Origin of the sequence: Nonomuraea maheshkhaliensis (genome assembly GCF_039529435.1) — a bacterium.
Classification (GTDB): domain Bacteria; phylum Actinomycetota; class Actinomycetes; order Streptosporangiales; family Streptosporangiaceae; genus Nonomuraea; species Nonomuraea maheshkhaliensis.
On sequence record NZ_BAAAMU010000079.1, the window covers coordinates 1 to 47,969 of the forward strand.

56 protein-coding genes are annotated in these 47,969 nt (G+C 72.2%); 31 read left to right on the forward strand and 25 right to left on the reverse strand.

Annotated features, from left to right (window positions below):
* Together ABFX54_RS37860 and ABFX54_RS37865 are read left to right on the forward strand one after the other, a co-directional pair.
* Positions 1–1,053: ADP-ribosylglycohydrolase family protein (locus tag ABFX54_RS37860; protein ID WP_346111577.1), on the forward strand; the 1,053-nt coding region annotated here is incomplete at its 5' end.
* Positions 1,050–1,934: a ribokinase gene (locus tag ABFX54_RS37865; RefSeq protein ID WP_346111578.1), complete on the forward strand. Its 885-nt coding sequence runs from the start codon at positions 1,050–1,052 to the stop codon at positions 1,932–1,934. The genes ABFX54_RS37860 and ABFX54_RS37865, both read left to right, overlap by 4 nt.
* A gap of 3 nt (positions 1,935–1,937) precedes the next feature.
* On the opposite strand, the gene ABFX54_RS57170 is transcribed toward ABFX54_RS37865, so the two are convergent.
* Positions 1,938–2,237, reverse strand: a complete 300-nt coding sequence (locus tag ABFX54_RS57170) for a hypothetical protein (protein WP_428834617.1) — start codon at positions 2,235–2,237, stop codon at positions 1,938–1,940.
* A gap of 50 nt (positions 2,238–2,287) precedes the next feature.
* On the opposite strand from ABFX54_RS57170, the gene ABFX54_RS37875 reads away from it, so the two are divergent.
* Genes ABFX54_RS37875 through ABFX54_RS37885 form a run of 3 tightly spaced genes read left to right on the forward strand, consistent with a single transcriptional unit; the run spans position 2,288 to position 4,012 of the window.
* Positions 2,288–2,473 (forward strand): hypothetical protein, encoded by a 186-nt coding sequence (locus ABFX54_RS37875; protein ID WP_346111579.1) that lies wholly within the window; start codon positions 2,288–2,290, stop codon positions 2,471–2,473.
* A complete protein-coding gene (locus ABFX54_RS37880) occupies positions 2,440–3,450 on the forward strand; it encodes an alpha-isopropylmalate synthase regulatory domain-containing protein (protein ID WP_346111580.1) in 1,011 nt (336 codons plus the stop codon). The genes ABFX54_RS37875 and ABFX54_RS37880 overlap by 34 nt, the downstream gene beginning before the upstream one ends.
* A 55-nt stretch (positions 3,451–3,505) precedes the next feature.
* A complete protein-coding gene (locus ABFX54_RS37885; RefSeq protein ID WP_346111582.1) occupies positions 3,506–4,012 on the forward strand; it encodes a nucleotidyltransferase domain-containing protein in 507 nt (168 codons plus the stop codon).
* An 8-nt stretch (positions 4,013–4,020) separates the two neighbouring features.
* On the opposite strand, the gene pyrF is transcribed toward ABFX54_RS37885, so the two are convergent.
* Positions 4,021–4,842, reverse strand: a complete 822-nt coding sequence (pyrF, locus tag ABFX54_RS37890; RefSeq protein WP_346111583.1) for an orotidine-5'-phosphate decarboxylase — start codon at positions 4,840–4,842, stop codon at positions 4,021–4,023.
* Positions 4,843–4,995: 153 nt separating this feature from the next.
* Between pyrF and ABFX54_RS37895 the strand changes: the two genes are divergently transcribed.
* Entirely contained in the window at positions 4,996–5,469 is a 474-nt protein-coding gene (locus ABFX54_RS37895) for a DUF6968 family protein (RefSeq protein ID WP_346111584.1), read from the forward strand.
* Between the two features lie 25 nt (positions 5,470–5,494).
* On the opposite strand, the gene ABFX54_RS37900 is transcribed toward ABFX54_RS37895, so the two are convergent.
* A complete protein-coding gene (locus tag ABFX54_RS37900) occupies positions 5,495–5,854 on the reverse strand; it encodes a hypothetical protein (RefSeq protein ID WP_346111585.1) in 360 nt (119 codons plus the stop codon).
* Positions 5,855–6,105: 251 nt separating this feature from the next.
* Here ABFX54_RS37900 and ABFX54_RS37905 point away from each other — a divergent pair, with 251 nt between their 5' ends.
* Both ABFX54_RS37905 and ABFX54_RS37910 read left to right on the forward strand, forming a co-directional pair.
* Positions 6,106–6,411 carry a hypothetical protein gene (locus tag ABFX54_RS37905; RefSeq protein ID WP_346111586.1) on the forward strand — a complete coding sequence of 102 codons (306 nt, stop codon included), beginning with the start codon at positions 6,106–6,108 and terminating at the stop codon, positions 6,409–6,411.
* 687 nt (positions 6,412–7,098) lie between these two features.
* The gene (locus ABFX54_RS37910) at positions 7,099–7,911 is read left to right on the forward strand and encodes an HAD family hydrolase (RefSeq protein ID WP_346111587.1); all 813 of its coding nucleotides are present in this window, start codon (positions 7,099–7,101) and stop codon (positions 7,909–7,911) included.
* Positions 7,912–7,973: 62 nt separating this feature from the next.
* Here ABFX54_RS37910 and ABFX54_RS37915 read toward each other — a convergent pair whose 3' ends face one another.
* From ABFX54_RS37915 to ABFX54_RS37935, 5 genes are all read right to left on the reverse strand, one after another.
* Positions 7,974–8,234, reverse strand: coding sequence for a hypothetical protein (locus ABFX54_RS37915; protein WP_346111588.1), 261 nt, complete (start codon positions 8,232–8,234; stop codon positions 7,974–7,976).
* Positions 8,235–8,277: 43 nt separating this feature from the next.
* Entirely contained in the window at positions 8,278–8,877 is a 600-nt protein-coding gene (locus ABFX54_RS37920) for a TIGR00645 family protein (RefSeq protein ID WP_346111589.1), read from the reverse strand.
* 20 nt (positions 8,878–8,897) lie between these two features.
* The gene (locus tag ABFX54_RS37925; RefSeq protein ID WP_346111590.1) at positions 8,898–9,044 is read right to left on the reverse strand and encodes a hypothetical protein; all 147 of its coding nucleotides are present in this window, start codon (positions 9,042–9,044) and stop codon (positions 8,898–8,900) included.
* A 135-nt stretch (positions 9,045–9,179) separates the two neighbouring features.
* The gene (locus tag ABFX54_RS37930) at positions 9,180–9,407 is read right to left on the reverse strand and encodes a hypothetical protein (protein ID WP_346111591.1); all 228 of its coding nucleotides are present in this window, start codon (positions 9,405–9,407) and stop codon (positions 9,180–9,182) included.
* 100 nt (positions 9,408–9,507) lie between these two features.
* Positions 9,508–9,879 carry a winged helix-turn-helix transcriptional regulator gene (locus tag ABFX54_RS37935; protein ID WP_346111592.1) on the reverse strand — a complete coding sequence of 124 codons (372 nt, stop codon included), beginning with the start codon at positions 9,877–9,879 and terminating at the stop codon, positions 9,508–9,510.
* 89 nt (positions 9,880–9,968) lie between these two features.
* Between ABFX54_RS37935 and ABFX54_RS37940 the strand changes: the two genes are divergently transcribed.
* Entirely contained in the window at positions 9,969–10,688 is a 720-nt protein-coding gene (locus tag ABFX54_RS37940; RefSeq protein ID WP_346111593.1) for an NADPH-dependent F420 reductase, read from the forward strand.
* 107 nt (positions 10,689–10,795) lie between these two features.
* Positions 10,796–11,167 (forward strand): hypothetical protein, encoded by a 372-nt coding sequence (locus tag ABFX54_RS37945; RefSeq protein WP_346111595.1) that lies wholly within the window; start codon positions 10,796–10,798, stop codon positions 11,165–11,167.
* 171 nt (positions 11,168–11,338) lie between these two features.
* Here the strand turns inward: ABFX54_RS37945 and ABFX54_RS37950 are convergent, their stop codons facing one another.
* A complete protein-coding gene (locus ABFX54_RS37950) occupies positions 11,339–11,998 on the reverse strand; it encodes an endonuclease V (protein WP_346111596.1) in 660 nt (219 codons plus the stop codon).
* Positions 11,999–12,018: 20 nt separating this feature from the next.
* On the opposite strand from ABFX54_RS37950, the gene ABFX54_RS37955 reads away from it, so the two are divergent.
* Positions 12,019–13,314 carry an alpha/beta hydrolase gene (locus ABFX54_RS37955; RefSeq protein ID WP_346111597.1) on the forward strand — a complete coding sequence of 432 codons (1,296 nt, stop codon included), beginning with the start codon at positions 12,019–12,021 and terminating at the stop codon, positions 13,312–13,314.
* A gap of 24 nt (positions 13,315–13,338) precedes the next feature.
* Here the strand turns inward: ABFX54_RS37955 and ABFX54_RS37960 are convergent, their stop codons facing one another.
* From ABFX54_RS37960 to ABFX54_RS37975, 4 genes are read right to left on the reverse strand one after another with little or no spacing between them, the layout of a single operon-like run.
* A complete protein-coding gene (locus ABFX54_RS37960; RefSeq protein ID WP_346111599.1) occupies positions 13,339–14,046 on the reverse strand; it encodes a type 1 glutamine amidotransferase in 708 nt (235 codons plus the stop codon).
* 36 nt (positions 14,047–14,082) lie between these two features.
* A complete protein-coding gene (locus ABFX54_RS37965; protein ID WP_346111600.1) occupies positions 14,083–14,910 on the reverse strand; it encodes a bifunctional 5,10-methylenetetrahydrofolate dehydrogenase/5,10-methenyltetrahydrofolate cyclohydrolase in 828 nt (275 codons plus the stop codon).
* On the reverse strand, positions 14,907–15,512 hold the full coding sequence (locus tag ABFX54_RS37970; RefSeq protein ID WP_346111601.1) for a cyclodeaminase/cyclohydrolase family protein: 606 nt from the start codon (positions 15,510–15,512) through the stop codon (positions 14,907–14,909). Before ABFX54_RS37970 ends, ABFX54_RS37965 begins: the two co-directional genes overlap by 4 nt.
* Before the next feature lie 28 nt (positions 15,513–15,540).
* Complete coding sequence (locus tag ABFX54_RS37975) at positions 15,541–16,062, reverse strand: hypothetical protein (RefSeq protein WP_346111602.1); 522 nt, start codon at positions 16,060–16,062, stop codon at positions 15,541–15,543.
* Between the two features lie 192 nt (positions 16,063–16,254).
* Here ABFX54_RS37975 and ABFX54_RS37980 point away from each other — a divergent pair, with 192 nt between their 5' ends.
* Positions 16,255–17,163, forward strand: coding sequence for an NHL repeat-containing protein (locus ABFX54_RS37980; protein WP_346111604.1), 909 nt, complete (start codon positions 16,255–16,257; stop codon positions 17,161–17,163).
* A 34-nt stretch (positions 17,164–17,197) separates the two neighbouring features.
* Here ABFX54_RS37980 and ABFX54_RS37985 read toward each other — a convergent pair whose 3' ends face one another.
* The 3 genes from ABFX54_RS37985 to ABFX54_RS37995 are packed head-to-tail and all read right to left on the reverse strand — an operon-like array spanning position 17,198 to position 19,812.
* Positions 17,198–17,986 (reverse strand): chitosanase, encoded by a 789-nt coding sequence (locus ABFX54_RS37985; protein WP_346111605.1) that lies wholly within the window; start codon positions 17,984–17,986, stop codon positions 17,198–17,200.
* Between the two features lie 10 nt (positions 17,987–17,996).
* Positions 17,997–18,674, reverse strand: a complete 678-nt coding sequence (locus ABFX54_RS37990; protein ID WP_346111606.1) for an FMN reductase — start codon at positions 18,672–18,674, stop codon at positions 17,997–17,999.
* A 43-nt stretch (positions 18,675–18,717) separates the two neighbouring features.
* Positions 18,718–19,812: an LLM class flavin-dependent oxidoreductase gene (locus ABFX54_RS37995; RefSeq protein ID WP_346111607.1), complete on the reverse strand. Its 1,095-nt coding sequence runs from the start codon at positions 19,810–19,812 to the stop codon at positions 18,718–18,720.
* 295 nt (positions 19,813–20,107) lie between these two features.
* Here ABFX54_RS37995 and ABFX54_RS38000 point away from each other — a divergent pair, with 295 nt between their 5' ends.
* A complete protein-coding gene (locus tag ABFX54_RS38000) occupies positions 20,108–20,347 on the forward strand; it encodes a hypothetical protein (RefSeq protein ID WP_346111608.1) in 240 nt (79 codons plus the stop codon).
* Here the strand turns inward: ABFX54_RS38000 and ABFX54_RS38005 are convergent.
* Positions 20,316–20,984 (reverse strand): Rossmann-fold NAD(P)-binding domain-containing protein, encoded by a 669-nt coding sequence (locus ABFX54_RS38005; RefSeq protein ID WP_346111609.1) that lies wholly within the window; start codon positions 20,982–20,984, stop codon positions 20,316–20,318. The genes ABFX54_RS38000 and ABFX54_RS38005 overlap by 32 nt on opposite strands.
* 39 nt (positions 20,985–21,023) lie before the next feature.
* Entirely contained in the window at positions 21,024–21,755 is a 732-nt protein-coding gene (locus ABFX54_RS38010; RefSeq protein ID WP_346111610.1) for an IclR family transcriptional regulator, read from the reverse strand.
* Positions 21,756–21,826: 71 nt separating this feature from the next.
* On the opposite strand from ABFX54_RS38010, the gene ABFX54_RS38015 reads away from it, so the two are divergent.
* Together ABFX54_RS38015 and ABFX54_RS38020 are read left to right on the forward strand one after the other, a co-directional pair.
* The gene (locus ABFX54_RS38015) at positions 21,827–22,195 is read left to right on the forward strand and encodes a metal-sulfur cluster assembly factor (protein WP_346111611.1); all 369 of its coding nucleotides are present in this window, start codon (positions 21,827–21,829) and stop codon (positions 22,193–22,195) included.
* Complete coding sequence (locus ABFX54_RS38020; protein ID WP_346111612.1) at positions 22,192–23,175, forward strand: amidohydrolase family protein; 984 nt, start codon at positions 22,192–22,194, stop codon at positions 23,173–23,175. The genes ABFX54_RS38015 and ABFX54_RS38020 overlap by 4 nt, the downstream gene beginning before the upstream one ends.
* Here the strand turns inward: ABFX54_RS38020 and rodA are convergent.
* The 3 genes from rodA to ABFX54_RS38035 form a co-directional block, all read right to left on the reverse strand.
* Positions 23,137–24,273: a rod shape-determining protein RodA gene (rodA, locus tag ABFX54_RS38025; RefSeq protein ID WP_346111613.1), complete on the reverse strand. Its 1,137-nt coding sequence runs from the start codon at positions 24,271–24,273 to the stop codon at positions 23,137–23,139. The genes ABFX54_RS38020 and rodA overlap by 39 nt on opposite strands.
* A complete protein-coding gene (locus tag ABFX54_RS38030; protein ID WP_346111614.1) occupies positions 24,270–26,123 on the reverse strand; it encodes a peptidoglycan D,D-transpeptidase FtsI family protein in 1,854 nt (617 codons plus the stop codon). The genes rodA and ABFX54_RS38030 overlap by 4 nt, the downstream gene beginning before the upstream one ends.
* Positions 26,124–26,272: 149 nt before the next feature.
* The gene (locus ABFX54_RS38035) at positions 26,273–26,908 is read right to left on the reverse strand and encodes an oxamate carbamoyltransferase subunit AllH family protein (RefSeq protein WP_346111615.1); all 636 of its coding nucleotides are present in this window, start codon (positions 26,906–26,908) and stop codon (positions 26,273–26,275) included.
* A gap of 130 nt (positions 26,909–27,038) precedes the next feature.
* On the opposite strand from ABFX54_RS38035, the gene ABFX54_RS38040 reads away from it, so the two are divergent.
* From ABFX54_RS38040 to ABFX54_RS38085, 10 genes are all read left to right on the forward strand, one after another.
* Positions 27,039–28,640: a PucR family transcriptional regulator ligand-binding domain-containing protein gene (locus tag ABFX54_RS38040; protein WP_346111616.1), complete on the forward strand. Its 1,602-nt coding sequence runs from the start codon at positions 27,039–27,041 to the stop codon at positions 28,638–28,640.
* A gap of 22 nt (positions 28,641–28,662) precedes the next feature.
* Positions 28,663–28,866 (forward strand): RNA-binding S4 domain-containing protein, encoded by a 204-nt coding sequence (locus ABFX54_RS38045; protein WP_346111617.1) that lies wholly within the window; start codon positions 28,663–28,665, stop codon positions 28,864–28,866.
* 548 nt (positions 28,867–29,414) lie between these two features.
* Positions 29,415–30,734, forward strand: a complete 1,320-nt coding sequence (locus ABFX54_RS38050; RefSeq protein ID WP_346111619.1) for a uracil-xanthine permease family protein — start codon at positions 29,415–29,417, stop codon at positions 30,732–30,734.
* Positions 30,735–30,958: 224 nt separating this feature from the next.
* Entirely contained in the window at positions 30,959–32,371 is a 1,413-nt protein-coding gene (locus tag ABFX54_RS38055; protein WP_346111620.1) for a uracil-xanthine permease family protein, read from the forward strand.
* A complete protein-coding gene (locus ABFX54_RS38060) occupies positions 32,368–33,234 on the forward strand; it encodes an FAD binding domain-containing protein (protein WP_346111622.1) in 867 nt (288 codons plus the stop codon). Before ABFX54_RS38055 ends, ABFX54_RS38060 begins: the two co-directional genes overlap by 4 nt.
* Positions 33,224–33,703 (forward strand): (2Fe-2S)-binding protein, encoded by a 480-nt coding sequence (locus tag ABFX54_RS38065; RefSeq protein WP_346111623.1) that lies wholly within the window; start codon positions 33,224–33,226, stop codon positions 33,701–33,703. The genes ABFX54_RS38060 and ABFX54_RS38065 overlap by 11 nt, the downstream gene beginning before the upstream one ends.
* On the forward strand, positions 33,700–36,057 hold the full coding sequence (gene cutA, locus ABFX54_RS38070; protein WP_346111624.1) for an aerobic carbon-monoxide dehydrogenase large subunit: 2,358 nt from the start codon (positions 33,700–33,702) through the stop codon (positions 36,055–36,057). The genes ABFX54_RS38065 and cutA overlap by 4 nt, the downstream gene beginning before the upstream one ends.
* Before the next feature lie 100 nt (positions 36,058–36,157).
* On the forward strand, positions 36,158–37,159 hold the full coding sequence (locus ABFX54_RS38075) for a leucine-rich repeat domain-containing protein (protein ID WP_346111625.1): 1,002 nt from the start codon (positions 36,158–36,160) through the stop codon (positions 37,157–37,159).
* Positions 37,160–37,244: 85 nt separating this feature from the next.
* Positions 37,245–37,670, forward strand: coding sequence for a hypothetical protein (locus ABFX54_RS38080; RefSeq protein ID WP_346111626.1), 426 nt, complete (start codon positions 37,245–37,247; stop codon positions 37,668–37,670).
* 65 nt (positions 37,671–37,735) lie between these two features.
* A complete protein-coding gene (locus ABFX54_RS38085) occupies positions 37,736–38,152 on the forward strand; it encodes a hypothetical protein (RefSeq protein ID WP_346111627.1) in 417 nt (138 codons plus the stop codon).
* 69 nt (positions 38,153–38,221) lie between these two features.
* Here ABFX54_RS38085 and ABFX54_RS38090 read toward each other — a convergent pair whose 3' ends face one another.
* Positions 38,222–39,322: a LacI family DNA-binding transcriptional regulator gene (locus ABFX54_RS38090; protein ID WP_346111628.1), complete on the reverse strand. Its 1,101-nt coding sequence runs from the start codon at positions 39,320–39,322 to the stop codon at positions 38,222–38,224.
* A gap of 101 nt (positions 39,323–39,423) precedes the next feature.
* Between ABFX54_RS38090 and ABFX54_RS38095 the strand changes: the two genes are divergently transcribed.
* From ABFX54_RS38095 to ABFX54_RS38115, 5 genes are read left to right on the forward strand one after another with little or no spacing between them, the layout of a single operon-like run.
* Positions 39,424–40,653: an amino acid ABC transporter substrate-binding protein gene (locus ABFX54_RS38095; RefSeq protein ID WP_346111629.1), complete on the forward strand. Its 1,230-nt coding sequence runs from the start codon at positions 39,424–39,426 to the stop codon at positions 40,651–40,653.
* Complete coding sequence (locus tag ABFX54_RS38100; RefSeq protein WP_346111630.1) at positions 40,650–41,528, forward strand: branched-chain amino acid ABC transporter permease; 879 nt, start codon at positions 40,650–40,652, stop codon at positions 41,526–41,528. Before ABFX54_RS38095 ends, ABFX54_RS38100 begins: the two co-directional genes overlap by 4 nt.
* Positions 41,529–41,556: 28 nt before the next feature.
* On the forward strand, positions 41,557–42,516 hold the full coding sequence (locus ABFX54_RS38105; protein ID WP_346111631.1) for a branched-chain amino acid ABC transporter permease: 960 nt from the start codon (positions 41,557–41,559) through the stop codon (positions 42,514–42,516).
* The gene (locus tag ABFX54_RS38110; protein ID WP_346111633.1) at positions 42,513–43,244 is read left to right on the forward strand and encodes an ABC transporter ATP-binding protein; all 732 of its coding nucleotides are present in this window, start codon (positions 42,513–42,515) and stop codon (positions 43,242–43,244) included. Before ABFX54_RS38105 ends, ABFX54_RS38110 begins: the two co-directional genes overlap by 4 nt.
* Positions 43,237–43,968 carry an ABC transporter ATP-binding protein gene (locus ABFX54_RS38115; protein ID WP_346111634.1) on the forward strand — a complete coding sequence of 244 codons (732 nt, stop codon included), beginning with the start codon at positions 43,237–43,239 and terminating at the stop codon, positions 43,966–43,968. The genes ABFX54_RS38110 and ABFX54_RS38115 overlap by 8 nt, the downstream gene beginning before the upstream one ends.
* Before the next feature lie 14 nt (positions 43,969–43,982).
* On the opposite strand, the gene cydB is transcribed toward ABFX54_RS38115, so the two are convergent.
* The 3 genes from cydB to ABFX54_RS38130 all read right to left on the reverse strand — a co-directional run bounded on the left by cydB (position 43,983) and on the right by ABFX54_RS38130 (position 47,353).
* Positions 43,983–44,861, reverse strand: a complete 879-nt coding sequence (gene cydB, locus ABFX54_RS38120) for a cytochrome d ubiquinol oxidase subunit II (protein ID WP_346111635.1) — start codon at positions 44,859–44,861, stop codon at positions 43,983–43,985.
* Positions 44,862–44,871: 10 nt separating this feature from the next.
* Positions 44,872–46,227, reverse strand: coding sequence for a cytochrome ubiquinol oxidase subunit I (locus ABFX54_RS38125; RefSeq protein ID WP_346111636.1), 1,356 nt, complete (start codon positions 46,225–46,227; stop codon positions 44,872–44,874).
* 196 nt (positions 46,228–46,423) lie between these two features.
* Complete coding sequence (locus ABFX54_RS38130) at positions 46,424–47,353, reverse strand: polysaccharide deacetylase family protein (protein ID WP_346111637.1); 930 nt, start codon at positions 47,351–47,353, stop codon at positions 46,424–46,426.
* A gap of 95 nt (positions 47,354–47,448) precedes the next feature.
* Between ABFX54_RS38130 and ABFX54_RS38135 the strand changes: the two genes are divergently transcribed.
* Positions 47,449–47,969, forward strand: a 521-nt coding sequence (locus ABFX54_RS38135) for an SRPBCC family protein (RefSeq protein ID WP_346111638.1), incomplete at its 3' end; no start/stop codon positions are given.

A 47,969-nucleotide genomic window follows, 5' to 3' on the forward strand; every position in this document is an offset into this window, starting at 1 on the left:
CGGCGGCCGAGGGCCGCGGTGGACCCCGCGCGGGTGCTGGGAGCGTGGCTGGGCCGGGAGGCCGGGGGCGTGCTCGGCAAGCCCGTCGAGAAGATCCCGCGCGAGGGCATCAGGGAGATCGCCGAGGCCACCGGCAACTGGCCGATCCAGGGCTGGTTCACCGCGAAGGGCCTGCCGGACGACGTCGCCCGCCGCTGGCCGTGGAACCGCCGCAGCGCCGTCAACTCCCTGGCCGAGAACGTGGACGGCATCCCGGAGGACGACGACCTCAACTACCCGCTGCTGGCCCTGTCGGTACTGGAGCGGCACGGCCGCGGCTTCACCACCGAGGACGTGGCCAAGCTGTGGCTGGACGAACTGCCCGCGGGCCGTACGTTCACCGCCGAGCGCGTCGCGTACCGCAACCTCCTGGACGGCGTCGAGCCGCCGGCCACCGCCACCTACCGCAACCCGTTCCGCGAGTGGATCGGCGCGATGATCAGGACCGACGTCTACGGCTGGGTCAACCCGGGCGACCCCGCCACGGCCGCCGAGTACGCCTGGCGCGACGCCCGCCTCACCCACACCGCGAACGGGATCTACGGCGCCATGTTCGCGGCCGCCCTGTGCGCCGCCGCGCTGGTGGCCGAATCGGCGGAGGAGGTCGTGCGGGCGGGCCTGTCCGTGGTGCCGCGCGGCTCGCGGCTATACGCGGCGGTCCGCCTGGCCCTGGCCGACGCCGCCCGTGAGGACGACTTCGAACGCGTCGTCGACCTGCTGCACGAACGCCACGGCGACCTGCACTGGGTGCACACGATCCACAACGCCGCCCTCGTCGCGGCCACCCTGGTCCACGGCGGCGGCGACTTCACCGCGACGATCGCCGGAGCGGTGGCGGGCGGCTGGGACACCGACTCCGCCGGCGCCACGGCCGGGTCCGTCGCGGGCGCGCTCAACGGCGGCGTACCGGAACGCTGGCGGCTGCGCGACAGCCTGGCCAGCAGCCTGACCGGGTTCGACGGGGTGAGTCCGGCCGAGCTGGCGGCCAGGACACAGGAGATGATGAAGGCATGATCTCGGTTTTCGGCAGCGCCAACATGGACCTCGTCGCGTACGTCTCCCAGGCCCCGCGACGCGGGGAGACGGTCACCGGGCACCGGTTCCGCACCGTGCCCGGCGGCAAGGGCGCCAACCAGGCGATCGCCGCCGCCCGCGCGGGCGGCGTGGTGACGTTCCTCGGGGCGGTCGGCGACGACGGGTTCGGCGCGGAGATGCCCGCCACGCTGGCCGAGGCGGGCGCGAGCGTGCGTGGCCTGCGCCAGGTGCCCGGGCCCAGCGGCATCGCGCACATCGTGGTAGACGACGACGGCGGCAACTCGATCATCGTCGTCCCCGGCGCGAACGGCACCGTCACCGGGCCCACCGGCGAGGACCTGGCCGCCATCGCCGGCTCCCGGGCGCTGCTGCTGCAGCTTGAGCTGCCCATGGAGGCGGTCGTACGGGCCGCGCAGGCGGCCCGCGTGTCCGGCGTGCCGGTCTTCCTCACCCCTGCGCCGGTTCAGCCGCTGCCCGCCGAGCTGCTTGAGGCGGTCACGACCATCGTCCCGAACGAGCACGAGGCCGCCGCCATCACCGGCGTGACGGGCCCGGACGCGGCCATGGACGCGCTGCTTGAGCTGGTCCCTGAGGCGGTGATCACGCTGGGCTCTGAGGGGGCGCTGTACGGGTCGCGGTCGGAGGAGCGGCTGCGGGTGCCGGCGGTGAAGGTGAACGCGGTGGACACGACGGCGGCCGGCGACACGTTCGTGGGGGCGCTGGCGGTGGCGCGCACCGAGCGCATGCCCATGGAACGCGCCCTGTGCTTCGCCTCCGTGGCGGCGGCGCTGTCGGTGCAGCGCGAGGGCGCCAGCACCTCGATGCCGACCCGCCGCCAGATCGAGGACGCCCTCGACTGACGCTCAGGACGAGCCGGAGCCGGACGCCGGCCCGACCGTCTGACCGGTTACCCCTCGGCCAGCCAGACCGACTTCGGCTTCGCCCGTCACCTGGCCACGCCGGGCGCCGTGGCCGAGGATGTCACCGTGGTGGTCTTCACGGCCGCAAGGCGCGATCTGATCGAGCGCACGTTCGCCGCCGTCGAGGACATGTCCCGCGTGGTCGTGCACCTCTACGCCGCCACCGCCCCCACCTGGCGTGAGGTGGTGCTCGGCCACGACAGGCGCGAGCTGCGCGCCCTGATCAAGCACGCGGCCGGCCACGTCGCCGCCTGGCCGGCGACCGCGACATCCGCTTCGAGTTCTCGCCGGAGGTGTTCGACCTCACCGAGCCGGACTACGCGCTGGAGGTCTGCGACGAGCTGACCGCCCTGTGGGACGCCTCGCCCGACCGGCCGGTGATCCTCAACCTGCCCGCGACGGTCGAGGTGGCCACGCCCAACGTGTACGCCGACAGATCGAGTACATGCACGGAAACCTCGCCCGCAGGGACGCGGTGATCCTGTCCGTGCATCCGCACAACGACCGCGGCACCGGCGTCGCCCGCGCGGAGCTGGCCCTGCTGGCGGGGGCGCAGCGGGTGGAGGGCTGCCTGTTCGGCAACGGGGAGCGCACCGGCAACGTGGACCTGGTCATGCTCGCGCTCAACCTGCACGCGCAGGGCGTCGATCCGATGATCGACCTCTCGGACATCGACGAGGTGCGGCGCGTGGTCGAGCACTGCAACCGCCTGCCCGTGCCCGACCGCCACCCGTACGCGGGCGACCTCGTCTACACCGCCTTCTCCGGCACCCACCAGGACGCCATCGGCAAGGGCCTGGCCCACCACGCCAAGCGGGCCGCCGAGCTGGGCGTGCCGCCGGAGCGGGCGCCGTGGGAGGTGCCCTACCTGCCGATCGACCCGGCCGACGTCGGCCGCGACTACCAGGCCGTCATCCGGGTCAACAGCCAGTCGGGCAAGGGCGGCGTCGCGTGCCCGCTCAACACCCGCTACGGCCTCGAACTGCCGCGCCGCCCGCAGATGGACTTCTCCCGGGTGGTGCAGCGGGCCACCGACGGCAGCGGCGCGGAGATCACCGCCGAGCAGCTCTGGGAGCTCTTCCACGCCACCTACCTGGCGCCGGGGGAGGCCGCCCCGCCGGCGAGCTGGAGCACGGTGGAGACCGGGCCGGGTGCGCACACGTTCGAGGGGACGCTGACCAGCGGGCGCACCCTGAGCGGCACCGGCAACGGGCCGCTGCCGGCGCTGACCGCCGCGCTGACCGCCGACGGTCTCGACGCGGACATCCTGCACTACGCCGAGCACGCCCTCGACCCCGGCAGGGGCGGCCGGGCCATCGCCTACGTCGAGGTCCGCGCGGGCGGCGTCACCCGCTGGGGCGCGGCCACGGACACCTCGGTCCTGACCGCCTCGGTCCGCGCCGTGCTGGCCGCGGTCAACCGGGCCATCGACCGGGCCGCGTACGCGACCGGCTGAGCGCTCGCGTACGATCACAGCCTCTGCAGGCGATCACCCGGTGGAGAGGACGCGGATGTTCGAGGCCGGCGCCGTCCTGGAGGTGCTGCGGGCCCTGCGCGCGGCGGGCTGCGCGGTCTGGATCGCCGGCGGCTGGGGCGTCGACGCGCTCGTCGGGCGTGTCACCAGGACGCACGCCGACCTCGACCTGCTCCACCGGGTGGAGCAGGAGCCCGCCGTGATCGCGGCCCTGGAGGCCCTGGGGTACGCCGAACGGCTCGAAGGCGTCGTCCCCGGCAGGCCCGCCCGTTTCGTCATGGCGGAGCCCGGCGGGCGCGAGCTGGACCTGCACCCGCTGAGCTTCCGCCCCGACGGCTCGGCGCTGCAGCGGCTCGACGACCACGGCGGCGCCTTCACCTATCCGGCGGACGCCTTCGCCTCCGGCGTGATCGAGGGCGTGGCCGTGCCGTGCCTGTCGGCCGCCCAGCAGGTGACCTTCCACCAGGGCTATGAGCCGAGGGAGCGCGACCTGCACGACATGGCCAGGCTGCGCGAGACGTTCGGGATCACGACCCACTTCTGAACGGGTGGTCAGCCCTGGGCGACGACCCCCGACAGGTGCGCGGCGCACTCGTCGCGGTAGAACAGCGTACGGCCGCGCAGCCGCTTCGGGTCGGCCAGCACGGCCCGGGAGACCGACGGCAGCACCGCGTGCCGTACCGGGCCGAACAGGCGGGCCACGTCGGCGGGAGTGCCGCCCTGGGCGCCCAGCCCCGGAGCCAGGATGGGCCCGTTGAGGTCGGTCAGCGAGTCTTCCAGCTCCGGCAGCGTGGCGCCCATGACCAGCCCGACGGGCCCGAACGGCGAGTGCCCCGCGTTGGCCGCGGTGGCCCCGGCCAGCACCTGGCCGGCCACGAGCCGCTGCAGCCCGGCCGCCTCCGGGTTGGAGGTGCGGGCCAGCACGAACACGCCCGCGTCGTTGGCCACCGCCGAGGTGATCGCCCCCTCCAGCGAGGCGAACCCCAGATAGGGGCTCAGCGTCACCGCGTCGGCGGCCAGCGGGCTGCCGCGGTCGAGGTAGGCCTCGGCGTACGCGGCCATCGTGCTGTCGATGTCGCCCCGCTTGACGTCGAGCAGCACCAGCGTGCCCGCCTCGCGCAGGTCCGCGATGGTGCGTTCCAGGACCGCGATGCCGCGGCTGCCCCAGCGCTCGAAGAAGGCCGACTGCGGCTTGACCGCGGCGACCACGTCGGCGACGTTCTCGACCACGGTGCGGCTGAACCGTTCCAGGCCCGCGGGCGAGTCGTCCAGCCCCCAGTCGGTGAGCAGCGCCGGGCTCGGATCGATGCCCACGCACAGGGGTCCCCGGTCGTCGAGCCTGGCTCGCAGACGCGCCCCGAACGAATCGTTCATGTGACAAAGCTCCCTCACGACCACGGGTAGGCGGCCCCGCGGGTGCCGTGGGCATGAATCGTACTCCCGCGACATTATGGTGCCGAGGCGTCGATGCCCATCCGGTGCGGGGCCGAGTCTTCCACATGCGGTCGTGCGGGTAGATCAGTAGACATGTACGAGATCGCCCATCGGGTGCTGGCGCTGCGTACCGATCCGCCGCGTGACGTGGTCGTCACGCTCGGCCTGCCGTACGAGGAGGCGACGGGCGAGTGGTCGTGCCCGTACCGGATCGACGGGCTCGACGGATGGGAGCACGAGCGGAAGGTCACCGGGCTCGACTCGCTGGAGGCGGTCGAGCTGGCCATGGTCATGGTCAGGGCGGCGCTGGCCGGCTCGCACGAGACCAGGGAGGGGCTGCTGGCCGACGACCGTCCGGACGAGATGCGGCTGCGGACGGTGTACGTGAGCGTCGACGACGACCGCAACATCGCCTATATAGCGATGAAGCATGAGATCTCCCCCGGAGAGGCCGCGGACCAGGCGGTGGCGGGGGACGTCGTGCTCGACTTCGGCGACTCGGGGCAACTGCTGGGCGTGGAACTCACCGACGCGGCCAGGCGCCTCCCGTCCGAGATGCGCGTCTGACGGCGGCCCGCTCCCGGACAGGGGTCTAGTGCGTCAGGAGCCACCGCCAGCGCGGCAGTTCCAGCACCACCGTCACCACGGCCAGCACCGAGACCACGGCGGCGGCGACCGCGTGCCAGGCCGCCCACGCCGCCGCCACCGCTAACACGACGTGCAGGACGACCAGCAGGATCGTCACGTAGCCCGGCACCGCGACGATCACCTGCCGCTTGTCGCCCGGGGTGGCGAAGAGCGTCGGCAGCCCGATCAGCACCACCACGACGAGCACGGCCGGCGGAACGGAGTACGGGGCGAGCGCCCACGGGGTCGCCACCCAGGCGACCAGTTCCGTGGCGAAGCGGAACACGGACGCGAGAGCGTCGGCCGGACGATCCTCGGAGAGCATTTGCGTAGGTTATTACCGATCCGCCCCGATTCGCCGCAACGGGGCAATCGCCGTATTCACCCCGCCGCAGGCTTGTTCCCGCTGGTCAGGGGAAGTGCGCCCGGAATGGGGTGAGCCTGGAGCACCGGAAGAGGTGGCCGCTGTGCTGGGTGTCCATCGGGGGCGGGACACCGTGGGACCGTCATGACCGGCCTGCTCCGGCGGGTCGCGGGCTTCGGATCGCGGACGGCCGCGCGCGTCACGCGTGCGCCGTGGTCCATCCGGGCGCGGATGACGCTGCTGACCACCCTGGTGACGCTCGTCCTGCCCGTGATCATGGCGGGCTGGTCCTGGACCACCAGCACCGCGACGAGCCGGACCTCAGGCTCAAGACCGTCTACCGGGCGCACCTGGAGATGGTGCACCGCTTCGCCCACCGCCCCCCGCCGCCGCTCATCCACGTCGAAGGGGTGGCCGCGACGCAACTGGTGAACGCCGCAGGGCGGGTCGTCTCGGCGACCGAGCGGGTACGGGGTAGCCGCGGATGGCGGCCTTCGTGCCCGCACGCCGCCCCATGACCATGGACCGGCGGCTGTACGACGTGCCCGGCTTCCCCGGCACGTGCATGATCGTCGTGGCGATGTGGGTGCCCGCCGCGGGCGGCGATCTGATCGCCCGCAGCGCGCTGCCGGAGCCCCCGAGGTACGGCGACCACCATCGCCGAGGACATCCTCACCCTGGCCCGCCTGGACGCCGACCGGCCGGCCCAGCACCAGCGCACCGACCTGGCCGAGCTCGTCCGCACCGAGCTCCGGCGCCGCGCCCCCGGCCGCGTCCCGATCCGCGCCGGCCCGAGGCCGGCCGTGTTCGTCCCCTGCGACCCCCTGCTGATCTCCCGGTTGCCGCACAACCCGCTGAACAACGCCGAGCGTCGCGCCGCCACCGGCGTCACGGTCGCGGTCAGGGCCGAGGACGGCACCGGAGTCCTGGAGGTGTACGACGACGGCGCGGGCATCGCCCCAGAACACCGCGAACGCGTCTTCAACGCTTCGCCCGGCTGCCGGAACCGCGCGCCCGCGACCTCAAGGGCATCGGCCTGGGCCTGCCCATCTGCCGCGAGATCGCCGCGCCCACCGAGGCACCCTCACCATCGAGGACTCCGGCCAGGGCACGTGCCTGGTGCTGCGCATGCCCCTGCCCGCCTGATCGCCGGAGAGCGTTTCGTACGTCATGACCCGTGGTCGCCCGGACGGGATAATCGCCTGGTGAGCACCGTGACCTTCCCCCGCATCGTGGCCACCGACCTCGACGGCACCCTTCTCAGCTCGGCCGGCTCCGTCAGCCCGCGTACCACGCAGGCGTTGCGCGCCGCCCGCGCGGCCGGCGCCGAGATCGTCTTCGTCACCGCCAGGGCGCCGCGCGGCGTCAGGGAGATCGCCGCCCAGGCGGAGGTCACCGGCACCGCGATCTGCAGCAACGGCGCCGTCGTCTACGACCTGGCCACCGACGAGATCACCGCCAGCAGCCCGCTCGACCCGCAGGCCGCGCGCAAGGTCGCCGAGGCGCTCGCCCTCGCCCTGCCCGACGTCGGGCTGGCCGTCGAGACCGGCAGGAACGTGCTCACCGAGGCCGCCTACACCCGCAGGATCGAGCAGGACATGGCCTTCTACCGCGAGGTCGACTCGGTCTTCGGCGCGGACCGGCCGATCGTCAAGCTGCTGGCCATGTCGCCGTCCCGCACGGCGGACGAGATGTACGCGGCGGTGTCGGACACGATCGGCGATCTGGCCGAGGTGACGTACTCGGGCCTGGAGGGGCTGCTGGAGATCAGCGCCTCCGGCGTCACCAAGGCGGCCACGCTCGACCGGCTCTGCCGGGAGCGGGGCGTCGGGTCCCGCGACGTGGTGGCCTTCGGCGACATGCCCAACGACCTGGCCGTGCTGCTCTACGCGGGCGCCGGATACGCGATGGCCAACGCCCACGAGCTGGTGCTGGCGGCGGCGGAGCACCGGACGCTGTCCAACGACGAGGACGGCGTCGCCGTGGTGCTGGAGGACCTGCTCGGCCGCGCCGCCTGACGCCCGTTCGCCGGGGTCGCGCCGTCGTGCCCGCCCACCCCCGCGGGCGGGCACGTACGGACTCACGCGTCGTCGTCCGACACGCGCGACGCGCCCTCACAGGAGGACGGCGCCGCGCTGAACACCGGCAGCAGCCCTCCGCACGTGCTCAGCGGCAGGGACACCGGCTCGACGATCTCGTCGTTGAAGATGATCACATCGCCGATCAGCGGGGCCGGGCCGCTCTTCGCGGGGGTCTCGTCCCCCGCGTACGCGCCTGGGCAGCCGAGCAGCGCCGACGCCACCGCCGCAAGCCCCGCGACGACCGCGTACCCGACCCGCATCACTCCCCCCGCCAGGCGCACCGCCACGCTGACCGGCGCCGCGCTAGGCGGCCAGGCGCTCCTGCGACGTCGCGGCGGACTGCTCCCCGTCGCCCGTGCCGTGCTGCGGACGCCCGCCCTCCATCATCCGGTCGATCATGGCGAGCGCGATCGCGGAGACGACGAAGGTCAGGTGGATCAGGGTTTTCCATATGAGCTCCCGGTCGGTGATGGTGGGTTTCGCGGCGTTGATGAAGATCTGGAGGAGATGGATGGAGGAGATGCCGATGATCGCCATGGCCAGCTTGACCTTCAGCACGTTGGCGTTCACGTGCGAGAGCCATTGCGGCTGGTCGGGATGTCCTTCGATGCGCAGCCGCGAGACGAACGTCTCGTAGCCGCCGATGATGACCATGATGAGCAGGTTCGAGATCATCACCACGTCCACCAGCCCGAGGACGATCAGCATGACGGTGGTCTCCGCGGGCGAGCCGCCGAAGCCCAGCTGGATCAGGTGGAGCAACTCCATCATGAAGCGCCAGACGTAGACGACCTGCGCGACGATCAGCCCCAGGTAGAGCGGCACCTGGATCCACCGGCTGAAGAACATGAAGTAGCCGACCCGTCGGAGCGGTGTCCGTGGCCCGGTCGGCGTCTCGGCCACGGACAGCTGCGCTACCCGCACTAGGACGTCAGGACGTTGATGTGCTGGATGTAGGTCTGGATGTCGACGAGCTGACGGTCGCTTGTGCCGAGCTCGTCGAGGATGAACGGCGGCGCGCCGGCGACCAGCGCCAACGCGGCGGCGGCGGTCAGGACTCGGACCTTCAACGGAACTCCTTGCTGCGGCTCTTCGTGCACCCGCTGGTGGCGCGAACGGTTGGCTGGGACCGGGCGGCGTCCGGCGTGCGGCCGCCGCCCCGTTACCGGTGTCGAGGGGTGGTCCCGTGCCGGAAGCCCGCGTGGTCAGGGGGCGAGGCAGTTCGTCGCGGGGAGCTCGGGCGGCGCGAGCAGGGACGCCGGGTCCATGGCGGCGGCCGGATCCACCACCCCGAGCGCGGCGTTGGGGGCCTCGGCCAGGCAGGTGAGGGTGAGGACGGGATCGACGACGGCGTGTGCCGCAGGGGCGGAGAGCAGGGTCAGGCCGCCGGCGACGAGCGCGGTGACGGCGATCCGACGGGGGGCGAAACGCATGTGACCTCCTGGGTGACGGTGTTGGACAACCGTCGATTAGCTACCCAGAGTAATGGCTCGGTAACACTCCGTCTAAGAAAGTTGTTCGCGAGGGTCTCGTCTAGCCAGGCTCACCGGCGGGGGACGGCGGGTCCGTCATGATCCAGCGGTCCTGCGCGGCCATCACCTCGTCGGCGTGATCGGCGGCCCACTCGCCGAACGCCTCGATCGGGCCCAGCAGCGTACGGCCCAGGTCGGTCAGCTCGTACTCCACCCTCGGCGGGGCCTCGGCGTAGGTGTGGCGCGTCACCAGCCCGTTGTACTCCAGGCGGCGCAGCGTCTCGGTCAGCACCTTGCTGCTGATGCCGCCGATCTCCGTACGCAGCCGCCCCGGCCGGCGCGGGCCGTGCCGCAGCGCCCACATGACGACCGCGTTCCACGTGTTGGCGAGCAGGTCGAAGGCCAGCCGGGTCTGGCAGTCGGCGAGGAACAACGCGGGCCTTCCGATAGGAACCGAATGGTGTGCGACGGACTTCCTACAGTCCTGCTGTCAAGTAAAGCCCCTCATTCGGAGGACGGAACATGCGGATCGGGATCCTGGGCGCGGGCAGCATGGCGGACGCGCTGGGCACGCGGTGGGCGGCGGCGGGACACGAGGTGATGGTCAGCGGGCGGGACCCGGGCAGGAGCGCGGAACGCGCGTGCCACATGACCGCCCAGGCAGCCGCGCGGGGCGCCGGGAGGGGCGGCGTTCCGGCAGGGGGAGCCTCGGGGGAGGCACGGTCTTGTGCGGTCGTGGAGGTGCGGAGCGGGAGTTTCGCGGAGGTGGCCGGGTTCGGGGACGTCGTGGTGGTGGCCGTGAGGGAGGCAGGGCTGGCCGACACGCTCCGGGCCGCCGGCCCGGCACTGCGCGGCAAGCCGCTCATCGACGTGACGAACGGCGCCGCCCCCGACCGGTATGACCCCACGCGTCCCCTCGCCCACCTGATCGCCGACCTCACCGGCGGGCATGTCGTGAAGGGCTTCAACCTGTGCCATGTGGACGTGTGGCGGCTCACGCCTCCGGTCTTCGACGGCCGCCCGCTGGCCGTACCCCTGTGCGGTGACGATCCGGCCGCCATGGAGGCCGCGCGCACGCTGGTCGCCGATCTCGGCTGCACCCCCGTGAACGGCGGCGGCCTGGCACGGGCGATGCAACTGGAGGCGACGGCGGCGTTCATGATCGGGTTGTGGTTCGGCGGCGCCGACGCCCAGGCCGTCCTGCCGCCCCTGCCATCCTCTGGTGACCACCAGCCGGCCTGATCGGGTACGACCGCTGATGTAGCGCGGATCGCGACCGGGGGCGGATGCGGCCACCGCCCGCCGGGCGGATCCTGAAGACCTTTCGTCCTAGGTCAAAGGAGAGGCCAGTGGTCACCGAGGTCGCCAAGGGCAGCGGGTACGCCACCGCGTTCAAGGTCGTCACCGCGCTCAGCACGTTGTCGGTGCTCGTCCAGGCCGTGACAGCCGGGCAACTGCTGAGCGGGGGAGCGGCGGGAGCACACGGGATGGGCGCGACCGCGGTGCACGCGCTGGCACTGGCTCAGCTCGTCGTCGCCGTCCTGCTGTGGCGGCCGGCCCGGGGTCCGGGCTGGCCCGCGCTGGTCAGCCTGGTGATCCTGCTGCTCGGGTTCGTCCAGTCGATGCTGGGCGGGTCGGGGGCGGTGGCGGCGCACGTGCCGCTCGGGATGACGCTGTTCGGTCTCAGCGTCTGGCTCCTGGTCTGGGCCCTGCGCCGCTGACCCGCCCGGGGGACGGGATACGGCCCCGGGGCCGGCCGCGGGGGCGCCGGTCCCGCGGCCGTACCGGTCGGCCGGCCGGCCAGGCCGGGGCGGGGCGGGGCGGGGCCTGCCAGGACGGTCGTCGGGCCGGGGGCGGGGTCGGCCAGGACAGTTGACGGGCCCGGGGAGGGCTCAGGAGGGGTGGCGGGCCAGGTGGTCGGCGTGGCGGATCGGCTCGGGGAGGCGGTAGCGGGACGCCAGCCGCAACACCTCGTCGGCGGCGGTGCCGAGTGAGATGCGGTGGCCCTGCGACACGTACACCGGCCTGACCCCACGTCGCGTGCGCAGTGCCCGTCCCACGACGGCGCCCTCGTGGACGATCGGCGTCCAGGCGCCGCGTTCCCGGCCGGGCGGCTCGTGCGTCCCGACGAACGGGGTCTTGCCCACCCCCACCGACGGCAGGCCGGTCAGCACGCCCAGGTGGCAGGCCAGGCCGAAGCCGCGCGGATGGGCCAGCCCGTACCCGTCGCAGACGAGCAGGTCGGGCGTCACCTTGAGCCGTTCGAGCGCCTCCACCAGCGCGGGCAGCTCCCTGAAGGCGAACAGGCCGGGCACGTAAGGGAAGGCCGCCTTCCCGTGCGCCACCACCTGCTCCACCGGCTCCAGCGTCGCGCCGTCCAGCACGACCACCGCTGCCGTCACCTCGTCGTCACCGTGATAGTGCACGTCAAGACCAGCTACCAGTTCGAACGTGCCCGGTCCCGTCAGCTCGACCTGCCCGCGAAGCCGGTCCTGAACGGCCTCCGCCTCGGCGACACTCGCGGGCCAAGGGTGAAGCTGATTCACACGCACCCGCCCTAAGGTATCTCCGTATGAGGGTGGATCCTGACGAGATCGTGGTGGCCGTCGGCCCCGGCCTGGTGGCGGACGCGGGGCTGCTCTCGGAGATCGCCGACCGCGAGTTCACCCGTCTCGGGGTGAGAGGCACGGTCGTGCACGCCCGCGACGCCGCCCACCTGCTCTCGTCGGTACGGGATCACGACGTGGCGGTCGTCCTTCCCGGACCGGAGGAGGAGGCACGCTCGTCACGCGACCGGCCACTCGGCCCCTCGGTCGTGGTGTGGGTGGACATCGACCGGGTCGACGGGGCCACGCACATCCACGGGCGCGGGATCGCGGGGCTGGCCTGGGGAATCCGGCACGCCGTCCACCGGGCGCGTCACTCCGGCATCCGTCGCATCGCCTACGGCCCCTCCCCGGAACAGTGGGGAGACCTGTACCTCCCCACCATCAGCACCACCAGCTCGGCGGGTTCAGCGGGCACCGCCACCGCGGCCGTCGCCTCCCGCGTTGCGGCTACCGGTACCGGCATCGCCGCTGCCAGCGCGGCCACCGGCATCGCCACTCGCGCCTCAGATGGAGCGGTGCCGGTGGTGGCGTTGATTCATGGTGGCTACTGGCGTTCGATCTGGGCCGCCGACCTCATGGAGGAGCTCTGCGAGGACCTGGCCGGACGTGGCTTCGCGGTGTGGAATCTCGAATACCGCCGCCCCGACCTGCACGGCTGGGACGCGACCACCGCGGACATCGCCACCGGCCTGGCCACGCTGACCACCCTCCCGGCCCTGGCCGGCCAAGGGGCGGCGGTCGCGCTCGACCTGGATCGGATCGCTGTCGCCGGGCACTCGGCCGGCGGACAGCTGGCGCTGCGGGCGGCGGCCGACGGATCGCGGATGGCGCTGGCGGTGTCCCTGGCGGGCGTGCTCGACCTCGTCCAGGGAGACCGCCGCAAACTCAGCGCCGGCGCGGTCGCCGCCGCTCTCGGCCGCACCTCGGCCCAACCCGGCGACGGCGCCCCTTCCGCCACCTCGGCACAGCCAGGGGACGGCGCCCCCTCCGCCACGCCGGCCCAGCCCGGCGACGAGGACCCCTACGCCGCCTCGTCCCCCCTTCACCGCCTCCCCCTCGGCACCCCGCAGCTCATCGTGCAAGGCCGGGACGACGATCTCGACCTGGTCGACTTCGCCCGCCGGCACGCCGCCCTGGCCCGGCAGACGGGTGACGACGTGACGTACCTGGAGCAACCGGGTGACCATTTCGACGTCATCACCCCTGCCGCACCCATCTGGCACGCCACCGTCAAGGCCATCGCCGACGCCCTCACCTAGGCAGGCCCCGCGCGCCGCCCAGACTCACGAAGCCCTGGCGGCGGGGGCGCGGGAGGTGACGAGGGCGGCGAAGCGGGTGGTCACCCGGTGCCAGATCGGCGTGGAGACCGGCTCGTCGGCCACCGCCCGCGCGTAGACCTCGGCCGGGTCGAACCCGTCGGCCTGCCACGTCAGCATGCGCTCGGGCACCACCTCGGGATGGAACTGCACCCCCCACGCCCGCTCGCCCACCCGGAACGCCTGATATGGGCACGCCCCGGTCTCGGCCAGGTGGACGGCTCCGCCGGGCAGCCGGGTGACGGCGTCTTTGTGGTGCTCGACGGCGGGCACCACCGGCGGCAGCCCGTGGAAGAGCGGGTCGGCGGCGGCCTCCGGCCTGATCGTGACCGGCAGGCTGCCGTTTTCCGGCGTGCCCGTGTCGCCGGTCACCTCGCCCCCGGCCACGTGGGCCAGCATCTGCCCGCCGAGGCAGATGCCCAGCAGCGGGACGCCGTCGTCCAGCGCCTGACCCATCAGCCGCCTGGCGTCGCGCAGCCACGGTGCCCGCTCGTCGTCATCCGGCAGGTAGCCGCCGCCGAGCATGATCATGGCGTCGTGGTCGAGGCGGCAGGGCAGGGGAGCGCCGTCGTGGGCGAGCACGACGTCGAGCCGGTGCCCGGCCTCCTCCAGCCAGCCGCCCACCCGGCCGGGACCTCCGCTCCTGCTGTTCTGGACGATGAGAATGTCAGCCAAGACAGGCCTCCGCCTGATGATCGGTCATGGGCATGGTCATGGCAGGTTGGCCGCCCGCGCGACGTGGCGCAGCAGCAGGGCGGTGGTCACCGGGCCGACCCCGCCGGGCACGGGGGTGAGCGCGCCCGCCACCTCCGCGACCGCCGCGAAGTCGACGTCGCCGGTCAGGCCGCCCTCGTCGGTCGGGTTGGTGCCGACGTCGATCACCACCGCGCCCGGCGCGACGTGATCGGCCCCGATCAGCCCCGCCCGCCCCACCGCGGCGACCAGCACCTCGGCCTGGGCGGTGACGGAGGCCAGGTCGCGGGTGCGCGAGTGGCAGACGGTGACCGTGGCATGGCGGTCGAGCAGCAGGTGCGCCAGCGGCTTGCCGACCACCGTCGAGCGGCCGACCACCACGGCCCGCCGCCCCGCCAGCTCGGCCTCGTAGTGGTCGAGCAGCGCCATCACGGCCGCCGCCGTCGCGGGCGGGAACGCGGGCAGCCCGGCGGCCAGCCGGCCGAGCGAGAGCGGGTTGGCCCCGTCGACGTCTTTGCGCGGGTCGATGGCCGTGGCCAGCTCCTGGGCCGAGGCGCCTTCCGGCAGCGGCGTCTGCAACATCACGCCGTGCACGCCGGCGTCGGCGCTCAGCCTGGCCAGCGTCTCGCCGATCTGCTCGGGCGCGGCCCGCGGACCCAGGTCGACCAGGTCGCAGGCGATGCCGACGGCGGCCGCCGCCTTGGCGATCGAGCGCACATACCACAGGCTCGCCTCGTCGGCCGTGGCCACGACGACGGCCAGGCGCGGCTGCGCGCCCGAGCCCGCCTCGGCCTGCGTCTGGGTCCTGATGGCGGCGGCCAGGTCTCGGCCGGTGAGCGTCTTCACGGCTTGATCTCCTCGCGTACCTCTGCGGTCACCCAGTCTGCCCTGGCCACGGCCGCGTCGACGCCGGACAGGCGGATGTTCAGCTCCGCGCGTAGCTGTTCGTCCTGTACGCCGCCCAGGTTGACCTCCACGTTGACCCGGCCCGTGGTGAGCGCGGCGCGGGCGGCCTCGGCGGCGGCGGCCACGTCGGTGACCACGTTGCGGTTGCAGATCGGCAGCATCAGCTCGCACAGCTCGATCACGCGCGCGGCGGCCTCGACGACCCTGGCGGGCGGCTCGGCGGCGCCGGCCAGCGCCCTGGCGATGGCGCCGCTTCGCTCCTCGCCCTTGGGCAGCCGGTAGGCGTCGGTGACCGCGGTGAACGCCGCCGCGTCCTCCTCGGCGAGCCTGAGCGAGCGCGCCCGCAGCGTGTCGGTCTCGGCGATCACGGCGACGACCGTCTCGGCGTGGGCGGTGTACTTCTCGCCGGTGGTGTAGCGGGCCACCATGCCGAGCAGGGCGGCGGCCTGCGCCGCGTGCAGGGCCGCCGTGGCGCCCCCGCCGGGCGCCGGCACCCGGTCGGCGAGCTCGGACAGGAAGTCGACGATCGTCAAGTCGCGCATGGCGGCATTCTGCCAGGCCGCCCGCGGCTCACTCGCGGTACATCGGCCGCGTGGCGTCCTCGGGCCCCTGATGCGGGGGCTGCGGCGGCAGGTACGGCGACTGGGCCGGCGACTGGGCCGGCTCCCATGCCCCCGCGTATTCGGGCTGCGCCACGTACTCGGGGCGCTGCCTGGCCCGCCACCGCGACGGGAACATCGACGCGACCAGCAGCGCCACGCCGAGCAGCAGGTGCAGCCCCGAGTAGCTGAGCGTCAGGAAACCCGACGACAGCGAGGTGGGCAGCAGCTCGTTGGGGATCAGCCGGACGCTGATCGTCATCTCCGCGAACGGCAGGACGCCCACGCCGGTGAACGCGAGCCCGCCGAGCAGCGAGGCCACGGGCGACAGGCGGGAGGCGATCAGGAAGGCGAGCAGGATTCCCGTCGCGACGAGCACCCCCAGCCCGATCCACGAGAGCCGGTACGACTGCGCGGCCTGGACGGACAGTTCGCCGACGCCGTACCAGAGCCCGGCGGCGACCAGGGGAGGGAGAAGCAGTCCTGCGACCACTCCCAGAGCGTGACGGGTACCGTTTGACATGACTCACCCCGTTTGTTTGGCTCTGTCCCAACCTACTCGCTGGGTCACTCCAGCGGGGGTGCCGGTCGGTAACCGGTCCTGAGTCCGGACATTTCTGAGAAATGTGTGAGAAGCCGGTCGTGGGTCTTTGCCGGGCCCACCCCCTTGGGCATCGTGGGCCGCATGAGATCCGCGATCCTGAAGACCGCACTCAGCGCTCTCGTCGTGGTGCTGCTCGGCAGTGTGCCGGCGCAGGCCGCCTCGAAGCCCGACACGTTCCCGCTGCCGAACGGGTTCCAGCCGGAGGGCATCGAGATCGGGCCGGGCCCCCACGCCTACTTCGGCTCACGCGCCACCGGCGACATCTACCGGGCCGACCTGCGCACCGGAAAGGGCTCCGTCGTCAGCAAGGGGCCGGGAACGCCGTCGCTCGGGCTGAAGACCGACGGGCGCAGGCTGTTCGTGGCCGGAGGCAACGCCGGCAACGCGCGGGTGGTCGACCTGCGCACCGGACGGGTGCTCAAGTCGTACCAGTTCGCCACCGGCACGTCGTTCGTCAACGACGTCATCCTCGTCGGAGGCGCCGCCTACTTCACCGACTCCTCCAACGCGGTGCTGTACAAGCTGCGGCTCGGCCGGGGCGGCGCGCTGCCCGAGAACTTCACCGCGATCCCGCTGACCGGCGCCATCCAGTACGGGACCGGCATCAACGCCAACGGCATCGCCCCGAGCCCCGACCGGCGCTCCCTGCTGATCGTGCAGTCGAACACGGGCAAGCTGTTCGAGGTGAACCCCTCCTCCGGCGCCACCACCGAGGTGAACCTGGGCGGGGACTCGCTGGTCAACGGCGACGGCCTGCTGCTGTCGGGCCGCACCCTGTACGCCGTGCTGAACCGCGACAACACGATCGCCGTCGTCGGCCTGTCGCGCGACGGCTCGTCAGGAAAGATCGTCAAGCGCCTGACCGACTCCAGGTTCGACATCCCCACCACGGTCGCCGCCTACGGCCACCGCCTCTACCTGCCCAACGCCCGCTTCAGCACCACCCCGACGCCCGACACGCCGTACGACGTGGTCGCCGTCGAACGCTGACCCCCGGTGAGGACGCGTCCGCGCGGGCGCGTCCTCACTTCTTGATCGTGTAGCGGTCGCCGTAGACCTTCCAGGTCAGCGGCGGCCTGAGGTCGAGGTTGCGGTTCTTCAGGAAGACCCGCTGCATCGTGTCGACCCGGGTCGTGTCCTCGTGGGCCTCCTCGGCCCGCATCGCCGCCTTGCGGGCGTCGAGGAACGCGTTCAGGTACGTCACCTCGTTCCCGCCCCGCGCCGGGGGCCTGGCCTTGGCCAGGGCCGCCTTCCTGATGCCGCCGAAGCTGAGCCGGTCGGCGCCGGGGCCGTGCATGACCATGGCGTCGTAGTAGACGAACTGGCCCAGCGCCCGCAGCCCGTCCTGCTTGGCCCGGCGGACGGCCGGATCGAAGTAGACCCGGTCGCGCTCGTCGTTCTGGGCCCGCTGGAAGGCCGGATCCTTGGCCGCCCTGCGCCAGTCGGCGGGGAAGCGCGGGGCCAGGCCCTTCAGCGAGGCGGTGCCGTCGACCCGGCGCAGCGCGGGCAGGTATTTCGCCAGCACGTTGCCCGGCTTGCGCCTGGTGTAGAGCTCGACCAGCTTCAGCATGTCGCCGGTGCCCGAGCAGAAGCCGATGATGCCGGCCGTGTAGCCGCGATCGTCCTTGATGTCCTCGATGTAGCCGTACTGGGCCTTCCAGTCGAGCGAGGAGTTCTCCGCGCTGGACACCAGCCGCATCGCGATGTCCTTCTTGTGCGCGCCGGCCAGGCCGGCCGCCGGGGCGGTGGCGGCGGGGCCGGCGGGGACGGCGCTCAGGGTGAGGGAGAGGGCCACGAGGGCGGGGGCGATCACGGAGGAGAAGCTACTCCACGGGGCGCAGGGCCGCGAGCTGCTGTTCGAACGGAACGACCTCTTCCTCGTCGTCCTGCTTGTCCCGCTTCGCACCGGGCGCGCGGTGCGGGAGCAGGCCGGCCAGCTCGTCGGCGGCGCGGTCGATGCGCTCGCCGAGCCCGTCGGTGAAGGCGTCGTGGCCGCCGCCCCAGTCCTCCGACGCCGCGTACACGGCCGTCGGGACGACCACCGCGCGCAGGTACGCGAACAGCGGCCGCAGCGCGTGCTCCAGCGCCAGCGAGTGCCGGGCGGTGCCGCCCGTGGCCGCGATGAGGACCGGCTTGCCCGCCAGCGCGGTGTTGTCCAGCACGTCGAAGAACGACTTGAACAGGCCGCTGTAGGAGCCGCTGAAGATCGGCGTGACCGCGATGAGCCCGTCGGCCTCCGTCACGGCCGCGATGGCCTCGCGCAGCCTGGCGTTCGGGAAGCCGGTGACGAAGTTGTTGGCGATGTCGACGGCCAGGTCACGCAGCTCGATCACGCGGACCTCGGCGCCGGTCGGGGCGCCGGTCCCGGCCCCCGTCTCGGCCCCGGTCCCGGTCGGGGTCTCCGTCGCCGTCCGGTGAATGACCGCCTCGGCCAGGCGGTCGGCGAGCAGGCGGGTGGAGGAGGGCTGGGTGAGCCCGGCCGTGACGACGGCGAGCTTCATGGTGCTCCTTTCCGGAAACATCAGGATTCGAGAGCCGGGGCCGCTAGGCGCCGACGGTCTCGGACGCGTCCTTGGCGGCGAGCAGGCGCGCGTGCGTCGGCGCGCCGGGCACCTCGGCCGGCCGGTTCTTGGCGAACTCCTTGCGCAGCACGGGCACGACCTCCTCGCCGAGCAGGTCGAGCTGCTCCAGCACGGTCTTCAGCGGCAGGCCGGCGTGGTCCATGAGGAACAGCTGGCGCTGGTAGTCGCCGAAGTACTCCCTGAACTCCAGGGTCCTGTCGATGACCTGCTGCGGGCTGCCCACCGTGAGCGGGGTCTCGGCCATGAACTCCTCCAGCGAGGGGCCGTGGCCGTAGACGGGGGCGACGTCGAAGTAGGGGCGGAACTCGCGTACCGCGTCCTGGGAGTTCTTGCGCATGAACACCTGGCCGCCCAGCCCGACCACGGCCTGCTCAGGGGTGCCGTGCCCGTAGTGGGCGTACCGCTGCCGGTAGAGGCTGATCAGGCGCACGAAGTGCTCCTTCGGCCAGAAGATGTTGTTGGCGAAGAAGCCGTCGCCGTAGTAGGCGGCCTGCTCGGCGATCTCGGGGCTGCGGATGGAGCCGTGCCAGACGAACGGCGGCACCCCGTCCAGAGGGCGCGGCGTGCTCGTGAAGCCCTGCAGCGGCGTGCGGAAGCGGCCCTCCCAGTCAACGACGTCCTCGCGCCAGAGCCGGCGCAGCAGCGCGTAGTTCTCGATGGCCAGCGGGATGCCCTGCCTGATGTCCTGGCCGAACCACGGGTAGACCGGCCCGGTGTTGCCCCGGCCCAGCATGAGGTCCACCCGGCCGTCGGCCAGGTGCTGCAGCATGGCGAAGTCCTCGGCGATCTTCACCGGGTCGTTCGTCGTGATCAGCGTCGTGGCGGTCGACAGCTGGAGCCGCTCCGTCCTGGCCGCGATGTACCCCAGCATGGTGGTGGGGGAGGACGGCACGAAGGGCGGGTTGTGGTGCTCGCCCGTCGCGAAGACGTCGAGCCCGACCTCTTCGGCCTTGAGCGCGATCGTCACCATCGCCTTGATCCGCTCGTGCTCGGCCGGGGTCTTGCCGGTGGTGGGGTCCGTGGTGACGTCGCCCACGCTGAAGATGCCGAACTGCACTTTAGTCACCATCCATGACTGTTGAATCTTTGACGACTACGCTAGCGCCCAGGCGCGCCCAGGTATTCCATCATCGGGCACACCCGGCCCCGCCGGGCAGGCTCGCGGCGAGCGGACAGCGTCGAACGGGCGGCGGTGCCGGGGTGGAAGGGGAGGCGGAGCGGGAGGGGCGGGCGGTGATGACCTGGTTCGGAGAGGGGGAGCGCGGGTTCGCGATGAGCGTGCGGCAGGCGGCGATCCGGCGGCACCCGTCGCGGAGGACCTGGGGCTCGGGTCGCCGGTGCGGTGCTGGGACGTGTGGCGGCCGGCCCTGGCCGGAGCCCTGGCCGGAATCGTGATGGCCGGGGCGGCCGTGCTCACCGACGCCCCCACCCCGCGCACGGTCGCCGCGCTCCTCACCCCGCTGCTCATCCCCGTCGTGCTGGCCACCGCCTCCTGGCCCGCGGTGTGGGGCCTGGCCGCCGCCGCGTCGCTCGCCGCCGTCCCCCTCGCGCCGGCCGCGTTCAGCGCACGCCGGTCTCGCAGAGCGCGTTGATGTCGGCGGGGCCGAGGATCCGCTTGGGGGCGCCCCGCTCGGCCACCGTGATCATCGCCTGGCCGATCCGCTCGGTCGTGGTGATCCCCGCGCCGAACAGCCGCCGCAGCACCGGGTAGAACGGCCGCACCACCACGTACGCCAGCCGGTAGAAGCGGGTGCGCGAGGTGACGCCGTGCATCGGCTGGATGTAGCCGGGCCGGAACATGTACGCCTCCAGGGGCAGCTCCAGCAGGGCGTTCTCGGTCTCGCCCTTCACCCGCGCCCACATGGCCCGGCCCTGGGCGTCGGTGCCGACGCCGGACACGTACACGAACGTCGAGCCGGGATCGAGCCGCGCCAGCGTCCGGCCGGCCGACAGCGTGAAGTCGTAGGTGACGCGCCGGTAGTCGCGCTCCTTCATGCCGGCCGACGAGACCCCGAGGCAGAAGAAGCACGCGTCGTGACCGCGCAGCTCGTCCTCGATCGCCGACAGGTCGAGCAGGTCGTCGTGGCGCAGCTCGCGCAGCTTGGCGTGGGTGACCCCGGTGACGGCCCGGCCCACCGTGAGCACGGCCGTGACCCGGTCGTCGAGCAGGCACTCCCTGAGCACCCCGCGCCCGACCATCCCGGTCGCCCCGAACAAGATCACTCGCATCTCGGCACCCCTCCAGGGCAAGCCTAAGGCGGCGCCGGATCAGGTGAGGTCACGCAGCGCTTCGCGCAGCCGCGCGCGGGCCAGTGCCGGGATGGACAGGCCGCGGGCGGAGATGCCGATCGCCCACTGCGTGCCGGGCACGACCGCGCCCGCGCAGGCCACCTCCTCCCTGAACTGCCCGTACTCCTCCACCACCTGGCCGGGGCGTAAGAGCGCCAGCTCCTCCTCGACGTCCTCGACGCTGGTGGGGGTGGCGGAGGTGAAGCGGCGCAGGCCGTACTCGGTGAGGATGCCCCGCCGGATGCGCGGCGGCAGCGACAGCAGCAGTGCCTTGCCGAGCGCGGTGGCGTGCGGGGCCGTCTCCAGGCCCGCCTGGAGGTCCTCCAGCCACGGCGAGAGCGGCCCCTCCGCCACGTCCACCACCACCAGTCGCGCGTCGGTGAGCTGCGCCAGGTAGGCGGTGTGGCCGGACTCGGCGGCGAGCTGCCGCAGCACCTCCGCCGCCCGGGGCGGGCGCTCGAACGCCTCCAGCATCTCGTGGAAGCGCTCGGCCACCTTCGAGCCGATCATGTAGTCGCCGTCGGGCCTCCGGTGCAGGTAGCCCTCGTAGCAGAGGGTGCGGACGAGATGGTAGGAGGTGGACAGGTTGAGGCCGCACCGGCGGGCTATCACCTTGACCGACAGCGGCCGGTCGGCCCGCGAGACCTCCTCCAGCACGCGCAGGGCGCGTGAGACGCTGCGGATCAGATCGCTTGGTTCGTCGTCGGTCATCCTCCAAGCATGTTCGTCATTTGAAAAACGGACGCCTACCCCAGGCGGCACACCCGTCCGACGATGAGGTCATGCCGGAGATACCGCAGTGGGCCAGTCAGGCGCTGTCCGGGGTCTACGACCCGTGCTGCAGGGAGAAGGGCATCTCCGTGGTGGAGATGGGACTCATCCGGTCGGTCGAGGTCGACGCGGGCCTGGCCAGGGTGGAGCTGCTGCTGACCTCGGGCTGGTGCCCGTTCGCCGCCAGGGTGCTCACCGAGGTGCGCGAGCGCATCGAGGAGCAGCCGGGCGTACGCGAGGCGCAGGTCGAGGTCGTGTGGGACGAGGCGTGGACCGTGGACCGGCTCTCCCCGAGGGCGGCCCGGATGCTGCGCTTCCTGCCCGACCCCGCCCAGGTGCCCGACAAGGCGGCCTATGTGGCGAGGAGGCGACAGACGTGATCGACGACTTCTTCGTGTTCGACAGCGTGGCCCACGTGTTCAACTTCGAGGCCAAGAACGCGTACGGCTCCGCGGGACAGATGTTCTCCAACCACCTGTACGCCTTCCACACCGCACTCACCCCGGAAGGCGAGACCAAGCTGCCGCCCGAGGACTTTCTGCGGCGGTGGACGGTCGACGACATCCGCCGCATGGTCTACGAGGAGTCCGACACGGACATGCTGGTCGCCATGCCGCTGCCGCTCACCGACCTCTACCACGACGGCCTGTCGCCGTGGCAGGAGTGCGCGGAACTGGCCGCCCGCGACCCGGACCGGACGATCTTCTGGGGCACGGTCAACCCCCTGGAGGGCCGCAAGGCGCTCGACCTGATGGAACGCCAGGTGGGGGAGTACAACGCCCGCGCGTTCAAGCTCTACAACGTCCGCTACGACTACGGCTCGCCCTACCCGTGGCGGATGGACGACCCCCGGGTGGCCTTCCCGATCTTCGAGAAGGCCCGCGACCTGGGGATCAACCTGATCGGCGTGCACAAGGGCGTGCCGCTGGGCCCGCAGCCCATCGAGCACACCCAGACGTGGGACATGGACGGCGCCGCCGCCAACTTCCCCGACATCAACTTCGTCATCTTCCACGTCGGCCTGCCGTTCCTGGACGAGACCTGCTGGCAGCTCATCCGCTACCCCAACCTGTACGCCGACCTGGCCGCCACGATCAACTTCATCGTCAGGGCGCCGCGGATGTTCGCCGAGATCATCGGCAAGCTGCTCTTCTGGTGCGGCGAAGACAAGATCATCTACGGCTCGGAGGCGCCGATCTTCCATCCGCAGTGGGCGCTGCGGGCGTTCAGGGACTTCACCATTCCGCAGGACCTCTGCGACGGGTACGGCTACCCGCAGCTCACCGACCAGGCCAAGCGCAAGATCCTGGGCGAGAACCTGCTACGGCTGCATGGCCTTGGTCCTGTGCACGGCCTGTAACAGCCCGACGGCCAGCAGCCCCGCCACCGTGGCCGAGCCGCCGTAGGAGACGAACGGCAGCGGCACGCCCACGACCGGCACGAGCCCCAGAGTCATGCCCACATTCATGAACGTCTGGCAGGCCAGCCACGACACCAGCGCCCCCGCCAGCACGGTCCCGTACGGCGACGCGCCGCGCCGCGCGATCGACAGCCCCCGCCACAGCAGCGCGAACAAGGCCAGCACGATCAGCGCGGCGCCGGCGAACCCGAGCTCCTCGCCCGCCACGGTGAAGATGAAGTCGGTGTGCTGCTCGGGCACGAAATGCCCGGCCGTCTGCTCGCCGTTGAACAGCCCCTTGCCGTAGAGCCCGCCGGAGCCGATCGCGATGCGCGCCTGGGCGGCGTTGTACCCGACGCCGCCCGGATCGGCCCCGGGGTTCGCCAGCACGAGCAGCCGCTGCACCTGGTACGGCCGTACCAGCCCGAACCGCCACGCCGCCACCGCCGCGCCCGCCGCCCCCAGGGCGAGCACCAGCAGCCACCGCTTGGGCGCCCCCGACACCAGCAGCGCCCCCGCCACCATGGCCGCGAACACCAGCATCGTGCCCAGGTCCGGCTGCAACCCGATGAGGGCGATGGGCACCGCGGCCAGCACCAGCGCCAGCAGCACCCCGCCGAACCCCGGCCGCCGCCGCCCGTCCAGCAGCTCACCCAGCGGCACCGCGAACGCCGGCGCCAGCGCCACCTTGGCGAACTCCGACGGCTGGAACTGCACCCCGGGCGCCAGCACGATCCACGAGTGGGCCCCGTTGACCCGCACCCCCAGCGGGCTCAGCACCCCGGCCAGCGACAGCAGCGCCAGCACGTACGCGAGCGGCACGTACGCCCGCAGCACCCGCAGATCCACCCGCGAGACCAGCCACATCAGCACCAGCCCCGCACCGACGGACACCGCCTGCCGCACCAGCAGCCCGTGGTCGTCCTCCATCCGGGTGGCCGACCACACCAGCAGCAGCCCGGTCCCGGACAGCGCCAGCGCCAGCAGCGTCAGCACCCGGTCGGGCGGGCCGAGCGACGGCGCCCACACCAGCGGGCGCCTGCCGGACATCGTGATCATCGCCGCTCCCTCAGCCCGAGAATGCCCTCCCAGACCTCACGGGCGGCCGGGGCGGCGCCCTCCGCGCCCCTGCCGCCCCGGGACAGCACGACGACCACCGTGTAGGCGGGGTCGGGGGCGAACGAGGCGAACCAGGAGGTGTCCCGGTGCCCGAACGACTCCGCCGTCCCCGTCTTCCCCGCCACGGCGATCTTTCCGAACGGAAACCCCTTGAACGCGCCTTCCGCGGTGCCTTCCCTGGGCACCTGGGCGAGGGCCTGGCGGATGAAGCGCAGCGTCTCGGGGGAGGCGGGCAGCCGGCCCGCCACCGGCGGCGTGATCGTGCGCGCCGTCGTGCCGTCCGGGCGCACGACGCGCAGGCCGACGCGCGGGCTGTGCAGGGTGCCGCCGTTGGCCACGGCCGCGTACGCCCGAGCCAGCTGCAACGGCGTGACCAGCACCCCGCCCTGCCCGATGGAGAAGTTGGCGGAGTCACCGGGCCGCCACGCGCCGCCGCCCCGGCAGTTCTCCCCGGCGATCGTGGTCAGGTAGGCCGCCCGCGCCCGGTCGGCCAGCTCCGGGTAGCCCTTGACGGCCCGGCGGCAGCTCTCCGCGCGGGTGGCCCGCCAGTGCGCCTTCTTCGCGGCCGCGTCCGGCACCGCCCCCGCCGCTTCGCCGGGCAGGTCCACGCCGGTCGGCGCGCCGAAGCCGAACCCGCGGGCGGTCTCCTGCGGCACGCTGGAGCGGCGCCGCCACAGCTCGTCGGCCAGCCGGTAGAAGATCGTGTCGCACGACCGCACCAGCGCGCCGTGCATGGTCATCGGGCCCAGGTCGGCGCTGCCGAAGTTGCCGAAGGTACGGCCGCCGATCGGGTAGCCGGCCGGGCAGTCGTAGGTGGCGTCCAGCGCGTACCCGGCGGACGCGGCCGCCGCCACCGAGGCGACCTTCCACGTCGAGCCGGGCGCCCACTCGCCCTGCACGGCCTGCGACAGCAGCGGCAGCGCCCGGTACTCCGCCGCCGTCACGCCATCCGTCCACACGCCCGGGTCGTACGAGGGCCGCCCGGCCAGCGCGACCACCCGGCCCGTCCCCGACTCCATGATCACGACCGCGCCCGACGTGCCGCCCGTGGCCCGCAGCGCCCGGCCGAGCGCCCGCTCGGCGACGGCCTGGATGCGGGTGTCGATGCTGGTCACGAGGGTGTTCCCGGGGACGGGCGGCACCTCGCGGACCGTCCGCGTGACCCGGCCGGTGTTGTCCACGGCCACGTCCCTGCGCCCGGCCCGCCCCGCCAGCTCCCCGTCATAGACGCCTTCGAGCCCGTCGCGGCCCTCGGCGCCCTGGACGTAGCCGAGGGTGTGCGCGGCGGAGGCGCCGGAGGGGTGCGCCCTGACCGGGCGCAGCTCCGTACGCACGCCGGGGAAGTCCTGCTGGCGCTCGCTGATCTGCAGCGCCGCCGGCACGCTCACGGCCTCGGCGACGGGGATCGGCTCGTACGGCGAGCCCGGCCAGCACGGGCGCGGCACCGAAGGCCCGCACAACCGCACCTTCTCCACGATCTGCCGGTACGACCGCCCCAGCGCCTCGCCCAGCCGCGTCAGCACCTCCCGCCCGCCGTCCGGCTGGTGGGCCAGCTCCACCGCGTTGACCGTGACGACCGGCCTGGTCCTGTTGGTCACCAGGGGGCGGCCCGCCACGTCGAGGATCGGGCCCCTGACCGCCGGCAGCGTCACGCTCCTGATCCGGACGTCGGCCGCGGCCCGCACGTACCGCTCCCCGCTGACCACCTGAAGGAACCACAGCCGTCCGAGGAGCGTGACCACCATGCCCGCGACGGCCAGCCGCAACACGAACAACCGCCCCCTAGACACGCCACGCCATCCCTGCGGCTGGCCGCCTTCCGGACGCGACCTGACACCCTTTGTCCGGCCGCCTTTCAGACACCATGCGACACCTCTCGCCCGGCCACCGTCCGCGTTCCGACATGGCGGGGCACCTCTCGCCCGGCCACCGTCCGCGTTCAGACATGGCGGGGCACCCTCTCGGCCGGATGCCGTCGAGCGAGCACCGCCCCGACGGCGACCCCGAGACCCACCGTCCAGGCCAGCGTCACCGGCAGCCCGGCCAGCACGTCGTCACCGCTCGGTGTCAGCCCCGGCCCGAGCCCGACCAGCCGCTCCGCCGCCGTCACCGCGCCCAGCAGCCAGCCCTTGGCGCAGCTGTCGGCGAGCAGCTCCACCGCCTCGTCGCCGGCCAGCCCGGCGCCCGGCGGATCGGCCAGTGCGGCCTCCGCGTCCGCCAGCCGGGCCGGATCGAGCCGTCCCAGGGGCGGGGCGGGGTCCCACCATCGCCGTACGCTCAGGCTCAGCGGCCCCAGATCGATCGTGCGGTCGCCCACCGTCGCCTCGTCACCCACCGTGAGGTGGGGCAGCGGCGTCGACAGCAGCACGGAGTTGGGCAGCCGGGTGGCCTCGCCGGTGATCACGGCGATCACGGACGGCTCCAGATCGGTCCTGACCTCCAGGTACACCCCCGCGGGGAACGCGGCCAGCACCCGGGCCGGGCGCCGCTGGGACTCAAGGACAGGGCGCACCGCCGTACTGGCCGCGCCGGACACGTGGACGCGGGTACGCCGAGCATGAGTACTGACGGTCACCAGACCTCCCAACCGACCTTGGTCCTGACCGTAGAACGGCCGGTGAACCCTCCGTACGGGTAAATTTGCCAACAGTCAGCGGGAAGGTTGGCTCTTCCTGACAGACCGCTTGTGGGTTCACAATCTCTGCATGGAGCCCCCCGTCCGTCTCGCCAGCACCGGCACGATCATCCACGGCGTGTCCGTCGGCGAGGTGCTCGGCGTGTCCACCCTCGCCGACGCCCGGCTGATCGCGGGGGAGAGCGGGCTGGGCCGCATCGTGCAGCGGCTCAACGTCATGGAAGTGCCCGACATCCTGGCCTGGGTCAAACCGCACGAGCTGCTGCTCACCACCGGCTATCCGCTGCGCAACACGCCCCAGTCGCTCGGGCGGCTGGTCGCCGACCTGGACGAGCGCGGCCTGGCCGCGCTGGCCATCAAACTCGGCCGGTACGTGGACGAGCTGCCCGACGAGATGGTCGAGCAGGCCGACCGGCTCGGCTTCCCCCTCATCCTGCTGCCGAACGACGTCGGCTTCGACGACATCCTCAACCAGGTGCTGACCGACATCCTCAACCGCCAGGCCGCCGTGCTGGCCAGGGCGGAGGAGGCCCACCGGGCGCTGGTGCAGGTGGTGCTGGCCGGAGGCGGGCTGAACGAGGTCGCCGCCGAGGTGGCCCAGCTGCTCGACGTGTCGGTGGCGGCCGTGGACGGCTCGGGCGGCGTGCTGGCCACCGCCGGCGCCGCCGAGCACGTGAAGGTGCTGCGCGAGTCGATCTCCCGCGAGGGCCCGCCGCTCTCGCCGGCGGGCGGCCGGGTGCGCTCTTTCGCCTCGGTGCCCGTCCTGGCCGGCGGCCACCACCACGGCAGGATCGTCGCCTACAGCCCGTCGGGGGCGATCAGCACCAGCGACGTCGGCATCCTGGAACGTGCCGCCACCGTCGCCGCGCTCGTCGTCACCCGGCAGGAGGCGGTCAACGCCGTCGAGAGCAAGTACCGGGCCGACTTCCTGCGCGACGTGCTCACCGGCCGGGCCGGCACCGCCGAGCGGATCACGGCCAGGGCCAGGGCGTTCGGCTGGGACCTGGCGCGCACGGTGACCGTCCTGGTGGCCGAGCTGGACCCGGACGGCGACGAGCGCAGCGCCCAGGACCGGCTGGTGTCCTGCTGGACGGCCGCGATCAGGCGGCACGACCCGCGCGGCGCGGTGGCCGGGTTCTCCCACGAGGTGGTGGCCGTGGTGGACGCCGGCATCGACGCCGCCAGGGTGGCCAAGGACGCCGCCTCCGCCTTCGCCGACGTGCCGCCCGCCACCTTCTCCACCGGCACCTCCCGGCCCAGCCCCGGGGCGGCGACGCTGCCGGAGGCGTACTCGCAGGCGCTCAAGGCGGCCAGGGTCGGCCGCCAACTGCACGGGCCCGGGGCCGTCGCCCACTTCGACCAGCTCGGGGTGTACCGGCTGCTGTCGCTGGTCAACGACACCGACGAGCTGCACGCGTTCGTACGGGAGACGCTCGGGCCGCTGGCCTCCGACGACGACGCCGAGAACGCGGACCTGCGGCGCACCCTCCAGGTGCTGCTGGAGACCAACCTGAACGTGGCGGAGACGGCGCGGCGGCTGCACTTCCACTACAACACGCTCCGCTACCGGATCGGCAAGCTGGAACGGCTGCTCGGCAACTTCACCGACGACCCCCACCTGCGGCTCAACCTGACCCTGGCGCTGCACGTGCTGCGCATGCGGGGCATCTAGCCTGCGTCTAGGCTGGGGCGTCGTGGACTTCGAACTGCGCTCTGACTACATCCCGCTGTGCGACCTGCTGAAGTACTGCGGGATCACGGAGACGGGCGGCATGGCCAAACACCTCATCGCCGAGGGGATGGTCTCGGTGGACGGGGAAGTCGAGCTGCGCAAGCGGGCCAAGATCCGGGCGGGGCAGGTCGTGAGCGGGGAAGGCTTCTCGATCCGGGTGGGGTGAAGGCGGCGGACATCTACGAAAGTCACCACGTCATTACGCGTTGTTTGCCGGTATCGGGCCCGCCGGAAAAAGAAACGGCCCCCTGGCGGGGGCTGTGGTGCCCGGGAGCGTAGCCCCGGGCGGGTAACTTCATGTCGGGGCGTGGTGGCAGTGCGCGACAGTCGAATCTTGAAATCAAGCGTGCAGATGTCTATGTCGACGGGTTCAACCTGTATCACGGCCTGCGGGAGCTGGGCAGGCGGCGCCTCCCGTGGCTGGACCTCCGCTCTATGATCACGCGTGTCCTGCGGCCCGACCAGAGGCTCGAAACTCTCGACCACTTCACCGCCGGCGTTCGCAACGACCCGCCGGGCGTCGCACGACAGCAGGTGTACCTGGCCGCACCGGAAAGCGTCGGCAGTCGCGACTGCCCGCCACTGTGGGCGGCGCAGATGGGGCTGTTTACCGCCGGCCGGCGTACTGGAACTGAAGCTCACCCTCTATTGTGCTCTCCGACATGAGTCAGGGAGACGAATCCGCTGGTCAGGCGGGGAGATCGGGGTGCGGGCGTGGCGTTCGGGTGGAAGGTGCACGGCGATGGGAAGCGCCTGACGCCGGGTGAGGTGGTCAAGCCGGACGAGCGCCTGAGCTGGCCCAGGATGGTCGGGATCGGGGCGCAGCATGTCATCGCCATGTTCGGCGCGACCTTCGTGTTCCCGCTCGTCATGGGGCTCGACGCCAACCTGGCCGTGATGATGTCCGGCGTGGCGACGATCCTGTTCCTGCTGATCGTGAAGGGCAAGATCCCGAGCTACGTGGGGTCGAGCGCGTCCTTCGTCGGGGCCGTGGTGGCGATCAGGGCGGCCGGGGGCGGCGACGCGACCGTCACCGGGGCGCTGCTGGTCGTGGGCGTCGTGCTGGCCCTGTGCGGGTACGCGATCCACCGGCTGGGCGTGGGTGCGATCCACCGGGTCTTCCCGCCGATCGTCACCGGCGGCGTGGTGATGCTGATCGGGTTCGGGATGGCGTACGTGGCGGCCGACGTCTACTGGCCCAAGGACCCGTGGGTGGCGCTGCTGACGATGGCGGCCACGTTCGTGTTCATCGGGGTGTTCCGCGGCTTCCTGGGCCGGATCGGGGTGCTGCTCGGGCTCGTGTTCGGATTCGTGCTGTCGTGGGGATGGGACCTCGTCGGCGGGCGGATCCTGGCGCCGGACGACAGCGGGCGCGTCACCGAGCACTTCCGGGTGAACCTGGAGGGCGTCGCCCAGGCCGACTGGATCGGGCTGCCGTCGCTGCACGGGCCCGTGTTCGAGGTGTCGGCGATCGTGCTGGTGCTGCCCGTGGTGATCGCACTGATCGCCGAGAACGTGGGGCACGTCAAGGCCGTGGGCGAGATGACCGGGGCCGACGTGGACGCCTACATGGGGCGGGCGGTCATGGCCGACGGCGTCGGCACGGTCGTGGCCACGTCCGTCGGCGGCCCCGCGACCACGACGTACGCGGAGAACATCGGGGTCATGGCGGCCACCCGGGTGTACTCGACGGCCGCCTACTACATCGCGGCCGTCATCGCGATCCTGTTCGGGCTCTGCCCCAAGTTCGGGGCGCTCGTCGCGGCCACCCCCGGCGGCGTGCTGGGCGGCGTCACGACCATCCTGTACGGCATGATCGGCCTGCTCGGCGCCAAGATCTGGATCGAGAACCGGGTGAACCTGTCGGACCCGGTCAATCTGGTGCCCGTAGGGGCCGGGATCATCTGCGCCATCGGGCCCGTCGCGCTGCCGCTCACCGGCACGTTCGCGCTGAGCGGGATCGCCCTGGGGACCATCGTGCTGCTGGCCGGATACCACCTGCTGCGCGTCACCCGCCGGCAGGACGACCAGTAGGCCGGCGGACACGGGCCGGTCCTCGCGAGCCGATCCCTCACGCGCCGCCGCGAGCCCCCGCGAGCGCCCCTCACACGCCGACACTTCTCATGTGCGCGAGGTTCACCCTGGTCGGCCGGTCAGATTTGGCAGATCATGCCCGTGTAGGTGCGTGCCGTCGGGCCTAATGTGCCCGCAAGCGGAGCGTGCCGCCGGCCCAACCGCCCAGTACAAGAGGGGCTCGCATGGCTGTGGGATGGACCAGACACGGTGACGGCAAACACCTCGCCCCCGGCGAGGTGGTCAAACCCGACGAGAGACTGAGCTGGCCCCGGATGGTGGGGTTCGGGGCGCAGCACGTGATCGCGATGTTCGGCGCGACGTTCGTGTTCCCCCTGGTGATGGGGCTGGACCCGAACGTCGCCGTGATGATGTCGGGCGTCGCGACGATCCTGTTCCTGCTGATCGTGAAGGGAAAGGTGCCCAGCTACCTGGGCACCAGCGCGTCCTTCGTGGGCGGCGTGTTCGCCATCAGGGCCGCCGCCGGCGGCGACACGGCGGGCGCGGACGCCGTCGTGACCGGCGCGATCCTGGTCGCCGGGTTCGTGCTGGCGCTGGCCGGGCTGGCCATCCACTTCCTCGGCGTGGACATCATCCACCGCGTCTTCCCGCCCGTGGTCACCGGCGCGGTGGTGATGCTGATCGGGTTCGGGCTGGCGTTCGTGGTGGCGGACGTCTACTGGCCGCAGGACCACTGGATGGCGCTCGTCACGATGGTCATCACGTTCGTGGTGATCGTGGCGTTCAAGGGGTTCATCGGGCGCATCGGCGTGCTGATCGGGCTGGTCGCCGGGTTCGTGCTGTCGTGGCTGCTGGACGTCACCGCAGGGCCGGTCACGTCGGTGCTGCCGGGGGCCAACCTGCGTGACGCGGCGGGGGCGGCCTGCCCGGCCGAGGGCACGTACTGCGTGGCGACGGCTTTTCCGCACGACCGGGTCAGCTTCGACGCCGTGTCCTCCGCGCCCTGGTTCGGGCTGCCCAGCTTCCACGCGCCCGACTTCAAGACCTCGGCCGTGCTCCTGGTCCTTCCCGCCGTGATCGCGTTGATCGCGGAGAACATCGGGCATGTGAAGGCCGTGGGGGAGATGACCGGCACGGACCTGGACCCGTACGTGGGGCGGGCGGTGACGGCCGACGGCGTCGCGACCGTGCTGACCAGCGCCGTCGGCGGATCGCCGACGACCACGTACGCCGAGAACATCGGCGTGATGGCGGCCACCAAGGTCTACTCGACGGCCGCCTACTACATCGCCGGGATCATCGCGATCCTGTTCGGCCTCTGCCCGAAGTTCGGGGCGCTGGTCGCGGCCACGCCCGGCGGCGTGCTCGGCGGCGTGACCGTGATCCTGTACGGCATGATCGGCCTGCTCGGCGCGAAGATCTGGATCGAGAACAAGGTGGACTTCGCCGATCCCGTGAACATGGTTCCGACCGGAGCGGGCATCATCCTGGCCATCGGACCTGTGAGCCACTTCATCGGCGGAGACTTCACCCTTGAGGGCATCGCGCTCGGCACGATCGTGGTGCTGGGCGGATACCACCTGCTGCGCGCCATCGCCGGCCGCAGTCCCGAGCCCGCCAGGAGCGAGGCCGGGTGAAGCCGCCGCCCTTCGAGTACCACGCGCCCCGCGACCTCAGCGGGGCGCTGCGGACCCTCGCCGAGGTGGACGGCAAGGTGCTGGCCGGCGGTCAGAGCCTCATCCCGATGCTCAACATGCGGCTGGCGGCGCCCGCCCATCTCGTGGACATCAACCGGGTCCACGGGCTCGGCGCGACCGAGGTCACTCCCGAGGGGGTGAAGGTGGGCGCGCTGGCCAGGCACGCCGAGGTCGAGCGGGCCATGGCGCACCCGCTGCTCACCCGTGCGCTCAAGCTGGTCGCCCACCCCGTGATCCGTAACCGGGGCACGGTGGTGGGCAGCCTCGTGCACGCCGATCCGGCGGCCGAGCTGCCCGCCGTGCTGGCCGTGCTGCGCGGCAGCGTGCTCGCGGCCCGCTGGGAGACGGCGAACGGCGGGCCCGTGCTGCGGGAGGTGCCGGCGGAGGAGTTCTTCGTCGGCCCCATGGAGTCGGCGCTGCGCCCGGACGAGCTGGCCGTGTCGGCGTTCTTCCCGGCGCTGCCGGAGGGGAGCGGCGCCGCGTTCGAGGAGGTGAGCCGCAGGCACGGTGACTACGCGCTGGCGGGGGTGTGCGCGGTGGTCACGGTCGGGGCGGACGGCACGGCCCGCGCGCGGGCCGCGTGCGTCGCGGCCGGCGCCGGGCCCGTCATGGTCGACCTGGGCGACGTGGGGCCCGTGGAGCGGGCCGACTGGAAGGCGGCGGCGGCCCTCGTACGCGAGGCGACCGATCCGGAAGAGGACATCCACGCCACGGCCGCCTACCGCGGTCACCTGGTGGGAGTGCTGGCCGAGCGGGCGCTGCGGAACGCGGCGCGGGAGGGGGCGGCGGCCCGTGGAGCATGAGATCACCCTCGTCGTGAACGGCGCCGCCAGACGGGTCCGCGTCCCCGCGCGCCGCCTGCTGTCCGACTGCCTGCGCCACGACCTCGGCCTGACCGGCACCCACGTGGGCTGCGAGCACGGCGTCTGCGGTTGCTGCACGGTGCTGCTCGAAGGCCGGCCGGTGCGCTCGTGCCTGACGTTCGCCGTGACCGTGGACGGGGCCGAGATCACCACCGTCGAGGGCCTGGCCGGGAGCGACGGCCGGCTGTCGGCGGTGCAGCGGGCCTTCGCCGAGTGCCACGGGCTGCAGTGCGGGTTCTGCACGCCGGGCTTCCTGTGCACGGTGACGGCCCTGCTGGCCGACAATCCGGTCCCGACGGACGACGAGGTGATCGAGGGCATCTCCGGCAACCTGTGCCGCTGCACCGGCTACCAGAACATCGTGAAGGCCGTCCACCGGGCCGCCGAGCTGCGGGCGGAGGAAGCATGACGACGAAGCTGTTCGGCGAGCCCGTGCAGCGGCGCGAGGATCCGCGGCTGCTCACCGGGCAGGGACGCTACCTCGACGACCTGGGCCGGGAGGCGCTGGCGGCGGCGTTCGTGCGCTCGCCGCACGCCCACGCCCGCATCCGCGACATCGACGTCGGCCCCGCGCTCGACGTCGAAGGGCTCGTCGCCGTCTACACCTGGGAGGACCTGCCAGAACGGGTCGGCCGGGCGCTGCCGCTGCTCATCCCGCACCCCGCGCTCACCCACGGGCGCACCGCCCACCCCCTGGCCAAGGAGGTCGTCAGGCACGTCGGCGAGCCGGTGGTCATGGTGGTGGCCGCCGACCGGTACGCCGCCGAGGACGCCTGCGCGCTCATCGAGGTCGACTACGAGCTGCTCAAGCCGGTCGTCGGCCTGGAGGAGGCGGCTCACGGGGCCCAGCTCGTGCACGAGGACGTGCCGGGCAACGTCGGCGCGCACCTCGTCCAGGAGGTGACGGCGCCCGGCGGGCAAGGCGCCAGGGAGGCGATCGAGGCCGCGCCGCACACGCTGGACTTCCGGCTCGACATCGAGCGCAGCGCCAGCATGCCGCTGGAGGGCCGGGGCGTGTACGCCCGCTGGGACGGCCGCGACCTGCGCGTCTACTCCAGCACCCAGACCTCCACCAGCGTCCGCATGGCGGTGGCCGCCGCGCTCGGCCTGCCGCTGCCCCAGGTCGAGGTGATCGCGCCCGACGTGGGCGGCGGCTTCGGGGTCAAGATCGTGCACCCGTGGCCGGAGGAGGTGCTCGTCCCCTGGGCGGCGATGACGCTCGGGCGCGAGGTCAAGTGGGCCGAGGACCGGCGCGAGCACTTCATCTCCTCCGCGCACGAGCGGGCGCAGGTGCAGCACGTGCGGGTGGGGTTCGACGACGAAGGGCGCGTTCTGGGACTGGACGTCACGATCCTGCACGATCACGGCGCCTACACGCCGTACGGCATCATCGTGCCGATCGTCACCTCCACGCAGTTGCTGGGGCCGTACCGGGTGGGCGCCTACCGGGTCGAGTTCACCGCCGTCTACACCAACACCGTGCAGGTGACCCCCTACCGGGGGGCCGGGCGGCCGCAGGGCGTGTTCTGCATGGAACGCACGATGGACAAGATCGCCCATCATCTGGGCAAGGACCGCACCGCCGTCAGGGAGGCCAACTTCATCCGCCCCGAGGAGTTCCCGTACGACCAGGGGATGATCTTCCAGGACGGTCGGCCGCTCATCTACGACAGCGGCGACTACCCCGAGATGCTCCGCATGATCAAGGAGCTCATCGGCTGGGACTCCTTCGACCGGCGTCCCGGCAGGGGCATCGGGATCGGCTGCTACGTCGAGGGCACCGGCGTCGGCCCGTACGAGGGCGGCCACGTGCAGATCACCTCCGACGGGCGCGTCCACGTCTCCACCGGCCTCACCTCGCAGGGGCAGGGCCACGAGACGGCCTTCGCCCAGATCGCGGCGGCCGAGCTGGGCGTGCCCATCGAGCGCGTCAGCGTGGTCACCGGCGACACCCGCAGGTTCGGGTACGCGGTCGGCACGTTCGCCTCGCGCGCGGCCGTGGTCAGCGGCAACGCCATCGCCCTGGCCTGCCGCAAGGTGCGCGAGAAGGCGCTGCGCATCGCCGCCGACGCCCTGGAGGCCGACCCGGCCGACCTCGACATCGCCGACGGCCTCGTGCACGTGGCCGGCACGCCGTCCGCGTCCATCCCGCTGTCCACGGTCGCCGTGCTGGCCAACCCGCTGCGGTACGCCTTCGACGAGGAGACGGCCAAGGCCACTCAGTTCTCCGGCACGGCCTCGCCCGACCGGCCGCCGGTGGCCGAGGGCGAGGAGCCGGGGCTGGAGGGACGCGACTACTACTCGCCGATCAGGTCCACGTTCGCGGCCGGCATGCACGCCGCGATCGTCGAGACCGACCCCGACACCGCCGAGATCAAGGTCGTGCGGTACGCGGTCGTGCATGACTGCGGCCGGCTGATCAACCCCATGATCGTCGAGGGGCAGATCCACGGCGGCGTCGCCCAGGGCATCGGCGGCGCCCTCTACGAGCGCATGGTCTACGACCCGCACGGTCAGCTCGTCAACGCCTCCTTCATGGACTTCCTGATGCCGTACGCCACCGAGGTCCCGCGCGTCGAGACCGACCACCTGGAGACGCCCTCGCCGCTCAACCCGCTCGGCATCAAGGGCGCGGGCGAGGCCGGCGTGATCCCCGTCTCGGCCGTCATCGCCTCGGCGATCGAGGACGCCGAGGGCTTCGCGATCGACCGCATGCCGATCTCGCCGTCCGAGCTGTTCGAGGCCCGCGAACGCCACCGCTGATGAGCGGGGCCGGCTGATCGAGGCGGGTTGATCGAGGCGGGTTGATCGAGGCGGGCGAGCGCGCTGCAGGTGGGCCGGTCGGGGTGGGATGCTCTACGGCATGCGCGCCCCCGACTCCGGTCTGACCGTCTTTCCCGACGTGCCCGATGACGTCCGCCTGATCGACCTGGCCTGGAACGAGATCGCCGAGGTGCCGGAACGGGTGGCCGGGCTCGCCGCGCTGGAGGAGCTGCGCCTCGACGGCAACGGCCTGCGCACGCTGCCCGACCTGTCCGGGCTGACCGCGCTGCGCGCGCTGCACCTCGACGGCAACGCGCTGACGTCCTTCCCCGCCTGCCCGCCCCGCCTGGAGAGGCTCTTCCTGTACGGCAACCGGCTCGCCGAGCTCCCCGACCGGCTGCCCGCGACGCTCAGGCACCTGGCCGCGGGCGCGAACGGCCTCACCACGCTCCCGGACACGCTCTGGAAGCTGACCGGCCTCGAATCGCTCAACGTGGGCCAGAACGCGCTCACCGAGCTCCCCGCGGGCATCGGCGCCCTGTCCCGGCTGCGCATGCTCGACCTCGGGCACAACCGGCTCACCGAGATCCCGCCCGAGCTCGGCGACCTGCCGCTGACCGACTACCTCTACCTCAGCGACAACCTGTTCACCGAAGTGCCGGAGTCGATCGGGCGGCTCGACCGGCTGGCCTACCTCAACCTGACCGACAACCGGCTCACCCGCCTGCCCGCCTCGCTCGGCTCCATGACGTCGCTGGTGGAGCTGCGGCTCTACGGCAACCGGCTGGAGTCCCTGCCGGAGACGATCGGCGATCTGCCCCGGCTGCGCGAACTGCACCTCCAGGGCAACCGGCTGCGGGAGCTGCCCGGGCGGCTGCCGGAGGCGCTGAACGTGCTCGACCTCCGCGACAACCGGCTCGGCCGGCTGCCGGAGTCGCTGCCCGCCGGGCTGAAGCAGCTCGACCTGCGTAACAACCGGCTGCGCGAACTTCCGGACACCCTTCCTGACCTGGAGAAACTCGATCTGCGGTGGAACAAGCTGGACGGCGAGCCGCAGGTGCTGGCCCGGCTCGAAGCGCGCGGGTGCGTCGTGCTGAGGTGAGCCTGGAGCGCCCAGTGGCGAGCTGGTGGCGAACCGGTGTCGTCCGGTGGTGAACCGCGCCGGGCGGGCCTGCGTACCCTCGCACATGACGACATTTCCACGTCTGGCCGCTTTCGCGCTGCTGGCCGGACTGGTCGCCGGCTGCTCCTCAGGGGGCGGCTGGAGCGACTACGTCGCAGCAGGCAAGAACCAGCCCCCCAAACCCGCTCCGCTCACGATCGAGCAGATCTCCGAGAAGGTCGGCTGCAAGCCGAAGATGCAGGTCGACGCGGACGAGGTCCGTACGGCGTACTGCAAGACGCAGGACGGCGAGTTCTTCGTCAACACCTTCAAGACGGAGAAGCTCAAGGACGAGTGGATGGACCGGGCTCCCGAGTACAACCCCCATCTGGTCGGACCCAAGTGGACCGTGCTGGGGCCGTTGCAGGTGCTTGAGACGATCAAGGGCCCGCTCAACGGCGACCTGCACCTGACCGACCACCGGGTCTCCAAGACGCCTGCGCCGAAGTAGCCGGGCCCGGATATCCGGACGGTATGAGTCTGAACCGAGGTAGGAAGGGCCGCGTACCCCCGCACATGACGACAATTCCCCGCCTGACCGCTGTCGCGCTGCTGGCGGCGCTGGTCGCCGGCTGTTCCTCAGGGAGCGGCGGCTACGTCGCGTCGGCCGGCAAGCTGGCCGGCGCCGCGCCGCTCACGGTCGAGCAGATCTCCGCCAAGGTCGGCTGCACGCCTCGCATGCAGGTCGACGCCGCCGAGATCCGCACGGGTTTCTGCCGGACACCGGACGGCGAGTTCTTCGTCACGACGTTCGCCAGCCAGACCGGCAAGGACGCCTGGATGGACGCCGCTCCCGAGTACAACCCGCACCTGGTGGGCAACCTCTGGACGGTCCTGTCCAGCCGCAAGGTGCTCGACCTGCTCAGGGAACGGCTCGGCGGCGACCTGCACCTCACCGACCACCGGACCAAGCGGATGAAGGTCGTCGGCTGACGCACGCTTCCAGCCACCGGACCGTGAATCCGGTGGCCGGCGCGTTTCCGTACCGCGCCCGACCCTCTCTCAGGGGCGTGGCGCGGCCGTGGAGGCTCTGACGACCAGCTCGTGCCGGGTACGCCGGCGGCGCGGCCGGGTGGCGGGCGGCTTGAGCACCAGCTCCAGGGCCTGCCTGCCCATGCCGACCATGGGCAGCCTGACCGTGGTCAGCGCCGGATAGACGTCCCTGGCCACCGGTACGTCGTCGAACCCGGCCACCGAGATCTCCTCCGGCACCCGCCGCCCGTGGTTGAGCAGCCACGACAGCGCACCCACCGCCATCGGGTCGTTGAGCGCGACCACCGCCGTCAGCTCGGGGTGGGCGCGCACCAGCCGGGCCGTGGCCGCCGCGCCGCCTTCGCGGGTGAAGTCCCCGTGCACGACCGGCACCGACGCCCAGTCGAGCCCGGCCGCCCCGTACGCGGTGCGCAGCCCGGCCAGCCGGTCCTCGACCGTGGTCAGGTTGGCCGGGCCGCCGAGCACGCCGAGCCGGCGATGGCCGAGATCGAGCAGGTGACGCATGAGGGTCGCGCCGCCGGCGGCGTTGTCGGGCAGCACCGCGTCCACCGGCAGATGGTGCCGGCCGATCACCGCGACCCGCCCGCCCGCCGCGGTGAAGGAGCCCAGCTCGGCCGCGATGCCGGTCTCGGTGCGCGCGTCCACGTAGCCCGAGCCGGCCAGCACGATCGAGGTCACCCGGTGCGCCCGCAGCGCGCGGATCCTGGCCAGCTCGGCGCGCGGGTCGCGCTCGGTCTGGCTGATCAGCGCCAGGTAGCCGCGGCTGTCCGTCTCGCGCAGCACGCCCCGCGCGATCTCGCCGAAGTACGGGTCGCCCACGTCGTGCACGACCAGCCCGACCATGGACGCCTGCCCGCCGGCCAGCGCCCGCGCGTGGCTGTTGGGCACGTACCCCACCTGGGCGGCGATGGCCTGCACGTGCGCGGCGACCCGGGGGCTCACCCCGGCGCTGCCGGTCATCGCGCGCGAGGCGGTGGCCAGCGACACCCCGGCCGCCCTGGCCACGTCGATCAGGCGCGGCGGGCCGGGAAGAGCCCCGGGAAGCGCGCCGGGTGAGGAACCAACGAGGGCGTCGGGTGGGGAAGGCCGCGGGGAAGGGCGTTCTGCCATGCGGTGCGTACCCCCTTGTATGGGGCGAGATCCCGTGTAATCGTAACCGAAAGCGCTTACGAAAGCGCTTTCGCTCGCCTCTTCTGACGGGGGTCTCCTCGATGGCAAGAGTAAGCAAGGGCCTGGCGATCATCTCCCTCTGCGCGCTGGCGCTCACCGCCTGCGCGAAGACCGACGAACCCGGCGCGGCGCAGTCGCCGGGACAGCAGAAGGGATCGGTGCGGATCGGAGTCTCCCTCCCGCTCACCGGCGACTTCTCCGAGCCGGGCAAGGGCATCCAGGAGGGCTATCAGGTCTGGGCCGACCGGGTGAACGCCAAGGGCGGCCTGCTCGGCAGGAAGGTCGAGCTGATCTTCCGCGACGACGCCTCCGACCCCAACCGGGTCAGCTCCGACTACGAGTCGCTCATCACCCAGGACAAGGTGGACCTGGTCTTCGGGCCGTTCTCCTCGCGCCTGGTCATCCCGGCGGCGAAGGTCGCCGAGTCGTACGGCATGCTGTTCGTCGAGCCCGCCGGCGCCGCCGCCGAGGTCTTCGAGCAGGGTTTCAAGCGGCTCTTCTACGCCGCCCCCGCCATCGCGAGCGACCACTACGACTATCTGGCCGACTACCTCACCGAGCTGCCCGCCGACCAGCGGCCGAAGACGGCGGCGTACGCGAGCCTGGACGACCCGTTCGCCCAGGGCACCGCGTACGGGCTGCGCGACAAGCTGGCCGCGGCCGGGATCAAGACGGTCGTGGACGAGGTGTACCCGCCGGAGACCACCGACTTCGCGCCCATCGCCGCCAAGATCGCCGCGGCCAAGCCCGACCTGGTCGTGGGCGGCACGCAGTTCGAGGACTCGGTCGGCCTGGTGCGGGCGCTGCAGGAGCTCAAGGTGCAGCCGAAGCTGGCCGCGTTCTCGACGGGGCCGACGCTGGCCGAGTTCCCCGCCGCGGTGAAGGGTGCGGCCGAGCACGTCATCTCGCCCGTCGGCTGGTCGGCCACCGCCACGTTCACCGGCAACCAGGAGCTGGTCAAGCGGTACAAGGAGATGTTCGGCGGCGACGCCAACGAGGACGCGGCCAACGGCTACACCGTCGGCCAGATCGTCGAGGCGGCCGTGAACGCGGCCAAGTGCGCCGACCCGTCCAAGGAGTGCCAGGACAAGCTGACCGCGCACATCGGGCAGGCCACGTTCGACACCGTCGTGGGGCCGCTGTCGTTCGACGACAAGGGCCGCCCCGAGCAGGCGCACATGATCCAGCAGTACGTGAACGGCAAGGTCGAGATCGTGCTGCCCGAGCAGGCGAAGACCGCCGGCATCGTCTACCCGAAGAAGCCGTGGTGAGCCTGCTCGCGCAGGGCCTGGCCCTGGGCGTGCTGACCGGCGGGCTCTACGCGCTGCTGGCCTCCGGCCTGTCGCTGTACTTCGGCGTGATGCGGGTGGTCATGGTGGCGCACCCGGCGTTCCTGTTCCTCGGCGCCTACCTGACCTACACCGCGCACACAGCGTTCGGCGTGGACCCGTTCCTGGCGCTGCCGGTGACGGTGCCGCTCTTCTTCGCGCTGGGCGTGGCGGTGCAGCGGTTGCTCATCGCCCGCCTGGCGCCGGAGAACGTGGCGATGATGTCGGTGCTGCTGACCTTCGGGCTCGCGCTGACCATCGAAGGGCTGCTCGGCACGTTCTACACGGGCTCCTACAAGTCGGTCAGCATGGACTACGCCACCCGCTCGCTCACCGTGGCCGGCGTGCACCTCCCGTACGACAAGATCATCGCTTTTGGCGTGGCCGGGCTCACCCTGGCCGTGCTGTTCGCGGTGCTGGTCAGGAGCAGGTTCGGGCAGGCGCTGCGGGCCACGATCCAGCACCGCGAGGCGGCCAGGCTGGTCGGGATCCAGACCGAGCGCGTGGCCGGCTACGGCTTCGGCGTGGGCCTGGCCACGGCCGCCGTGGGCGGCACGGTGCTGGCGCTGATCACGCCGTTCTTCCCCGCCTCCCACTGGGTCTGGATCGGCAAGCTCATGGCCGTCATCGTGGTCGGCGGCCTGGGCAGCGTGACCGGCGCCGCCCTCGCGGCCGTGCTGCTCGGCGTGGTCGAGGGCGTCGTGCTGGTGACCGTGGACGCGACCTGGGCCACCATGATGTTCTACGTCTTCCTCTTCCTGGCCCTGCTCGTCCGCCCCCAGGGGTTCTTCGGAGGCCGGCTTGCGCACCGTTTCTAGAAGAGGTCTGTCCCTGCTGGTCCCCCTGATGATCACTGTGCTGGCGATCGCCTATCCGTGGCTGGTGCCCAACTACTACCTGGTGTACGCGGGCGCGCTGACCGTCATGTACGCCGCCATGGCCACGTCCTGGAACCTGCTCGGCGGCTTCACCGGCTACGTCTCGCTCGGTCACTCGGCCTTCTTCGGGCTGGGCGCGTACGGCACCGGGCTGCTGGTCGTGCGCCTGGACGTGCCCTGGCTCGTCGCCCTGCCGGTCTCGGCGCTGCTGGTCACGGTGTTCGCCGTCGGCGTCGGGATCGCGGCGGTACGCGTGCGCGGCGCCTCGTTCGTGATCGTCTCCATCGCGCTCGTGTCGATGATGAACCTCGTCGTGCAGGGCTGGCGCTCGCTGACCGGCGGCTCCACCGGCCTCCAGGTGCCCTCGCCCTTCCCCGACCTGCACAGGGGCCAGACGCACCTGGTCTTCTTCTACCTGTTCCTGGCGCTGCTCGGGGTCGCGCTGCTGGCCTGGTGGCAGATCTCCCGCTCCCGCTTCGGCGCGGGGCTGCGGGCCATCAGGGAGGACGAGGACAAGGCCGAGTCGCTGGGGGTGCCGACGGGGGCGTACAAGGTGGCGGCCTTCGCCCTGTCCGCCCTGTTCGTGGCGCTGGCCGGCGGCCTGTACGCGCTCTGGTTCGGCAGCCTCGACCCGATCTTCGTCTTCTCCATCCTGATCGGCTCGTACATGGTGCTCATGAGCCTGCTCGGCGGCGTCAGGCACCTGCTCGGGCCGCTGCTCGGCGCGCTCATCGTGGCCCCGGCGGGGGAGTACTTCCTGATCGCGCTGGGCGAGACGCAGATCCACCTGACCGCGACGGGGCTGGTGCTCGTGCTGGTCGTGCTGTTCATGCCGGAGGGCATCCTGGCCAGGTTCACCCGGCGGCGGGCGGGCCCGTCCATCCCCGACGAGAGCGCGGACCAGCGGCTGCAGGGGGTCTCGTCATGAGCTCGCTGCGGACGGAGGGGCTGACGAAGTCGTTCGGCGGCGTGCTGGCCGTGAACGGCGTCACCGTCGAGCTGCGCGACGGCGCGATCAACGGCCTGATCGGGCCGAACGGCTCGGGCAAGACGACGTTCTTCAACATCGTGACCGGCCTGATCAGGCCGGACTCCGGCCGGGTGCTCTACCGCGACAGGGAGATCACCCGGCACTCGCCGCACCGGATCGCCCACGCGGGCATCGGCCGCACCTTCCAACTCTGCCGCGTCTTCCCGCGCCTGACCGTGCTGGAGAACATGCTGGTCGCGGTCCGCCGCACCCGGCTGCGCGAGCTGATGGCCGGGCTGCGCGACGCGGGCGAGACGGAACGGGCCCGCCACTGGCTGCGCCGCATGGGCATCGAGCACCTGGAGGAGGCCGAGGCCCGCGACCTGTCCTACGGCCAGCAGAAACTGCTCGAACTGGCCGCGGTGCTCATGGCCGAGCCGGACCTCGTGCTGCTCGACGAGCCAGCGGGCGGGGTGAACCCGGCGCTGATCGACCGGATCACCGGCCTCGTCCGCGACCTCAACGCCGAGGGCCGCACCTTCCTGGTCGTGGAGCACAACATGGACATGGTGATGGGCATGTGCGACCACGTGATCGTCTTCGACCGCGGCGCGCCCATCGCCGAGGGGCCGCCCGCCGAGGTCCGGGAGGACCCGCGGGTGCTGGAGGCGTATCTCGGTGTCTGAAACGGTGCTGTCCTTGGAGGACGTGGTGGCCGGCTACGGCAGGGCCGCGCCCGTGCTGCGCGGGCTGAACGTGACCGTCCGCGCCGGCGAGGTCGTCTGCCTCGTCGGCCCCAACGGCGCGGGCAAGTCCACCGCGCTCAAGGTGGCCAGCGGCCTGCTCGCGCCCAGGTCGGGCCGGGTGCTGCTGGCCGGCAAAGACGTGACGGGCCTGTCGCCGCAGCGGCTGCTCGGGCTCGGCCTGGCGCACGTGCTGCAGGGGCACAGCGTGTTCCGCGAGATGACCGTGGCCGAGAACGTGCGGCTCGGCGGGTTCACCGTCCGCGACCAGGCCCGGCTGAAGGAGCGGATCGAGGTGGTCAAGGACCTGTTCCCCGTGGTGCGCGAACGGTGGGGCGGCATGGCGGGGCTGCTGTCCGGCGGGCAGCAGAAGCAGGTCGAGTTCGCCCGCGCGCTGATGCTGGAGCCGTCCGTGGTGCTGCTCGACGAGCCGTCGATGGGCCTCGACCCGCGCAACACGCAGGTGGTCTTCGACCAGATCGACCTCATGCGCAGGACCGGCGTGGCGGTGCTGCTGGTGGAGCAGAACGCGCGCAGGGCGCTGGAGATGGCCGATCTCGGCTGCGTGCTGGACCTCGGCCGGGTGCACATCACCGGCCCGGCCCGCGACCTGGCCGCCGACCCCCGGCTGGGCCGCCTCTACCTGGGAGGCGCCCCCGCCGGCTGAGCGTCCGCCGTGGGTCAGGCGGGCACCTTGATCCGCTTCCTGAACACCCAGTACGTCCATCCCTGGTAGACCATGATGAACGGCAGCGTGATCAGCCCGATCCAGGTCAGCATGGTCAGCGTGTAATCGCCGGAGGCCGCCTCGGCCAGGGTCAGCCCGGGCAGCGGCCGTACCCGCAGCTCCATGAAGACCGCCAGCGTGGTCAGCACGATCGCGCCCGCCGTGGCCGTGAACGCCCAGCCCTCCCTGCGCCGCCAGATCAGCGCCGTGGCCGCGGCCAGCGCCGCCATCGCGGCCAGGGCGGGAGCCGTGCCCAGGCTCGACAGGGCGAAGACGGCCACCGGGATCGTCACGGCGCCGGCGGCCATGGCGACGGTCCGCGCGCGGCGGCGCACCGGGCCCGTGGTCCGCAGCGCCAGGAAGACCGCACCGTGCAGAGCGCACACGGCCAGCGTGAACGCGCCGCCGAGCAGGGCGGGGGCGGCGCCGCCGAACAGCAGCGAGGCGAAGATCGCACCCCACAGGAACGCCGGGAGCGCGCTGCCCACCACGATGCCGAGGTCGCACCAGACCGGGTTCGTCACCTTGCCGCGCCATTCCAGCCCGACGCCGCGCACGATCAGCCCGGCCAGGACCAGCGTCACGGGCAGGTAGAAGGAGCTGAACAGGCCCGCGTACCAGACGGGGAAGGCGGCGAACATGGCGCCGACCGCGGTGATCAGCCACACCTCGTTGCCGTCCCACACCGGGCCGATGGTCGCCAGGCCGGCGCGCTGCTCCTCGCCGTTCCTGCTCACCAGCGGTGCCACCATGCCGACGCCGAAGTCGAAGCCCTCGAGGACGAAGTAGCCGGTCCAGAGGAAGGCGATGACGGCGAACCACAACTCGATCATTGTCTGCTCCTCAGTACATCAGGGACGGCTCGCGCCGCTCGGCCGCGGGCAGCGGCGCCCGTTCCTCCACGCCCGTGCGGACGTGCCTGGTCAGCAGCACGGTCTCGGCCACCGCAAGCGCGCTGTAGAGCAGGGTGAAGAGGGTCAGCGAGGTGGCCACCTCGGCCAGGGAGACGCCCGGCGACACGCTGGAGGCCGTCAGCAGCTCGCCGGCGACCGTCCACGGCTGGCGGCCGATCTCGCTGAGCAGCCAGCCGGCGGTCACCGCGACCAGCGGCAGCGGCAGCGACGCCAGCAGCGCCCGCGAGAGCCACACGGGGAAGGGCCGCCGGCGGCGGGTCAGCCACAGCCCGAGCACCGACAGGCCCACCGTGGACAGGCCGAACACGATCATCACCCGGAAGGACCAGAACACGATCGTCTGGTCCGGCCGGTAGTCGCCGGGGCCGAACTGCCGCTCGAAGCGCCGCTGCAGGTCCTCGATGCCCTGGACGGTGGCGCCCGGGTCGTTCGTGGCCAGGAAGCTGAGCACGGCGGGGATCTCGATGCCGGGGGCGAGGCTGAACGGGGCCGCGGCGGTGTCGCGTTCGAGGCCCTCGGCCGAGGCCAGCTTCATCGGCTGCTGCTCGTACATGAGCTTGGCGGAGGTGTCGCCGGTGGCCGCGACGAGCACTCCCGCGACGGCCGTCATCACCAGCGCCGCGCGGGCCGCGCCGCGCCACATCTCGCCCCCGCCGGTACGCCGCGTCCGCAACATCCAGTAGCCGCACACCGCCAGCACGAACCCGCCCGCCACGATGAACGCCGCCCCGATCACGTGCGGGACCTGGGCCAGCGCCGTGGAGTTGGTCAGCACCGCCCACAGGTCGGTCATCCTGGCCCTGCCGTCCACGACCTCGTAGCCCACGGGGTGCTTCATCCAGGCGTTGGCCGCGAGGATGAAGTAGGCCGAGATGTTGGAGCCGATGGCCGCCGCCCAGATGCAGGCCAGGTGCGCCCGCTTCGGCAGCCGGTCCCAGCCGAAGATCCACAGGCCCAGGAACGTGGACTCCATGAAGAACGCCAGCAGCGCCTCCATGGCCAGCGGCGCCCCGAAGACGTCGCCCACGAAGACGGAGTACTCGCTCCAGTTCATCCCGAACTGGAACTCCTGCACGATGCCGGTCACCACGCCCATGGCGAAGTTGATCAGGAACAGCTTCCCGAAGAACTTCGTCAGCGTCAGGTACTGCTTCTTGCCCGTGCGGTGCCAGGCCGTCTGCAGGCCGGCCACGAAGATCCCGAGACCGATGGTCAAGGGCACGAACAGAAAGTGGTAGACGGTGGTCACCCCGAACTGCCACCGCGCAAGGTCTAGTGCGTCCATTCTCCCCGCCGACTCCCTGAGCTCTACAAGCTGTAGTACATCTACCCACAGTAGTACTACAAGCTGTAGAGCAATGGGATGCGTTCTTGGTCACATCCCTTTTGCTCGATTGCTGACGGTCATCGAGGATCGCGCGTGCGGGCTCTTTCGCGCGTCCCCCGCCGGGCTGACAAGCGGGTACGCCGCGCGGCGGACCTCAGCGGATCCGGGCGGCGGCCAGGTACGCCTGAAGGTTCCCCAGCTCGTAGCCGCGCCGCCGGATCTTGCCGACCAGGACGCGGAAGTCCCTGGCCAGGTTCGGGCGGAAGTGCATCAGCAGGATGTCGCCGGGGCGCAGCCGCTTGTCGGGCACCTGGTAGGCGATCTTGCCGCCCGGCTGCACGGTCGCGGTCCACAGCAGCACGGCCGTCACTCCGCAGCTCCTGGCGGCCGTGAGCGTGTCGGTGTTGTAGGCGCCGAACGGCGGACGGAACAGCGTGGGCCGCGTGCCGACCTGTTTGCCGATGAGCTTGGCGGCGCCGCAGATCTCCCTCCGCTGGGCGTCGCGGCCGAGGAGGCGCAGGTCGGGGTGGGTGAGGGTGTGGTTCTCGACCGGGACCCCCGCGTCCCGAAGTTGCCGGAAATATCCCCACTTGCCGGCGCCGACGTAACGGGCCCGGCCGCCCGCCTCGTCCGGAGTGCCCTTGGCCTCGACCGCGTCGCGCATGGCGAAGGCGGTGACCGGGATGCGCTGGTCGCGGATCTGCGCGGCGAACCCGGGATCCTGCTCCCAGCCGTCGTCGATGGTCAGGAAGACGACCTTGCGCTTGGTGGGGATGGAGCTGATCACGGGCGGGAGGTCGCCGGTGTGCTCGATCGGCCGCACCTCACCCGCCCTGGGCTTCACACCGGGCGGGCCGGCGGGCGGTTTGCTGGTGGCCTGCCCGGATGAGGGTGTGGTCGAGGGGGCCGTCGCGGGAGTCGCCGATCCGGAAGCTCCGGTGCCGGTCCCCGCCGGCGCGCAGGCCGCCAGGATCACGAGACACGCCCCGCCGAGCGCCCGTCCGGCGGCTGCGCCGATCGGCCCGCCGATCACCCTGTCGCTCGCCCCGTCGCTAGCCCCGTGCGTCCTCCGTCCCCTGCGCATGAGGCACCATCTTGCCAGTCCTGATCATGGCGCCGGGCCCGCGTCTGGCAGGTGTTGCCCTTATCGGGCCGTCCCCGTCTGCCTAAAGTGGCCCCATGAAGGTGGCGGGCAGCGCCGTGATCGGCGTGAACAGGGACCAGGCGTGGACGGCGCTGCGGGATCCGGAGGTGCTGGTGCGCACCATTCCGGGATGCGAGCGGCTGGAGGAGACGGGGCCGGACACGTACCGGATGACGGTCAACGCGGGAGTGGCCTCCATCAAGGGCGTCTACCAGGGAGAGGTCTCGCTGGGCGACCCGCTGGCGCCGGAGAGCTTCACGCTGCGGGCGTGCGGGCAGGGCGCGCCCGGCACTGTGGACGCGACCGTCCAGGTCCGGTTGAGCGAGGTCGACGGCGGGACGCGGGTCGACTACGACGCCGAGGCCGTGATCGGCGGCATGATCGGCGGGGTCGGGCAGCGGATGCTGGGCGCGGCGGCCAGGCGGACGGCGGCGGAGTTCTTCACGGCCGTGGACGAGCACCTGCGCGCGCCCGCCGAGATCTGCGAGCCCGTGCCCTACGGCACGACCGTCACGCCAGGCACGCCCCTCACGCCTGCCGCGCCGGGCGGGCTCGC

Coding starts and splice junctions, on each gene's coding strand:
- ABFX54_RS37915 (WP_346111588.1), bottom strand. CDS start 8,234: ATGCGGGTCGGGTACGCGGTCGTCGCGGGGCTTGCGGCGGTGGCGTCG.
- ABFX54_RS37885 (WP_346111582.1), top strand. CDS start 3,506: ATGTTCGAGGCCGGCGCCGTCCTGGAGGTGCTGCGGGCCCTGCGCGCG.
- ABFX54_RS38110 (WP_346111633.1), top strand. CDS start 42,513: ATGAGCTCGCTGCGGACGGAGGGGCTGACGAAGTCGTTCGGCGGCGTG.
- ABFX54_RS38095 (WP_346111629.1), top strand. CDS start 39,424: ATGGCAAGAGTAAGCAAGGGCCTGGCGATCATCTCCCTCTGCGCGCTG.
- ABFX54_RS38015 (WP_346111611.1), top strand. CDS start 21,827: ATGCCGGAGATACCGCAGTGGGCCAGTCAGGCGCTGTCCGGGGTCTAC.
- rodA (WP_346111613.1), bottom strand. CDS start 24,273: ATGATCACGATGTCCGGCAGGCGCCCGCTGGTGTGGGCGCCGTCGCTC.
- ABFX54_RS38005 (WP_346111609.1), bottom strand. CDS start 20,984: ATGCGAGTGATCTTGTTCGGGGCGACCGGGATGGTCGGGCGCGGGGTG.
- ABFX54_RS37865 (WP_346111578.1), top strand. CDS start 1,050: ATGATCTCGGTTTTCGGCAGCGCCAACATGGACCTCGTCGCGTACGTC.
- ABFX54_RS38125 (WP_346111636.1), bottom strand. CDS start 46,227: ATGGACGCACTAGACCTTGCGCGGTGGCAGTTCGGGGTGACCACCGTC.
- ABFX54_RS37930 (WP_346111591.1), bottom strand. CDS start 9,407: ATGCGTTTCGCCCCCCGTCGGATCGCCGTCACCGCGCTCGTCGCCGGC.
- ABFX54_RS38130 (WP_346111637.1), bottom strand. CDS start 47,353: ATGCGCAGGGGACGGAGGACGCACGGGGCTAGCGACGGGGCGAGCGAC.
- ABFX54_RS37895 (WP_346111584.1), top strand. CDS start 4,996: ATGTACGAGATCGCCCATCGGGTGCTGGCGCTGCGTACCGATCCGCCG.
- ABFX54_RS37880 (WP_346111580.1), top strand. CDS start 2,440: ATGCACGGAAACCTCGCCCGCAGGGACGCGGTGATCCTGTCCGTGCAT.
- ABFX54_RS37940 (WP_346111593.1), top strand. CDS start 9,969: ATGCGGATCGGGATCCTGGGCGCGGGCAGCATGGCGGACGCGCTGGGC.
- ABFX54_RS37900 (WP_346111585.1), bottom strand. CDS start 5,854: ATGCTCTCCGAGGATCGTCCGGCCGACGCTCTCGCGTCCGTGTTCCGC.
- ABFX54_RS38055 (WP_346111620.1), top strand. CDS start 30,959: ATGGCTGTGGGATGGACCAGACACGGTGACGGCAAACACCTCGCCCCC.
- ABFX54_RS38010 (WP_346111610.1), bottom strand. CDS start 21,755: ATGACCGACGACGAACCAAGCGATCTGATCCGCAGCGTCTCACGCGCC.
- pyrF (WP_346111583.1), bottom strand. CDS start 4,842: ATGAACGATTCGTTCGGGGCGCGTCTGCGAGCCAGGCTCGACGACCGG.
- ABFX54_RS38090 (WP_346111628.1), bottom strand. CDS start 39,322: ATGGCAGAACGCCCTTCCCCGCGGCCTTCCCCACCCGACGCCCTCGTT.
- ABFX54_RS37970 (WP_346111601.1), bottom strand. CDS start 15,512: ATGCGCGACTTGACGATCGTCGACTTCCTGTCCGAGCTCGCCGACCGG.
- ABFX54_RS38040 (WP_346111616.1), top strand. CDS start 27,039: ATGGAGCCCCCCGTCCGTCTCGCCAGCACCGGCACGATCATCCACGGC.
- ABFX54_RS37955 (WP_346111597.1), top strand. CDS start 12,019: ATGAGGGTGGATCCTGACGAGATCGTGGTGGCCGTCGGCCCCGGCCTG.
- ABFX54_RS38085 (WP_346111627.1), top strand. CDS start 37,736: ATGACGACAATTCCCCGCCTGACCGCTGTCGCGCTGCTGGCGGCGCTG.
- cydB (WP_346111635.1), bottom strand. CDS start 44,861: ATGATCGAGTTGTGGTTCGCCGTCATCGCCTTCCTCTGGACCGGCTAC.
- ABFX54_RS38075 (WP_346111625.1), top strand. CDS start 36,158: ATGCGCGCCCCCGACTCCGGTCTGACCGTCTTTCCCGACGTGCCCGAT.
- ABFX54_RS37990 (WP_346111606.1), bottom strand. CDS start 18,674: ATGAAGCTCGCCGTCGTCACGGCCGGGCTCACCCAGCCCTCCTCCACC.
- ABFX54_RS38105 (WP_346111631.1), top strand. CDS start 41,557: ATGATCACTGTGCTGGCGATCGCCTATCCGTGGCTGGTGCCCAACTAC.
- cutA (WP_346111624.1), top strand. CDS start 33,700: ATGACGACGAAGCTGTTCGGCGAGCCCGTGCAGCGGCGCGAGGATCCG.
- ABFX54_RS38080 (WP_346111626.1), top strand. CDS start 37,245: ATGACGACATTTCCACGTCTGGCCGCTTTCGCGCTGCTGGCCGGACTG.
- ABFX54_RS37980 (WP_346111604.1), top strand. CDS start 16,255: ATGAGATCCGCGATCCTGAAGACCGCACTCAGCGCTCTCGTCGTGGTG.